44 protein-coding genes (1 of these 44 only partly in view) are annotated in these 57671 nt (G+C 71.5%); 31 read left to right on the forward strand and 13 right to left on the reverse strand.

Annotation, left to right across the window (positions count from 1 at the left end; genetic code table 11):
• Together ACFY0T_RS04225 and ACFY0T_RS04230 are read right to left on the reverse strand one after the other, a co-directional pair.
• Positions 1-946, reverse strand: partial view of a PucR family transcriptional regulator gene (locus tag ACFY0T_RS04225; protein ID WP_388864460.1) — the 5' portion only. 305 nt of this gene lie to the left of the window's left edge; only the first 946 of its 1251 coding nucleotides appear in the window; the start codon lies at positions 944-946; its stop codon lies beyond the left edge, outside the window.
• Between the two features lie 162 nt (positions 947-1108).
• The gene (locus ACFY0T_RS04230) at positions 1109-1261 is read right to left on the reverse strand and encodes a hypothetical protein (protein ID WP_362024606.1); all 153 of its coding nucleotides are present in this window, start codon (positions 1259-1261) and stop codon (positions 1109-1111) included.
• Between the two features lie 436 nt (positions 1262-1697).
• Between ACFY0T_RS04230 and ACFY0T_RS04235 the strand changes: the two genes are divergently transcribed.
• From ACFY0T_RS04235 to ACFY0T_RS04280, 10 genes are all read left to right on the forward strand, one after another.
• On the forward strand, positions 1698-2675 hold the full coding sequence (locus ACFY0T_RS04235; protein WP_388864461.1) for a DUF3068 domain-containing protein: 978 nt from the start codon (positions 1698-1700) through the stop codon (positions 2673-2675).
• A 315-nt stretch (positions 2676-2990) separates the two neighbouring features.
• Positions 2991-4142 carry a glycosyltransferase family 4 protein gene (locus ACFY0T_RS04240; protein ID WP_388864462.1) on the forward strand — a complete coding sequence of 384 codons (1152 nt, stop codon included), beginning with the start codon at positions 2991-2993 and terminating at the stop codon, positions 4140-4142.
• Positions 4139-4891 carry a class I SAM-dependent methyltransferase gene (locus tag ACFY0T_RS04245; protein WP_388864463.1) on the forward strand — a complete coding sequence of 251 codons (753 nt, stop codon included), beginning with the start codon at positions 4139-4141 and terminating at the stop codon, positions 4889-4891. The genes ACFY0T_RS04240 and ACFY0T_RS04245 overlap by 4 nt, the downstream gene beginning before the upstream one ends.
• Positions 4888-9489, forward strand: coding sequence for an alpha-(1->3)-arabinofuranosyltransferase family protein (locus ACFY0T_RS04250; RefSeq protein WP_388864745.1), 4602 nt, complete (start codon positions 4888-4890; stop codon positions 9487-9489). The genes ACFY0T_RS04245 and ACFY0T_RS04250 overlap by 4 nt, the downstream gene beginning before the upstream one ends.
• Entirely contained in the window at positions 9486-10952 is a 1467-nt protein-coding gene (locus tag ACFY0T_RS04255) for a condensation protein (RefSeq protein ID WP_388864464.1), read from the forward strand. The genes ACFY0T_RS04250 and ACFY0T_RS04255 overlap by 4 nt, the downstream gene beginning before the upstream one ends.
• On the forward strand, positions 10949-11683 hold the full coding sequence (locus ACFY0T_RS04260; RefSeq protein ID WP_388864465.1) for a class I SAM-dependent methyltransferase: 735 nt from the start codon (positions 10949-10951) through the stop codon (positions 11681-11683). Before ACFY0T_RS04255 ends, ACFY0T_RS04260 begins: the two co-directional genes overlap by 4 nt.
• 15 nt (positions 11684-11698) lie before the next feature.
• Positions 11699-12604: a hypothetical protein gene (locus tag ACFY0T_RS04265; RefSeq protein WP_388864747.1), complete on the forward strand. Its 906-nt coding sequence runs from the start codon at positions 11699-11701 to the stop codon at positions 12602-12604.
• A complete protein-coding gene (locus ACFY0T_RS04270) occupies positions 12601-12828 on the forward strand; it encodes a Trm112 family protein (protein ID WP_388864466.1) in 228 nt (75 codons plus the stop codon). The genes ACFY0T_RS04265 and ACFY0T_RS04270 overlap by 4 nt, the downstream gene beginning before the upstream one ends.
• The gene (locus tag ACFY0T_RS04275; protein ID WP_388864467.1) at positions 12825-13655 is read left to right on the forward strand and encodes an FkbM family methyltransferase; all 831 of its coding nucleotides are present in this window, start codon (positions 12825-12827) and stop codon (positions 13653-13655) included. The genes ACFY0T_RS04270 and ACFY0T_RS04275 overlap by 4 nt, the downstream gene beginning before the upstream one ends.
• Positions 13624-14229 carry a hypothetical protein gene (locus tag ACFY0T_RS04280; RefSeq protein ID WP_388864468.1) on the forward strand — a complete coding sequence of 202 codons (606 nt, stop codon included), beginning with the start codon at positions 13624-13626 and terminating at the stop codon, positions 14227-14229. The genes ACFY0T_RS04275 and ACFY0T_RS04280 overlap by 32 nt, the downstream gene beginning before the upstream one ends.
• On the opposite strand, the gene ACFY0T_RS04285 is transcribed toward ACFY0T_RS04280, so the two are convergent.
• A complete protein-coding gene (locus ACFY0T_RS04285; RefSeq protein WP_388864469.1) occupies positions 14210-15115 on the reverse strand; it encodes a RimK family alpha-L-glutamate ligase in 906 nt (301 codons plus the stop codon). The genes ACFY0T_RS04280 and ACFY0T_RS04285 overlap by 20 nt on opposite strands.
• Before the next feature lie 134 nt (positions 15116-15249).
• Between ACFY0T_RS04285 and ACFY0T_RS04290 the strand changes: the two genes are divergently transcribed.
• Positions 15250-16317: a MerR family transcriptional regulator gene (locus ACFY0T_RS04290; protein ID WP_388864470.1), complete on the forward strand. Its 1068-nt coding sequence runs from the start codon at positions 15250-15252 to the stop codon at positions 16315-16317.
• A 12-nt stretch (positions 16318-16329) separates the two neighbouring features.
• Here the strand turns inward: ACFY0T_RS04290 and ACFY0T_RS04295 are convergent, their stop codons facing one another.
• Genes ACFY0T_RS04295 through ACFY0T_RS04305 form a run of 3 tightly spaced genes read right to left on the reverse strand, consistent with a single transcriptional unit; the run spans position 16330 to position 18787 of the window.
• Positions 16330-17559, reverse strand: coding sequence for an MAB_1171c family putative transporter (locus tag ACFY0T_RS04295; RefSeq protein ID WP_388864471.1), 1230 nt, complete (start codon positions 17557-17559; stop codon positions 16330-16332).
• Positions 17560-17573: 14 nt separating this feature from the next.
• Positions 17574-18182: a toxin-antitoxin system, toxin component family protein gene (locus tag ACFY0T_RS04300; protein ID WP_388864472.1), complete on the reverse strand. Its 609-nt coding sequence runs from the start codon at positions 18180-18182 to the stop codon at positions 17574-17576.
• Complete coding sequence (locus ACFY0T_RS04305) at positions 18179-18787, reverse strand: transcriptional regulator (RefSeq protein WP_388864473.1); 609 nt, start codon at positions 18785-18787, stop codon at positions 18179-18181. The genes ACFY0T_RS04300 and ACFY0T_RS04305 overlap by 4 nt, the downstream gene beginning before the upstream one ends.
• A 153-nt stretch (positions 18788-18940) precedes the next feature.
• Between ACFY0T_RS04305 and ACFY0T_RS04310 the strand changes: the two genes are divergently transcribed.
• Positions 18941-19162 (forward strand): ATP-binding protein, encoded by a 222-nt coding sequence (locus tag ACFY0T_RS04310; protein ID WP_388864474.1) that lies wholly within the window; start codon positions 18941-18943, stop codon positions 19160-19162.
• Here the strand turns inward: ACFY0T_RS04310 and ACFY0T_RS04315 are convergent.
• Positions 19155-20558, reverse strand: coding sequence for a PLP-dependent aminotransferase family protein (locus tag ACFY0T_RS04315; protein ID WP_388864475.1), 1404 nt, complete (start codon positions 20556-20558; stop codon positions 19155-19157). The two genes, ACFY0T_RS04310 and ACFY0T_RS04315, sit on opposite strands and share 8 nt — an antisense overlap.
• A 78-nt stretch (positions 20559-20636) precedes the next feature.
• Here ACFY0T_RS04315 and ACFY0T_RS04320 point away from each other — a divergent pair, with 78 nt between their 5' ends.
• The 3 genes from ACFY0T_RS04320 to ACFY0T_RS04330 all read left to right on the forward strand — a co-directional run bounded on the left by ACFY0T_RS04320 (position 20637) and on the right by ACFY0T_RS04330 (position 24329).
• Complete coding sequence (locus ACFY0T_RS04320; RefSeq protein ID WP_388864476.1) at positions 20637-21386, forward strand: metallophosphoesterase; 750 nt, start codon at positions 20637-20639, stop codon at positions 21384-21386.
• A 125-nt stretch (positions 21387-21511) separates the two neighbouring features.
• Positions 21512-22996, forward strand: a complete 1485-nt coding sequence (locus tag ACFY0T_RS04325) for an acyl-CoA synthetase (protein WP_388864477.1) — start codon at positions 21512-21514, stop codon at positions 22994-22996.
• Entirely contained in the window at positions 22989-24329 is a 1341-nt protein-coding gene (locus tag ACFY0T_RS04330; protein ID WP_388864478.1) for a carboxyl transferase domain-containing protein, read from the forward strand. The genes ACFY0T_RS04325 and ACFY0T_RS04330 overlap by 8 nt, the downstream gene beginning before the upstream one ends.
• A gap of 143 nt (positions 24330-24472) precedes the next feature.
• Here the strand turns inward: ACFY0T_RS04330 and ACFY0T_RS04335 are convergent, their stop codons facing one another.
• Positions 24473-28090: a S8 family serine peptidase gene (locus ACFY0T_RS04335; protein WP_388864479.1), complete on the reverse strand. Its 3618-nt coding sequence runs from the start codon at positions 28088-28090 to the stop codon at positions 24473-24475.
• A gap of 214 nt (positions 28091-28304) precedes the next feature.
• On the opposite strand from ACFY0T_RS04335, the gene ACFY0T_RS04340 reads away from it, so the two are divergent.
• The 9 genes from ACFY0T_RS04340 (at position 28305) to fxsT (ending at position 46650) form a co-directional block, all read left to right on the forward strand.
• Positions 28305-28682 carry a CU044_2847 family protein gene (locus ACFY0T_RS04340; RefSeq protein WP_388864480.1) on the forward strand — a complete coding sequence of 126 codons (378 nt, stop codon included), beginning with the start codon at positions 28305-28307 and terminating at the stop codon, positions 28680-28682.
• Positions 28679-30331 carry a trypsin-like peptidase domain-containing protein gene (locus ACFY0T_RS04345; protein ID WP_388864481.1) on the forward strand — a complete coding sequence of 551 codons (1653 nt, stop codon included), beginning with the start codon at positions 28679-28681 and terminating at the stop codon, positions 30329-30331. Before ACFY0T_RS04340 ends, ACFY0T_RS04345 begins: the two co-directional genes overlap by 4 nt.
• Before the next feature lie 47 nt (positions 30332-30378).
• The gene (locus ACFY0T_RS04350) at positions 30379-31491 is read left to right on the forward strand and encodes an AAA family ATPase (RefSeq protein ID WP_388864482.1); all 1113 of its coding nucleotides are present in this window, start codon (positions 30379-30381) and stop codon (positions 31489-31491) included.
• Positions 31481-36511, forward strand: a complete 5031-nt coding sequence (locus ACFY0T_RS04355) for an SAV_2336 N-terminal domain-related protein (protein ID WP_388864483.1) — start codon at positions 31481-31483, stop codon at positions 36509-36511. The genes ACFY0T_RS04350 and ACFY0T_RS04355 overlap by 11 nt, the downstream gene beginning before the upstream one ends.
• Before the next feature lie 132 nt (positions 36512-36643).
• Positions 36644-37681 (forward strand): rod shape-determining protein, encoded by a 1038-nt coding sequence (locus tag ACFY0T_RS04360; RefSeq protein WP_388864484.1) that lies wholly within the window; start codon positions 36644-36646, stop codon positions 37679-37681.
• 704 nt (positions 37682-38385) lie between these two features.
• Positions 38386-40545 carry a radical SAM/SPASM protein FxsBH, inactivated beta-hydroxylase extension form gene (gene fxsBH, locus ACFY0T_RS04365; RefSeq protein WP_388864485.1) on the forward strand — a complete coding sequence of 720 codons (2160 nt, stop codon included), beginning with the start codon at positions 38386-38388 and terminating at the stop codon, positions 40543-40545.
• Positions 40538-41311, forward strand: a complete 774-nt coding sequence (locus ACFY0T_RS04370) for an aminoglycoside N(3)-acetyltransferase (protein ID WP_388864486.1) — start codon at positions 40538-40540, stop codon at positions 41309-41311. Before fxsBH ends, ACFY0T_RS04370 begins: the two co-directional genes overlap by 8 nt.
• 93 nt (positions 41312-41404) lie before the next feature.
• On the forward strand, positions 41405-42718 hold the full coding sequence (locus tag ACFY0T_RS04375; protein WP_388864487.1) for a TIR-like protein FxsC: 1314 nt from the start codon (positions 41405-41407) through the stop codon (positions 42716-42718).
• Complete coding sequence (gene fxsT / locus ACFY0T_RS04380) at positions 42715-46650, forward strand: FxSxx-COOH system tetratricopeptide repeat protein (RefSeq protein ID WP_388864488.1); 3936 nt, start codon at positions 42715-42717, stop codon at positions 46648-46650. Before ACFY0T_RS04375 ends, fxsT begins: the two co-directional genes overlap by 4 nt.
• Before the next feature lie 75 nt (positions 46651-46725).
• Here the strand turns inward: fxsT and ACFY0T_RS04385 are convergent, their stop codons facing one another.
• Positions 46726-47700 carry an alpha/beta fold hydrolase gene (locus ACFY0T_RS04385; RefSeq protein ID WP_388864489.1) on the reverse strand — a complete coding sequence of 325 codons (975 nt, stop codon included), beginning with the start codon at positions 47698-47700 and terminating at the stop codon, positions 46726-46728.
• A gap of 228 nt (positions 47701-47928) precedes the next feature.
• Here ACFY0T_RS04385 and ACFY0T_RS04390 point away from each other — a divergent pair, with 228 nt between their 5' ends.
• A complete protein-coding gene (locus tag ACFY0T_RS04390; protein WP_388864490.1) occupies positions 47929-48678 on the forward strand; it encodes an SDR family NAD(P)-dependent oxidoreductase in 750 nt (249 codons plus the stop codon).
• A 135-nt stretch (positions 48679-48813) separates the two neighbouring features.
• Here ACFY0T_RS04390 and ACFY0T_RS04395 read toward each other — a convergent pair whose 3' ends face one another.
• Both ACFY0T_RS04395 and ACFY0T_RS04400 read right to left on the reverse strand, forming a co-directional pair.
• Entirely contained in the window at positions 48814-49254 is a 441-nt protein-coding gene (locus ACFY0T_RS04395) for an SRPBCC domain-containing protein (protein WP_388864491.1), read from the reverse strand.
• A 12-nt stretch (positions 49255-49266) separates the two neighbouring features.
• The gene (locus ACFY0T_RS04400) at positions 49267-49608 is read right to left on the reverse strand and encodes an ArsR/SmtB family transcription factor (RefSeq protein WP_388864492.1); all 342 of its coding nucleotides are present in this window, start codon (positions 49606-49608) and stop codon (positions 49267-49269) included.
• 142 nt (positions 49609-49750) lie between these two features.
• Between ACFY0T_RS04400 and ACFY0T_RS04405 the strand changes: the two genes are divergently transcribed.
• Complete coding sequence (locus ACFY0T_RS04405; protein ID WP_388864493.1) at positions 49751-50197, forward strand: SRPBCC family protein; 447 nt, start codon at positions 49751-49753, stop codon at positions 50195-50197.
• A 130-nt stretch (positions 50198-50327) separates the two neighbouring features.
• Here the strand turns inward: ACFY0T_RS04405 and ACFY0T_RS04410 are convergent, their stop codons facing one another.
• Positions 50328-52007, reverse strand: a complete 1680-nt coding sequence (locus ACFY0T_RS04410; RefSeq protein WP_388864494.1) for an SWIM zinc finger domain-containing protein — start codon at positions 52005-52007, stop codon at positions 50328-50330.
• A gap of 804 nt (positions 52008-52811) precedes the next feature.
• Between ACFY0T_RS04410 and ACFY0T_RS04415 the strand changes: the two genes are divergently transcribed.
• From ACFY0T_RS04415 to ACFY0T_RS04430, 4 genes are all read left to right on the forward strand, one after another.
• Positions 52812-53069: a type II toxin-antitoxin system VapB family antitoxin gene (locus ACFY0T_RS04415; RefSeq protein WP_388864495.1), complete on the forward strand. Its 258-nt coding sequence runs from the start codon at positions 52812-52814 to the stop codon at positions 53067-53069.
• Entirely contained in the window at positions 53066-53479 is a 414-nt protein-coding gene (locus ACFY0T_RS04420) for a PIN domain nuclease (protein ID WP_388864496.1), read from the forward strand. The genes ACFY0T_RS04415 and ACFY0T_RS04420 overlap by 4 nt, the downstream gene beginning before the upstream one ends.
• A 349-nt stretch (positions 53480-53828) precedes the next feature.
• On the forward strand, positions 53829-54710 hold the full coding sequence (locus ACFY0T_RS04425) for a helix-turn-helix transcriptional regulator (protein ID WP_388864497.1): 882 nt from the start codon (positions 53829-53831) through the stop codon (positions 54708-54710).
• Positions 54711-54915: 205 nt separating this feature from the next.
• On the forward strand, positions 54916-55803 hold the full coding sequence (locus ACFY0T_RS04430) for a helix-turn-helix transcriptional regulator (protein WP_388864498.1): 888 nt from the start codon (positions 54916-54918) through the stop codon (positions 55801-55803).
• 259 nt (positions 55804-56062) lie between these two features.
• Here ACFY0T_RS04430 and ACFY0T_RS04435 read toward each other — a convergent pair whose 3' ends face one another.
• On the reverse strand, positions 56063-56341 hold the full coding sequence (locus tag ACFY0T_RS04435) for an Atu4866 domain-containing protein (RefSeq protein ID WP_388864499.1): 279 nt from the start codon (positions 56339-56341) through the stop codon (positions 56063-56065).
• 467 nt (positions 56342-56808) lie between these two features.
• On the opposite strand from ACFY0T_RS04435, the gene ACFY0T_RS04440 reads away from it, so the two are divergent.
• Entirely contained in the window at positions 56809-57558 is a 750-nt protein-coding gene (locus ACFY0T_RS04440; protein WP_388864500.1) for an Atu4866 domain-containing protein, read from the forward strand.
• Positions 57559-57671 lie beyond the last annotated feature (113 nt).

Below are 57671 nucleotides of genomic sequence, written 5' to 3' on the forward strand. Positions count from 1 at the left end.
GCAGGACCAGGGCCTCCGTGTGCTCCGTACAGTGGAGAACCTCCCCGGCGGGGAGTAACCCCCGCTCCATCAGCCGTACCGCGGCCTCCGCCCAGCGCAGCGACTTCGCCGCGTCGGCCAGCGGCACCGGCGGCCCGATCGCCCCGGCCCACCCGGTCAGCGCCCGGTGCAGCAGCTCGGGCCGCCCCGCCGCGTCCGGCTCGGGCACGACCATGCGGGGCTGCTCGTACTCCATGTCGAGCAGCACGCTCTGGCCGACGGCGGGCGCGACAGCCTCCCGGGCCGGCCGCAGCAGCACCCCGACGGCGACCCGGTCGGGCAGCGGCCAGCCGATGCGGGCGGCGCGTTCGACCAGCGCCTCGGCGGGGTCGCCCCGGTGGTGGTGTTCGGAGAGCAGCAGCTCCATCAGGCGCCGCTGGAGACGCAGCCGCTCCCCCGCCTGCCGGGCCGCGGCCTCGGCGTAACCCCGGACGGACTGATCGACCAGGCCGTCCAGATACTCGTATCCGGCGTCGACGAGCTCGTACATCGCCGGTGGCGGGATGTCGACCCGCTGCCCGATCTCGGCGAACCGCCGCCAGGCGAGCCTGACGCCGAGCCGGTAGATCGCCTGGAGCGAGTCGAGGCTGCGGCCGTGCAGCCCCTCGCCCCGGCCGAACTCCTGGAACACCTCGGGGTGGACACGCGGGCGGCCCTCCGCGGTCTCCAGATGCTGCACGAAGACCTCGATCGCGCGCCGGATACCGACGAGCGCCATCGGCTCCCCGGAGTCGTCGAGGACGACCGGCAGATGCGGGTACTCGCGGCGGATCTCACGCAGGATCTCCTCGGCGAGCACCGGCGCCTCGGCCATCGCCAGCGCCGCGAACTGCCGCACCTGGAGGCGGGGAACGTCGTGCCAGGCCGAACGTGTCGTGACGGTTCCCGGGCGGGCGGACTGTGTCATTTGCTTCGCCTCCGGGGCGCTCCAGCCGGTGTCGAGAGGACGACCGTGCTCAGCCCCTCCTACGTCGGGGCCTCCGCGCTCCCCCGAGCTCTCAGCTTCGTTCGAGCAGGGGGGACTCCCATGTCCTCTCGACACGGGCGCACCCCTGCGGCTTCGCACGGGTCAGCGCTCCTGCCCGGCGTTTTCGTACGTGATGAGCGGCGTGTTCGGCTGGTCCGGGGTCGCGTCGAGCAGCGCAACGACACCGAGCGCGGCGCCCACGGCGAGCGCGGCGGCGGCCGCGACGGTCAGTGCGGCGGCGAGCAGTCTGGACATCGCAGGGTCAGCCTCTCTGTCGGAGGTCGTCCCCACCCCAGCACTCCGCGCGGCCGTGGTCATGCGGCCCCGCGGCCCCTGCCCATTCCCGTTCCACCGGTCCCGTCCGGTGTTCGTGACGTTCACCGGCCCCAAACCGATGACAGTCCACCGGCCCCAAACCGGTGGCAGTTCACCAGTCCCAAACCGGTGGCAGTTCACCGGTCCCAACCGGCGTCAATCCACCGGTCCCGTCCGGCGAGGCCCCAGCGCCGGCCTGGCGTCAGGGCCTCGGCACAGTCTCGACAATGCATTGACACCCCGTCAAGGGTGCGCCTACGGTTCCCGGCCCATACCGCACGTGCACTTTCCCTCCTGGTGTCGACGCACTCGTATTACCTTGTACCACCACATATCACCCGTGCGTCGAGCCTCCTCACGCCCCTGGAGTGCCCGGATGCGCCGGAAAGCCACACCCATTTCCCTGATCCTTCTCGGCCTCGGCACCTTCCTGCTCGTGCTGGCCCCGCTGCTCGCGTGGTACGTGGAACCACGAGCCGCCGTGAACCCGATCGACATCGACACGACCGCCGTCTACACCGGCACGGGCAGCGTCTTCGACGTCGACAAGGTCGAGACCGTGCCCGACCAGAAGATCACCGTCACCCAGCAGGTACGCGGCGACGTCGCCGACAGCGAGCGCAGCGGAAAGGCCGTCTGGGACGTGACGACCACCGTCGACACGGACAAGTCGCTGCCCGCCGCCGACCCGCACGACGCCCTGGAGTTCGTGCCGGGCCGCTGGGTCACCAATCGGAAGACCAACGCGCCGGTTCACTGCTGCCAGGAGAAGCCGTACTTCGAGGGCGAGGCCTACCTCAAGTTCCCCTTCGACGTGCAGAAACGCGCGTACCGCTGGTGGGACAACTCCCTGGGCGCGACGGTCACGCTGCACTACCGGGGCACCAAGAAGATCCGCGGGTACGAGGGATACCGGTTCACCGGATCCGTCCCCGCCACCAGGACCGGGACCCGGTTGGTGCCGGGCGCGCTCGTCGATGAGCCCGAGCGCAGCCAGGTGCTCGCCGAGGAGTGGTACGCCAACCATCTGATCGAGCTCGTCGTCGACCAGCGCACCGGACGGGTGATCTACGCGCAGGTCGGCCCGCGCAGGACGCTGCGTGCCCCGGGCGGCAAGAAGGACGCGGCGGTCCTCCTGGACAGCCAGAAACTGGCCTTCACCGCCGCGACGCAGAAGGACCAGGTGGACCAGGCGAAGACCGAGAGCGGTCAACTGCGCATGGTGGGGCAGACGTTGCCGATTGGTGCCGGTGTGCTCGGTTTCGTCCTGGCCGTGGTGGGGGTCGTTTTGGTGGTACGCGGGCGGCCGGATCCCGATACGTCCGAGTCGTCCCAGGCCCCGCTCACGATGTGATGTGCCGTCAGCTCCACAAAGCCCGGAAATTGTCACTTCGGTGAGTAGCCGCATCGAACCGCTGGGCGAAAACTGTCCAACCCCACCCGAGCACAGCCCACCCACATCCCCGTTACGGCGAACGCCCAAAAACCCCACAGTTGGGCAGATTCTCCGCCCCACCCCATCGAAAGGCCAGAGCAGCCCCCACCGAAAGACGCCGGCCCATCGAAAGACGCCGGCCCCTCGACAGACCAGAGCCGAAAGATCCAAAGATCCGCACCGCGCCCTACCCCCCACGCTGAGTTCCGCACCCTGAGACGAGTTGGAGCACCCATGCCCCAGCACGTGCCTTCCCCGCTGCGCGCCGCCTTCCCGCGCCCCGCGCAGCACCTCCCGGCGCTCCCCCCACAGCCGCGCCGTATCGTTTTTCTCGCCCGCCGCGATCTCGGCAACCCGGCGGCGGGCGGCTCCGAGCTCCTGGTCGACCGGCTGGCCGAAGGGCTGACCGAGCTCGGCCACCAGGTCACCCTGCTGTGCGGCGGTCCCGCGGCCTACCGCGACTACCGGGTCGTCTCGGCGGGCGGCGACCTGGGCCACTTTTTGCGCGCCCGCCCCGCGTTCCACCGTCAGGTCGGTGACTGCGACCTGCTCGTCGAGGTGTGCAACGGGCTGCCGTATCTGGCACCGCTGTGGCACCACGGCCCCACCCTCTGCCTGGTCAATCACGTCCACACGGACCTGTGGAAGATGCGGTTCGGCGGACCGCTGGCGCCCGCCGCCCGGCTCGGCCGAAGACTCGAGCACTGGGCGCTGGCCGGCGCGCAGCGCCGCAATCTGCTGGTCGCCGTCTCTCCGTCGACGGCCCACGCCCTGCGCGCGATCGGGGTCGAGCGGGACCGCATCCGGGTCGTGCACAACGGGGTCGAGGAGCCGGGGCCACGGGCCTCGCGCTCGCCGGAGCCGCTGTTCGTGGCGATGGGGCGGCTCGTGGAGTACAAGCGGATCGATCTGCTGCTGCGGCTGTGGGAGCGGGTCCGCCCGGTCACCGGCGGCCGCCTGGTGATCGTGGGAGACGGCCCCGAGCGGGAGCGACTCGAACAACTCGCCGGTCCCGGCGTGGAGTTCACGGGCCATGTCTCCGAGGCCGAGAAACACCGGCTGCTCTGCGCCGCCTGGCTGCTGCTGCACCCCTCCGCCGTCGAGGGCTGGGGCCTGGTCGTCACCGAGGCGGCCGCGCGCGAGACCCCGGCGATCGCCTTCGACGTACCCGGACTGCGCGACTCCGTGGTGGACGGCGAGACGGGGCTGCTGGCCCGCGGCGAGTCCTCCTTCGCGGCGGCCTGGTGCACCCTCGCCCTGTCGGCCCACCGTCGCGAAGCGATGGGCAAGGCGGCCCGCGACCGCGCGGCCCGGTACCGCTGGAACCACACGGTCCGCCAGTTCGGAGCGGTGGCCGCGGAGGCGGTGAGGGGCTGGACGCCGTGACCGCCCCGAGCAACGCCGGCCCACGGCTCAAGGACCCCTCCATACGCCGTTCCCTCGCCCTCTTCCGTGCCTTCCTGCACGAACAGGACGACCCCGAGTCCTGCTATGCGCTGCTCGCCCGGGACGCCGCCGACCAGGTCGAGGCGTACGGCGCCGTCGAGGGCCGTACCGTCGTGGACATCGGCGGCGGCAGCGGCTACTTCACCGAGGAGTTCCGGCGGCGCGGAGCCCACGCCTACCTCTTCGAGCCGGACGTACGGGAGTTGGGGTCGAAGCCGCCCGACTCGTCGGTCGTCGCGGACGGTTATCTGCTGCCGCTGGCGGACGGGGTCGCCGACGTCTGCTTCTCCTCCAACGTCCTTGAGCACGTGGCCGATCCGCAGACGTTCCTGAGTGAGATGGTGCGGGTGACCCGGCCCGACGGGCTGATCTACGTGTCGTTCACCAACTGGCTGTCCCCGTGGGGCGGTCATGAGTGGGCGCCCTGGCACTACTTCGGCGCCGAGCGGGCGCGGGCCCGCTACCGCCGCCGTACCGGCAAGGCCGCCAAGCACACCCTCGGCGAGAACCTCTTCGCCGTGCACATCGGCACCACCCTGCGGCAGGTGCGCGCCCGCGACGACGTCACGGTCGTCTCGGCGCGCTCCCGCTACTGGCCGTTCCTCGCCTCCGCCGTCACCAAGACGCCGGTGCTGCGCGAGTTCGCCACCTGGAACCTCCTCCTCATCCTCCGGCGGTGTCCACCATGACGAGCACGGTCCAGGCTCCTCCCCCGGCAGCCGTCCGCCCCGCCGCGACCACGTCCGGCCCTCCGGAGGGGCCCCGGTCGCGGCGCTGGCTGCTGGGTTTCTGGGCCGTGGTGTTCGTGCTGTTCCTGGCCGTGCACCCCGGGCGGATGACCTTCGACACCAAGCTCGGTGTCGCGCTCGATCCCTGGCAGTTCCTGTCCGACCTGGGCCAGTTGTGGCACGACCGGGGCGGTTTCGGCGGCATCCAGGACCAGTACGTCGGGTACGTCTGGCCGATGCTGCCGTTCTACGGCCTGTGCAAGCTGATCCATCTGCCGGTGTGGCTGGCGGAGCGGCTGTGGCTGTCGCTGGTGGTGTCCGTCGCCTTCTGGGGCGCGCTGCGGCTGGCCGAGCGGCTGCGGATCGGGAGCGGTTCCGCACGGCTGCTCGCCGCCGTCGCGTACGCGCTGTGGCCTGTCTTCACGATCGTCGTCGGCTCGACCTCCGCTGCCGCGCTCCCGGGCGCCTTCCTCCCCTGGGTCCTGCTGCCGCTCACGAACGAGCGCTACAGCGCCCGGATCGCGGCCCTCCGCTCCGCGCTGATCGTCCCCTTCATGGGCGGCGTGAACGCGGCCGCGACCCTGGCGTCCCTGCTCCCGGTCGGGCTGTATCTGCTCTCCCGCCCGCGCGGGCCCCGGCAGCGCAAGCTGATCGCCTGGTGGGTGCCGGGCGTGATCCTGGCGACCGCCTGGTGGTGGATCGCGCTGCTGATGCTCGGCATCTACGGCGAGAACTTCCTTCCCTACGTGGAGACTTCGGGCACCACGACCGCCACCATGTCGGCCACCGAGTCACTGCGCGGGGCCGGCAACTGGGTCGCGTATCTGCACTTCGGCGAGGCCTGGCTGCCGGCCGGCTGGACCGTCGCGTCCTCGGTGATCGTGATCGTCTGCTCGACGCTCGCGGCCGGTCTCGGCCTCGCGGGCCTGGCGAGACGTGACATGCCCGAGCGCCGCTGGCTCGTCCTGACCGTGCTGTCGGTCGCGCTCATCACCCTGGCCGGGTACGGCGGTTCGTTCGGCGCGCCCTTCCACGGCGTGGTCCAGGACTGGCTGAACGGCGGGCTGGTCCCCTTCCGCAACATCTACAAGTTCCAGACGGGCCTCGCGCTCGCCCTCGTCCTCGGCCTCGCACATCTGGTGGGCATCGCCTCCGAGACGCGCGGCGCCCGTCCCCTACCCGGCCGCCGCTTCGCCCCGCTGATCGCGGCGGTCCTGGTCCTCCCCGGGCTCGCCTGGCCATACCTCAACGGGTCGATCCTGCAGCCGGGTTCGTTCCAGGAGCTCCCCAAGTACTGGCAGACCACGGCCGACTGGCTGGAGAAGTACTCGCCCGACTCCCGCGCCCTCGTCGTCCCCGCCACCGCGCACGGCATCTACACCTGGGGCTCCACCATCGACGAGCCCCTCGACGTGCTCGCCGACTCGCGCTGGGCCGAGCGGGACTACGTCCCATTCGGCACCCCCGGCAACCGGCGCGCCATGGACGCGGTCGAGCAGGCACTGATGGCGGGCGGCGAAGTCCCGGGACTGGCCGACTACTTGAGCCGCGCCGGGCTCTACTACGTCGTCGTACGCAATGATCTGGACCCGGATCAACTCGGTTACGTCCCGACCGCGACCGTGAAGCGGACCCTGGAGCAGTCCGGGTACCAGCGGGTCAGCGGGTTCGGGCCGGTCATGACCGGCGGCCGGATCGCGAACGACACCCCGATGCAGGTCGAGGGCCTGTATCCGCGCCAGCGCGCCGTGGAGATCTACGAGCCGACCGACAAGGACGTGCCGAGGCCCGGACAGGCCGGGCTCAAGCCGATCGCCGACACCGCCGTCGTCTCGGGCGGCCCCGAGTCGCTCCTCCCGCTGGCCGCCGACCCGTCGATGCGGGGCCGCGCCACCGTGCTGACCGGCGACAACCATCCCGGCCTCGGCACCTCGGAGGTGCAGGTGGTGGGCGATGGGCTGCGGCGTGCCGACACCCGCTTCGGCCTGGTCAACTCCAACACCTCGTACACGTACACGCGCGACCAGCGCAACGACAGCGACAGCGTCCAGGACGCCGGAAAGAAGCCGCACCAGATCCTGCCGACGAAGGGCATCCGGCACCAGACGGTGGCCCAGCTGCGCGGCGCCCGCTCGGTGACGGCGTCCTCGACCGGCAACTGGCTCTTCTACCTCCCGCAGTACGACCCCGTGAACGCCTTCGACGGCAACCCCGGCACGGCATGGGCCGAGGGCGCGGCGGGCTCGGCGAACGGGCAGTGGCTGCGGATCCGCTTCGACGGGTCCGTGGACGTGCCGTCGTCGTTCAAGGTGACTCCGCTGCCGCAGGACGGGGTGCGGTCGGCGGCGACGCGGGTGCGGGTGGAGACGGAGAAGGGCTCCGTCACCAGCTACCTCCAGCCCAACGGTATGGCCCAGTCGATCAAGGCCCGCCCCGGGTCGACGGGTTGGCTGAAGATCACGATCGTCGACTCGACCGAGCAGCACGCAGGTCTCACCGGTGCGGGCTTCTCCGAGATCGACCTCCCGGACGTCCAGGTGACCCGCCTGCTGCGGCTCCCGACCGACGCCTCCGGCTCCGACGCGTCCTCCGAGATCGTCTCCCTGCACCGCACCACCGACCCCACCGGACTCTCCCCGACGGGCACCGAGGCGGGCCTGCACCGCAGCTTCTCGACCTCGACGGCGGGCACGTACGCGATGAAGGCGAGCGCGGTCCCGGTCCCGGGCGAGGACCTCGACAAGCTGCTGTACGAGGTGGCGCCCGAGCAGAAGAGCCGGATCACCGCGACGGCGGACTCCACGGCCAAGCTCGGCGCGGGCCTGTCGGCGCGCAACCTCACCGACGGCGACCTGACGACGGCGTGGATCGCCGGCGGCAACCCGACGATCCATCTGAGCTGGCCCGACAAGCAACCGATCTCCTCCATCGTGCTGGCCCCGGCGGGCGGTCTGTCGACCCGCCCGACGAAGATCGACATCAGCTCCCCGGACGGGGCGGCGATCGTCGGCGTCGACGAGAACGGCTGGGCCCGCTTCGACCCCATCACCACCGACCACCTCGACATCACCATCACCGAGACCGCGCCGCTGACCGTCCACAACCCGGTCGCGGACGACGACCTGCAACTGCCGGTCGGCCTGACGGAGGCCTACATCCCGGCACTCGATCAGTACCGCACCCCCCAGCCGTCCGGCACCCGGCCGTTCTCCCTGCCGTGCGGGAAGGGTCCGGTCGTCGCGGTCGACGGGAAGCTGTACGAGACGAGCGTGAAGGGGACGGTACGGGACCTGGTGGAGCGCCGGGCCGTTGATGTGACGCTCTGCCAGGAGGGTCGTACGGGCACGGCTTTGGAGCTCACCGACGGCTCGCACCGGGTCGAGGCGGGCGACGCCGGGCCGCTGGCCCTCACGGACGTGACACTGACGCGCGGAACGGTCGCGGAGGCGGCCACCGCCGGGCGGGACCTGAAGATACGGGACTGGCTGGGCGACCGCCGCGAGGTGACCGTCGGCTCGGGCGCGGCCTCGTACCTGACGACGTACGAGAACTTCAACGACGGCTGGAAGGCCACGCTGGGCGGCAAGGAACTCACGCCCGTACGGCTCGACGGCTGGCAGCAGGGCTGGCAGATCCCGGCCGGCGCGGGCGGGATCGTCAAGCTGTCGTACGAGCCCTCGACGACGTACGAGGCCGGGCTGATCGGCGGCGGTGTCGCCGTGGCCGCGCTCGCGGGCGCCGTCCTGTGGCGCCGCCGCTCCCCCAACCCCGACGAACCGCAGCCGGTGCCGCCGCTGCCCGGTCTGTGGCCGGGCCTGGTCGCGCTCACCCTGGTCGGCATCGTGATCGCGGGGTTCTTCGCCCTGCTGGTCCCGGCGCTGGCCCTGCTCGCCCGACGGCGGCACACCCTGCTCGTACCGATCGCGTTCCTCGCGCTCGCCGGGGCGGGGATCGCCGCCGCGACGGGGGCGGGGTCGCCGGTCTCGGCGGACGAGGGGGCGTTCGGGCCCGCGGCTCAACTGCTGGCGCTGATCGGGTTGTTCGCGGGCTTGGTGAGCGTCCGGGAGCCGGACACCTCCGGGGCGGGGGTCTCCCGGTGGGAGGCACCACCGGGTGCGCCATCGGGTTCGTCGGAGGCACCTACGGCACCGCTGCCGCAGCGGGTGCGGGGGGAGAGTGGGGGACCGGGGGTCCTGCCCGGCGCTTTGCCCGGGGGCTTCGAGGAGAAGCGGGGCGCGGGGGCCAAGTCGGCCGGGGAGAAGCCCGGCGCGTCGGAACCCGGGGCCGAGTCCGGAACCGCAGGACCCGGGACCGAGCCCGGAACCACAGGACCCGGAGCCGAGCCCGGAACCACAGGACCCGGGGCCGAGCCCGGAACGGCGGGACCCGGAGCCGGGGTCGCCGCCGGCCCGACCATCTCGGCGCGCGGTCCGGGATCGGCCCAGCCCGAGCCCGACCCCCCGACCGCGCGCATCGCGTTCCGCAAGCCGAGGTTCAGGGCGACACCGCCCGAGGACCCCGGCGCCCAGGAGGACACGGGGAGGGGCGACACCACATGACCGCAGTGGAGCACCCGGCACGGGACGGCACGGACGGTCCGATGCGGCCCCCCGTACGCGTCCCGTTCCCGGTGGTGGACGAGGTCGCCCGCCACTGCCTCCAGGAGGAGGAACCGGAGACGGTCCACATCGAGGTCCACCTGCCGGGCCGCCTCGACCCGGACCGGCTGAGGACCGCGTTCACCGAGGCCCTCCAACGCCACCCCCGCATCCTGATGCGTGAGGCCCCGGGCCCCTGGTACCGACGCCGCTACGAATGGGAACTGACCCCCGGCCCGGACGTGGAGGTGGTCTCCTTCCCACCCCCGAGCCGAGACGCCCTCAGAGCCGCAAGGACCAGGGCCCTCCAGGAGGCCCCACCCCTGTCGGTGTCCCCACCGATACGCCTGGAGGTGGTGGAAAACGCGGGCCCACCGGTGGGCAGCGAGGCCACCGACGCGGTGGACGTAGCTGTGGGCATGCGTGCCGCCAGAGGCGGCACCCGTCCCACAGAGCGCGGCACCCCGCAGGCGCCGGGCTCGCCGACCTCTCACCCCCGCCCCACCCCCGGACACCCGGACCCCAGGGGCTCAGTCCTCTTCCTCACCATCAACCACACAGCCCTGGACGGCCCCGCCTGCCTCCGCATCCTGGCCACCGCGGCGGAGCTGTACGGCGGCCAGGACAACTCCCCCGCCGCACCCCCGGTGCGCACCCCCGACCAGACGGACACCCCCCAGGTGGACACCCCCTCCCCCTGGACCCCACCCGCCAGAGTCGCCCCCGGCACCCCCGAACCCTCGCCCGGCAACGGCATGCTCGTCACCGAGCTGTCCGTCCCGCGCCGCGCCAAGGGCTCCCCCTACACGGTGAACGACCAGCTCATGGCCGCCACGGCCCTCATGCTCGCCCACTGGAACAGGGAACACGGCGCCCGCCCCCGCCCCCTCCGCATCACCATGCCGGTCGACGACCGCCCCCGCGACGCGGACATGCCGATCGGCAACGGAACACGGCTCGTCGAGGTCACCTTCGCCCCGGAGGAGTTGGACGCACACCGCATGGGCGAGCTCCTCCGCCGCACGGCGAACCGCACGCGCGCGCTGAAGTCCCTCGACCGCCCGCAACTCGGCCACGGAGCGGCCCTGTTGACCGCCCCCGTGGTCCCCGTCCCGTGGCGTGCGGCGGTCACCAGAGGCCTGCGCAGGGCAGCGGGCCCCTGGACGTCCACCACCCTGCTGAGCAACATCGGCCGCATCCCGTACCCCCTGGACTTCGGCGAGGCGGCGGGCCGCGCCCACGCGGTCTGGTTCTCGGCCCCCGCTCGTATGCCCCGCGGCCTGACCGTCACGACGGCATCCACCGCGGGCCGCCTGCACCTCGCCCTGCGCTGGTCCCGCACCCTGCTCAGCCACGGCGACGGCGCCCACCTCCGCGACCTCTTCGAGCACTACCTTCACGCCACGGAGGGGGACATCCCATGACCACAACAGCCCCTGCACGCCGGGGACTTCGCGAGTTCTACGAGGACCCCGCCGTCCCCGTCGCCTCCGGCACGCCGCGCAGTCTGCGCCAGGCCCGCATGCTGGCCGCCGCGCTCGGCCCGGCCACGGCGGGCGCGAAGACGGTCCTGGACATCGGCTGCGGCGACGGCACCGCGGCGGCGACCGCCGCCCCCCTCCTCGCCGGGCACCGTCTGGTCGGCGTCGACTGGTCGCAGGACGCCCTCAGACGCGCCCACGCCCACATGCCGTACGCGATCCGGGGCGAACTCACCGACGGCGGGCTGCCGTTCGCGACGGCCTCCGCCGACGCGGTGCTCTTCAGCGAGGTCGTCGAACACCTCACGGACCCGGACAGCGCGCTGGACGAGATCCGCCGAGTCCTGCGCCCCGGCGGCCACTTGATGCTCTCCACCCCGAACCTCGCCGCCTGGTACAACCGCGCCCTGCTGCTCGTCGGCGTCCAGCCGGTCTTCTCGGAGGTGAGCCTGCGCGCGATCCACGGCCGCCCGGGCAAGGAGGTCGTGGGCCATCTGCGGCTCTACACGGCCCGTGCGCTGCGGGAGTTCGTGACCGCGTCGGGCTTCGAGGTCGTACGCCTGGCGGGGGCGCCCTTCCACGGCGTACCGCGTCCGCTGCGTCCCCTGGACCGGCTGGCCTGCGCCGCGCCATCCCTGTCCTCCATCCTGCTCCTGCACGCGCGAAGGACCTAGACCATGTGGTGGGGAGTGGCCGCGGCCCTGCTGGCGAACGTCCTGTACAGCACCGGATTCGTCCTGGAGAAACGCGCGTTGGCGGCCCTGCCCGAGGTGGACATCCGCCGCCCGGCGCGGCTGCTGCGGCTGGTCCTCGGCAGCCCCCTGTGGATCGGCGGCTCGCTGGCCCTCGCCGCAGGCTTCGGCGCGCAGCTCGCCGTCTACCGCACCCTTCCGATCGCCGCGGCGCAGGGCATCTTCGTCTCCGGACTCGTCCTGCTGGTGCTGCTCTCCTCCCGGCTGCTCGGCGAGGAGACGACGGGCCGCGAACGCTACGCGCTCGGCGCGATCCTCGCCGCCCTGCTGATGGTCGTCCTGTCCCTGCGCGAGGGCTCCGACACGGTCAGCCGCGGCGCCCCCGCGCCCCTGATCCTCACGGTCTGTCTGCCGTCGCTCTCGCTCGGCGTGTGGCTGTACGGAGCCGCCGAGCGCCGCGCCAAGCACCGGCACCGCCTGCCGAGCACGGGCGTCGAGTACGGCGTGGCGGTGGGCCTGCTGTACGGGGTGAGCTCGCTCGCCATCAAGGGCGTGTCGAGCTATGTGACGACACGTGATCTGGGTGGGGCGGTGGTCGCACTGCTCCGCTCCCCGTACCCGTACCTCCTCCTCTTCACCGGCGCGTTCGGCCTGGTCATGTCGCAGGCGGCGCTGCAGCGCTGCCGGGCCTCGCTGATCGTGCCCGTCTGTACGACGGTGACCTGCCTGTTCACCGCCGTGCTCGGCACGCTCGCGTTCGGCGAGGCGCTGCCGCACGACCCGCTGCGCCTCGCGCTGCGGCTGGCGGGCACCGCCCTCGCGGTGTCCGTCCTGCTCGCCATGCCCAAGCACGACCAAGCACCCCAACCCCCCATCGGTGCCAAGGAGTTGACACCCCCATGAACCCCGACGACCCGCTGCTGAGGATCCTGGCCTGCCCGCTCGACAAGGGCCCGCTCCACCTGCTCGTACCGGACGAGTCGGTGGCGTCCGAGGAGGCCCTCTACAACCCGCGTCTGCACCGCCGTTACCCGATCGTCGACGGCATCCCGCAGCTGCTGCCGTCCTCCGGTGAGCAGGTCTCGGAGGACGAACACGAGGAGTTGCTGAAGCGGATGGCCCCATGACGGGACCAGCGACGAAAACCCTGGCCGCCCGCCTCGCCCCCTTCCTCCCCACCCGTCTGGTCGCCGCCGCCGCCCGGCTCGTCTACCCGCGCTTCGAACCCGAGCTGGCCCGGCTCGCCGACCTCTGTCCGCACGGCTGCGGCACGGCGGTGGATGTCGGCGGCTGGTACGGCCCCTGGACGCGCCGGCTGTCGGCCCGGGCCCGCCGCGTGGTGACCGTCGAACCGGTCCCCCACCTGGCCAGGCTGCTCTCCTCCGTCACTCCCGCGAACGTCCGCGTGATCCGTGCCGCCGTCTCCGACCACCAGGGCACGGCCCGGCTGTGGCTGCCCCCGGGCGACAAGGGTGACCGGGGCGTGTCCTCCCTGGTCCGCAGGGACATCCACGCCCGCGCGATGAAGGTCCCCTGCCTGACCCTCGACAGCCTGGACCTCCACGACGTCGGCTTCATCAAGATCGACGTGGACGGGAACGAGCTGGCGGTGCTGCGTGGCGCGCGGACCCTGCTGACCCGCGACCGCCCGGCCCTCTTCATCGAACTGGAGTCCCGTATCCAGCCGATCGCCCCGGTCGTCGCCCACCTCGCCCATCAGGGGTACGAGGGCTGGGTGCTGCCCGGCGCCACCTGGCTGCCCCTGTCCGTCTTCCCCTTGGAGGCCCACCAGGCCCAGACCTCGCACGTCGTCTCGCAAGGCCTGCTGCGCCGGGTGCTGCCGCCCCGCGGCCCTCGTTACGTCAACTCGGTTCTGTTCCTGCCGGACGGCCGCCGCCCGGGCGAGCGCCGCGTACGCGACGATGGACGCCATGCCCGCCAAGCGACCCGCTAGCCCGTTCACCCCCCTCGACTTCCAGCTGGTCCTGCTGCGCCGCATGGCCGACCACAACCCCGGCCTCGTCGAGGACGCCCGCCGCGAGCTGGGCGTCTCCATCGCCGACATGCGCGAGGCGAACCGCCGCTGGCAGGCGATGCTGCACGCCCCGCGTTCCCGCGCGGCCGTCTCCCGCTACCGCTCGATCCTCGGCGCCCCGGAGTCGGTCACCCCCCGCCAGATCGGCGACCTGGCCTGCGAGGCCCTGCTCTGGCCCGTCCCCCTCTGGCCCGACCTCCGCTTCGAGGTCCTGCTCGCGCCGAACGGCGTGGCCTGGAACGAGTGGCTGGTACGCGCCCCGGGCGCCCCGGGCCCTTCCCTGCGCACCCTCGACGACCTCACCCCCTGGTCCTGCACGGTCGACGAGGCCGCCCGCGCCTTCGCCCCCGCCCGCCCCCTGGAGGGCACGGCCCCGACGCGCTGGGGTCTGGCCTTCACGGCCCCGGACGCGTCGGGCGTACGACGGGAGTGCGCGGCGGAGTTCACCTGGGGGCTGCTGCAACGGGTGGCCGTCAAAGGGCAGCCGTCTTGAGGATCGCCTCCGCGACGACGGGCACCGACTCCGGGTGCAGCCAGAGGAAGAGATTCGGCTCGACCAGCTCCAGTTCCATCACCCGGGGCTCGCCGTCGTCGCCGTCGACGAGATCGACGCGGGCGTAGAGCACGGCGTCGGCGCCTCCCGGCACGGCGGCCAACGCGCGCTCGGCGACGGCCAGTTCGGCGGAGGTCGGCTGCCAGACCTCGAGCCGCGGATGCGGGACCTTGTCCCCGTCGAACGGCGTCCCGGGCTCCAGCACGGCCCCCTTCCGGCTGGCGTGCAGCAGCCGCCCACCGAAGAACTGGAGGGCCCGCTCACCACGGGCGTCGATGTTCTTCACATACGGCTGCACCATCGCGGTCAGCCCCTCCGCGTGCATCCGCGCGAGCTGCCGTACGGCCGTCTCCCGCTCCTCGGGCGCGTACCGGGCGGCGTAACGCGCCCCCGCCCCGGCAGTGGGCTTCACGACGAACTCATGGTCGTCGGGCAGCTCGACGGGATCCCCCGGCGCCAGATACCGGGTCGGCACGACCGGAACCCCTGCCGACGCCAGATCCCCGATGTACCGCTTGTCGGTGTTCCACCGCACCACCTGCGCCGGATTCGCGAGCCGCGTGAGCCCCGCACACCGCTCGGCCCACGCCACGAACTCCGCCACCCGCCAGCTGTAGTCCCAGGTCGACCGGATCAGGGCGAGGTCGAAGGCCCCCCAGTCGACCTCCGGGTCGTCCCAGTGGACGACGACAGCCTCGGCCCCGACCTCCCCCAGGGCCTCCACCAGCACCGGCAGATCGCGATCCGCGCTGGGCTCCTCCCCCGGGTCGTAGGTGACGAGCGCGACACGGACACGGGCGGCTGTGCGGGCCACGACGGACTCCATCCTCGTACGACTGTCTGCGGGGAGGCTAACCACCACCCGCGCAACCGCGGCAACCCATTTGACCTTCACCTTTGGTGAAGCCCCAGCATCGGTGGCGGCACGAGGAACGACGACCGGACCCAGGGGGTGGGCGCATGGACATGCTGACGATCGGGGCCTTCGCGAAGGCGTGCCGGCTGTCGCCGAAGGCGCTGCGGCTCTACGACGAGCTGGAGCTGCTGCGGCCCGCCCGGGTCGACCCGGAGACCGGATACCGGTACTACGCGGTCGGGCAGCTGGAGCAGGCACGGCTGGTGGCGTGGCTGCGGCGGCTCGGGATGCCCCTCGCCCGCATCCGCCGGGTGTGCGCCATGGCGCCGGGGCCGGCCGCGCGGGAGATCCGCGCCTACTGGGCCCAGGTCGAGGCCGAGACGGCCGCGCGCCGGGATCTGGCGGCGTTCCTCGTGGACCATCTCTCGCCGTCCCCCAGGAAGGACACCAGCATGCTGGAGCTTCGTTACTCCGCCCTCTCCGACACCGGCCTGGTCCGCAGCGCCAATCAGGACACGGCGTACGCGGGCGCCCGCGTCCTCGCCGTGGCCGACGGCTTCGGGCCGGGCGGGGCGCCCGCCAGTACGGCGGCGGTGGAGGCCCTCAAGTTCCTGGACGACGAGCCGCTCCCGGCGGGGAGTGTGCTCAATCTCCTTGAGGACGCCATCCAAGGCGCCACCCAGGCCGTTCGGGACATCGCCCCCGACCGGGAGGACTTCGGCACCACCCTCACCGCGATGGTGTGGACCGGCTCCCAGCTCGCGCTGGTCCACATCGGGGATTCGCGCGCGTATCTGCTGCGCGACGGCGAACTGTTCCGGATCACCCACGACCACACCGTGGTCCAGTCGATGATCGACGAGGGCCGGCTCACACCGGAGGAGGCCACCGCGCACCCCCAACGCGCCCTGCTCCTCAAGGCGTTGGGGATCGGAGCGAACGCCCCCGTACCCGACCTGCGACTGCACGACGCACGCCCGGGCGACCGTTACCTGCTCTGCTCGGACGGCCTCTCCCGCGTCGTACCGGACGAGGAGATCGCGCGGATCCTGGCCTCGAGTCCCGTACCGGAGGAGGCCGTTCGGGCCCTCGTCGGCGCGGCGAACGACTCCGGCGGGCCGGACAACGTGAGTTGTGTGGTGGCGGACGTGGTGGAGACCGCCACGGGCTGACTGTCCGGTTGGTTACGGGGCGGGCACGCTCTCCGCGGCCCCTGCCCCTGCCGCGGCCGCGCGCTCGCGGACCGTCCTGATGTCGTCGGTGTGGCGGAGGGCCTGGGAGACGGCCTCGATGCCGGCCAGCAGGTTCTCGATGTCCGGGCTGCCCAGGGGGGCGGTGGTGTCGTCCCCCCGGGAGCGGCGCTTGGTCTCGATGGCGTCCTGGATCGTCACGGCGTGGGCGAGCGGCCTCGCCCGGCCGGCGTCGCGGCTCAGGGCGACGGCCGCGTCGTACGCGCGTCGGTCCAGGTCCTCGTCGATGTACCGGGCGAGGTGGAGCAGCGCGTCCCGGATGAAGGTTTCGCGGCGTGTCAGGCGCAGTTCGGGGCTGGCCCTCAGTTTGAAGGGGACGCGGCCGCCGGTGACGGTGCGCGTCAGCCGGTACAGGCGCCCCAGGCGCCAGTGGCTGAGCCGGGTGCGCGCACGGCGCTGCAGGTACTGGCCGGCGTTCGGCAGGATGAACCCCGCCGCGATCAGGATGGCGGAGACACAGGCGACGGGCGGCGACAGGTCGGTGCTCAGCCAGTCCAGGTCGTGGCCGGTCCAGCGGGAGAAGACGGCCGTGATCTTGGAGCCGTCGTAGAGCAGGTTCATCGCGTAGCCGACGCCCAGGAGCTTCAGACCGGTGCGCAGCCATACGTCGAGTCCGTCGGTGCGGATCCAGTTCCGGATCAGCCGGTAGGTGATCAGGCAGGCCACGGTGTGCGCGAGCAGGTAGAGCACGATCTCTTCGCGCATGAAGGCGGTGGTGGCGTAGTACGTGTCGAGGTCCCGCACCCGCTCGACAGGGGCGTCGGCGAGCGCGAACAGCACCCACAGCGCGACGATCACGCCCGAGTAGACGCTCACCACCCATCGCGTGGCGTGGCGGGTCGTCTCCGAGCGGTCGGAGATGCCGTTGCGCCAGGCGGTGATCAGCAGGAGACAGGATCCGCCGAACGCGGTGATGAGGCTGTAGACCAGCGGTGCCGAGATGTTCGGAACGCCGGTGACGCGGTTGGTCCAGCCGATGGTCGGCGGTGCCGCGAAGACGAAGACGCCGCAGGCGAGGACGAGCAGGCCGCCGACCGCCCTGAGCAGCGGATCCTTCCAGAGCTTGATGATGCTGGGCAGTTTGATCGCGAGAGCGGCGGTCAGCACCGCCGCCGGTATCCAGAAGGAGATGTACAGGCCGTCGAAGAAGCGGGAGGGATCCATCGCCCGTCAGTCCTTCAGTCCTGGGGTCCGCGGTAGCCGAGGGACGCCTGGATGGCGCGGCCCACCGGGTCCACGGGTCCCCGGTTACCGGGGCCGGTCACCCAGGAGCGGAAGACGCTGGCGAGGTGCAGCCCGAAGTCCTCGGCCTCCGCCTCGTCGGCTTCATGGGATCCGTTGCGGGCGGCGACGGTGAGGGCGATCTCCTGCCAGTCGGGGCTGTCGGACAGGGCGGTGGCGGCTGCGGCCGCGCGATTTCTTTCGAGGTGATGGTCGCGGTGCCCCTGGGTCATGTGCCACAACTCATGACCCAGGATGACGAGTTTCTGCACCGTCTCCGCGCGCTCCTCGATGATGACGAGGTCGAAGTCGTGGAACTCCATCCACAGACCGGTGACCTCGATCTCTTCGGGGAAGCGCTCGAAGCGGAGCTGGACGGGGCGCCCGTCGCGGCGCCTGCTCATCTCCGCGCACAGCGCGTCCGCCAACTCCCGTACGTCGACCGGGGTGTCGACCCGCTTCCGCAGGACGCGGCTGAGCTCGACGGCGAGGGCGCGCATCTCGGACTCGGCCCGGTGCGGGCGCAAGCCCGCGGCGAGCTTCCGGACGGTGGCGACCAGCTTCATCGTTCCGCCTCCTCGCCGCTCAGCAGCGATTCGAGCATGAGCGCGAGCACCTCCTGCTTGCGGGGGGTCAGCCGCTTGCCCCGCAGGGCCAGCGTGACCACTCCGTGCTTGATCGTGAACTTGAGCAGCGGCCCGTCTTCCCCACTGCCTTCAAGCTCCTGAAGGGTGTGTTGAAGCGCCCCGTTCAGGGCGACGGCGGCCGGATCGGTGAAGAACTTCGTGCCCTGGTGAATCTGAAAGAACTCGGCGAGCCGGGTGAGGTCCGGCACGTTCGGCATCTTGTCGCCGTTGAGCAGGGAGCGGGCCCACTTGTCGCTGATCCCGAGCCGGGCGGCGACCTCCCGGCACACATCGGCTGGCCGCTTCCCGCTCTCCGCGAGATACGCCTCGTACAGCGCGCGCACGCGCCCCCGGATCCGGTCGTCCACCTTGTCGTCGCGCGGCGCCTCGCCGGCGAGCAGGGCCCGGATCTCCCCCTCGGGCACGGCCGTCCGCCCCGACAGGGCACGCGCGTCGAGAACTTCGTCCCGATCCAGGCTCTTCGCGGCGATCAGCGCGTCGAGACGCGCGAGCGTCTCGACAAGAGGCAGCGGGGACTCACTCACGGGGACTCACTCACCAAGGGGCTCCTGGCAGTTGACTCATCAAGTTGTCGCACTGATGGCCGAGACTACGTGGCCGACCCGCCCCGCGCCACGCTTTCCGAACGATCGTTCCCGCTCCGGGAACGATCGTTGCCGGCGGACGCGCGCCACCGCATGTCCCTGGACACCGATCTGCTCAAGATCGAGGTACTGGACAGCGGCGACGGCACCCCGAGAGTCCGCGAGCCCGACCTCGAGGGGTGCTTCGGCCGAGGGCTCTACCTGGTCCGGGAGTTGGCCGATGAGTTCGGCGTCATCGAGCACAGCCCGGGCAAGACCGTTTGGGCCGTCTGCAAAGTTGCGGTAGGCCGGGACACCGAGCACCCGGTCACCTGAAGGAGCCCGCCAACACCGCGCACAGCGCGTCGAGGGCCGCGGGGTACGCGCGTTCGGAAGGAGCCGCGAAGCCGATCAGCAGACCCCCGGGGCTGTCGGCGGGGTCGTGGTGGAGTTCGGTGAGCCCGCGCAAGGCCAGGCCTCGGTCGGCGCACGCGGTCAGGAGGTCGGCCTCGGTAGGGCCTGCGTGCGGCAGACTGACCAAGGTGTGCAGGCCCGCCGGGACACCGTGGGGTGTGAGGGCAGGGTGCGCGGACAGGTGGGCGATCAGGAGCTCGCGGCGTCTGCGGTAGCGCAGGCGGGCGGCGCGGATGTGGCGGTCGTACGCGTGCGTGGCGATGAAGTCGGCCATGACCAGCTGCCCCAGCGTCTCGGTGTACAGGTCGTCCTCCTCCTTGGCCCGGACGACCGGGGCCACCAGGTCCGGCGGCAGCACGGTCCAGGCCAGGCGGAGGGCGGGGCCGAGCGTCTTGGACGTCGTACCGCAGTACGCGACGTGCTCGGGCGCGAGGCTCTGGAGGGCGCCGACCGGGCGGCGGTCGTAGCGGAACTCGCCGTCGTAGTCGTCCTCGACGATCAGCCCGCCGGCGGCGCGGGCCCAGGCGCAGACGGCCTGGCGGCGGCTCGGATGCAGGGGCACGCCGGTCGGGTAGTGGTGCGAGGGAGTGAGGAAGACCGCGTCGGTACCGACGGCCAAGGCCCCGGTGTCCGCGCCTTGCGCGTCTACGGGCAGCGCGTACGGGGTGAGGCCCGCGCGGCGGACCGTGTCCCGGTAGAAGTCGTGGCCGGGGTCTTCGAGGGCGGCGACGTCGCGGCCTTCGGCCAGGAGCACCCGGCAGAGCAGCTGGACCGTCTGGTAGTAGCCGGAGGTGATCACGATCCGGTCGGGGGTGGTCAGGACACCTCGGGTGCGGCCCAGGTAGTCGGCGAGTGCGGCGCGCAGTTCGATACGGCCCTGGGGGTCGCCGGGGCCGTACGCCTCGGGCCGGGCCCGGTCCAGGACGCGGCGCGTGGCGGCGAGCCAGCCGCGCGCGGGGAAGGCGCTGAGGTCCGGGCGGCCGGGGCGCAGGTCGTGGCGTATTCGACCGCCTGGCCGGATGCTCTGCGGGGGTTCGGGCCGTGGCGCGCGCGCCACGTCGGCGACCCGGGTCGCGGCCCCCGGCCGGGTGATCACGTACCCCTGCTCGGCGAGTTGGTCGTACGCGGCGCTGACGGTTCCGCGTGATAGGCCCAGCTCCTGCGCGAGCCCCCGTGTCGAGGGCAACGGCGTGCCCGCCGTCAGCCGTCCGGCGCGTATCGCCTCGCGCAGCGCCGCCTCGAGACGGGCACGGCGACCGCCCTCCGCCGCGAGGTCGAGGTGCAGGTCGAGTCGCGAACTGGACCAGTTTTCGGGCATGAGACTGGATCTTATTCGTGGTCCGGATCGCCTCTACGTTTATGGCATGACCTACCGAATCCCGAAAGGACTCCCGCGGTGATCGTGATCGCCCACGTCAGCGACCTCCACATCGACAGCGGGCAGCGCAGCATCGAGCGTGCCGAGGCTGTCATGGCGTACCTCGAAGACCTCCCGCACGATCTGGACGCCGTCCTCGTCACGGGCGACATCGCGGACCACGGCCTGCCGTCCGAGTACGAAGAGGCCCGCCGACTCCTCACGTCCCGGCACCCCGTCCTGGTCTGCCCCGGCAACCACGACGAACGCGCCGCGTTCCGCGAGCACTTGCTCGGCGGCCCGGCCACGCCCGGACCGCTGAATCAGGTCCACCACGCGCCCGGCTTCACCCTCGCCCTGTGCGACTCGTCGGTACCGGGCAAGGACCACGGCCAGCTGGACGACGAGACACTGGCCTGGCTGGACGAGGTCCTGACGCAGGCCACGACCCCGGTCCTGGTCGCCTTCCACCATCCCCCGGCGACCCTCAACACCCCGTACGTCGACGGCATCCGGATGTTCGACGAGCATCGGCTCGCCGGGCTGGCCGGCCGTCACCCCCGCCTCGTCGCGTTCCTGGCGGGACATGCCCACACGCCCGCGGCCACCACCTTCGCGGGGCTCCCGCTTCTGGTGGCCCCCGGCGTCGTCTCCACCCTCCGCCTCCCGTGGGAACACCGGGCGCACGCGGAGGACCACGTCCACCTCGATCTCCCGCCCGCGCTCGCGTTCCATGTGCTGGACGCGGACGGGAGACTGACGACCCACTACCGGAGCGTCATCGGGTAGATCGTGCCGTCGGCCCCGACCCACCTCCGTACCGTGGGCGAACCGGCGCCCGCACCCGGGCACGGCCTCACGGATACGGTGGAGACGGTGCCCCATGGAGAGCTCCCTACTGGCAAGGAGTACGCGTGTCCTCCCTCTTTCCGGCCCTGGTGGGCGGTTCGGTCGCGGAGCGGTCCGCGCTGCGGTTCGGTGATCGGTCCCTGACGTACGCGGAGCTCGCCGCCTCGGCGGGTGGGCTGGCCGGGCGGCTCGGCGGTGCCGGGAGGGTCGCCGTGTGGGCGACGCCGACCCTGGAGACGGCCGTCAGTGTGGTGGCCGCGCTGCTCGCCGGGGTGCCGGCCGTGCCGCTCAACCCGAAGTCGGGGGAGGGCGAGCTGGGGCACATCCTGTCCGACAGCGCGCCGAGCGTGGTGCTCTGCGGCCCCGGGGACGACCTTCCGGACGCCCTGAAGGGGCTGGAGCGGATCGACGTCCAGGCGTACAGCCCTGGATCGGCCGTGCCGCCCGCCGAGGCCGACCCCGCGGCCCCCGCCCTGATCGTCTACACCTCCGGCACCACCGGCCCGCCCAAGGGCGCCGTCATCCCGCGTCGCTCGATCGCCTCGACCCTGGACGCGCTGGCCGAGGCCTGGCAGTGGACGGGCGACGACGTGCTCGTGCACGGGCTGCCGCTGTTCCATGTGCACGGCCTGATCCTGGGCATCCTGGGACCGCTGCGGCGCGGCGGGTCCGTACGGCATCTGGGGCGGTTCAGCGCCGAGGGCGTGGCGCGGGAGCTGAACGACGGGGCGACGATGCTGTTCGGGGTGCCGACGATGTACCACCGGCTCGCGGAGGCGCTCGGCGAGGACGCGGAGCTGGCCAAGGCGCTCGGCCGGGCGCGGCTCCTCGTGTCGGGTTCCGCCGCGCTGCCCGTGCACGACCACGAGCGGATCACGGCCGCGACCGGGCGCAGGGTCATCGAGCGATACGGCATGACGGAGACGCTGATGAACACGAGTGTCCGGGCGGACGGTGCGTCGCGGCCCGGCACCGTCGGGGTGCCGCTGCCCGGCGTCGATCTGCGGCTCGTCGAGGAGGACGGGACGACGATCGCCGGGTACGACACCGACGGCGCCCCCACCGGCGCGTACGACGGGGAGAGCGTCGGCGAGATCCAGGTCCGCGGACCGAACCTCTTCTCCGAGTATCTGAACCGGCCCGACGCCACCGCCGCCGCGTTCACCGAGGACGGCTGGTTCCGCACCGGCGACATGGCGGTCATCGACCCCGACGGCTCCGTCCGCATCGTCGGCCGCAAGGCCACCGACCTGATCAAGAGCGGCGGCTACAAGATCGGCGCCGGGGAGATCGAGAACGCGCTGCTCGAGCATCCGGCGGTGCGCGAGGCCGCCGTCACCGGTGAGCCCGACGACGACCTCGGCGAGCGGATCGTGGCCTGGGTGGTGCCGCAGGGCGACCTCGACACCGCCGCCCTCGGCCCGGAACTCTCCGACCACGTGGCCCGCCGCCTCTCCCCGCACAAACGACCGCGCGTCGTGCACTTCCTGCGGTCCCTGCCGCGCAACGACATGGGCAAGATCCTGAAGCGGGCGCTGACACGTGACTGAGCGCATCTCGGCCCGCGCCGCCCTCGCACTGATCACGGACGGCTTCACCGAACTCCCCTCCCCCAAGGGCGAGTTCAAGCCGAACGGTCCACTGGACTGGCAGGGTTACGACGCCTCGCGCGCCCGTGCCGCCGCCCGCACCGGCGAGGAGGAGTCCGTCGTCTGCGCCACCGCGACCGTCGGCGACACCCCCGCCGTACTGATCGCCTTCGAGTTCGGCTTCCTCGGCGGCTCGCTCGGCGAGGGCACCGGCGACCGCCTCGAGGCGGCGTACACCCACGCCCGCGAGCACCGCCTCCCCGTCGTCTCGCTCGTCGCCACGGGCGGCAGCCGGATGCAGGAGGGCATGCTCGCGCTCACCCAACTCCAGCGTGTGGCCCGGCAGTCGGCGCTCACGCGCGAGGCCGGGCTCGCACAGATCGCCGTGATACGGGACCCGACGACGGGCGGCGGCTGGGCCACGCTGGGCGCGGGCGCCGACGTGACGCTGGCGCTGCCCGGCGCCCAGGTGGGCTTCGCGGGATCCCGGGTCCGCCCGCCCGACGCGGACCCGGCCGCGTACACGGCCGAGGCCCAGCTGGCGGCGGGCGCGGTGGACGCCGTCGTACGGCCGGAGGAGCTGCGGGACGCGCTGGCGCTGTGGCTGGACCTGCTCACCAGGCCTTCGGGCGAGGCCGCGCCTGTCCCGGCCGCCCTGGGCTCACCCGATCTCCCGGCCACCGGCTGGGACGCCGTCCAGCGCGCCCGATCCCCCGAACGCCCCCGCGCCCAGGCCTACTTGGACGCGTACTTCACCCGCCGGGCGGCCATCAGCGGTGACCGCTGCTGCGGCACCGACGACGGCATGCTGTGCGGCTTCGGCCGCGCGCACGACGGGCGGACCATCGCCTACGCCGCCCAGTGCGGGACCGCGACCCGTCCCGCCGGATACCGCACCGCCGCCCGGCTGATCCGTCTCGCGGGCCGACTCGGCATCCCCGTACTGACGTTGGTGGACACCCCGGGTGCCGCGAACGACGCGGACGCGGAGCGGCAGGGCGCGGGTGCCGCGATCGCGGACCTGTTCGCCGCGGTGGCCACCGCCCGCACGCCGGTCACCACGCTGGTGATCGGCGAGGGCGGCTCGGGCGGCGCACTCGCGCTGGCCGCACCCGGCAACACCTGGGCCACGCCGGACAGTTACTTCTCGGTCATCGCGCCGGAGCTCGCGGCCGCGATCCTGAAGCGGACCCCGGGGGATGTCGAAGCGACGGCCGACCAACTCCGCATCCGTCCCCAGGACTTGCTGCGCCTGGGGGTGATCCGGGGCATCGCGGAAAACCCCGGCAGGTGAACGAAGCGGACAGCCCCAGCAGGTGAACGAAGCGGACAGCCCCAGCAAGTGAACGGAGCTGACAGCCCCCGCCAAGTGAACAGAACGGCGGCGCCGGCTCCCCCTCCCAAGGAAAGCCGGCGCCGCCCGCACACAGGGGCCGGTTACCGCACGCCCACCGCGCGGATGATCTCCTGGCTCACCGACCCGCCCTGGTCGTCCTTGGCCGAGGCCCGCAGCGAGATGAACTCGGCGCCGCGCGGCACGCTCAGCATCCCCTGCCAGGACGCCGCTCCGCCCGAGAGCGGGACCGGCTTCCAGCTCTTCCCGTCGTCGTACGACACCTCCAGCTTGCCGTCGCCGATGGTCCCGGTGTCCGGCGCGCCCTTCACGTACTCGGCGTGGATCCCCACCGGCATCCGGCTGCCGCCGCGCACATCGCCCGCGAGGTCGGTGTCGACGTCGTAGCCGAGGTTGAGGAGCGGCAGGAAGGTGAAGTGGTCCTCGGGGGTGGCCGCCGATCTGACGGTCCACTCGGAGTGGCCCTTCGTGGACAGCTTCCAGCGGTCCGCGTCCAAGGTCGTGTCCGTGACCACCTTGTACGTGTGCTCGTCGGCGGGCGCGTCCCAGACGTACGCACCCGAGCTCATCCGCCGGTCGACCAGCGCACCGTCCTGGTACACCTCCGTGAACTGGGTCATCCCGGTGTCGTCGCTCCACACATCGCCGAAGCCGGTGTGGTCGGGCCCGGAGTCGCCCCAGCCGGGCGTGTTGAACTGGATCTGGTTGCCGGCGCGCTGCTGACCCCAGCCGAGTCCGGTGCCGAGCCACGGGTGCCAGACGGGCTTGAACCAGTCGAGGGTCGCGTGCTTGCCGCCCCGGTAGGTGATCAGTCCGCTGCGTTCCTCCAGCGTGCCCGGCCCGACGGCGACGGACTCGTGCCACAACTGCCCGGCGCCCGTGGAGACGTAGTCGGTCCGCTCGGCCGGGTAGTCGATCCGCTCCTGGAAGCCGATGCCGATGGGGAAGGCGTCGGTGATCGAGTAGCGGAACTCGCCGCCCGACACGGGCTTCACCGCGTGGAACTTGGTGTCCAGCACGGCGAGTTCGCCCTTGCCGGGCTCGTACGTGAGGTCACCGCGCGGAATGGCTCCCGCGTGGCCCTCCGAAAGGTCGTACACATACGGGGTGTTGCGCGTCCCGGTCATGTCGACGCTTCTGATCGCCCGCAGCCGTGCCGCGTCCGCCGCGTTCACCGTGGCGATCTGCAGCGGCCGGTCCGCGTTGTCGTCCGTGCCGAACCAGGCGTTGAGCCGCCCGGCCGTGTCGTCGGTGACGAACAGGGCCTTGGCGCCCGCGTCCTGGGCGGCCTGGGCGAGCGCTGCGGGTTCGACGCCGTCGGCCAGCCGGGCCAGAACGGCCTTGCCGCGCACGTCCTCACCGGCGAAGACACCGTCCCGGACAACGACCAGCGGCAGCTTGCTGCGCCCCTCGATCAGCGTGCCGCCCGGCTGGACGACCGCCTCGCCGATGCCCTCGACCTCCAGCAGCGGCTTCCCGAGCCGCCACACCGTCCGGTACTCGAAACTGCCCTTCGTGACCTTCGCGGTCGGGGCGGCGAAGACACTGTCGTACTCGACGGGCACCTGCACGGCGCCGAACAGGTCGGAGCCGCCCGCGTTCCGGTCGTACTCCATCAGCAGCTGCCGGGTCTCGGTGCGCCGGTCGACCTTCGCCCTGACCTCCTTCAACTGCCGCCCGTCCAGGGTGACTTCACGATCGTGGTCAAGCGTGATCTCGGGCGCCGCGAGGAAGCCGAGCCCGAGCGAGTCCGCGCCATGGCTGCCGTGCACGTCGAGGAAGGAGGTGAGGCTGTACGTCCCCGGCTTCAGGCGGAGCTTCAGGGTGCCGGAGTCGCCGACCGGCGCGGGGTACGGGTCGACGCCCTCGGCGAGCTCCTGGACGACGAGGTTGGCGGCGGTGGCGGCGCCCTCCCGGTCCTTGACGTGGACGGTGAGCGTGTACCGCTCCTCCTCCTTGACCAGCCCGAACGCGGTGTGCGCGACGGGCGTACCGGCCACCGATGCGACGATCTGCCCGGACGTGTTGCCCACGGGCGCCTTCGAGCCGTCGCCCGTCACCGTCGTGGAGGCGGTGCCGTGCGCGGGCACGGTGAGCGTGGAGTCGGCGAGGGTCGCGACACCGTCGGCGGCGCCCTGCACAACGAGGCTCACCTCGACGGCGGAATCAGTGGAGTTGGAGTAGGTCAGGGTCTTCGTGACGGGCTTGTTGTCCTCGTACGGCCAGCTGTAGAAGCCGAGGTCGGCGCTGCCCGTAGCGGTCACCGCGGAGTCGATGGCATCCGGCACGCTCACCCGTCCGGAGCCCAGCACATAGGCGGACGCGTCGAGTTGCTTCGACGTCGACATCAGCGCGTCCTTGAGCCGGGCGCCGGTCCAGTCGGGGTGCTTCTCGGCGAGCAGCGCGGCCACGCCCGCGACGTGCGGTGTCGCCATCGACGTACCGCTCATGGAGGTGTAGTAGCCGCTGCCGCCGACGAGCCCGGATCGGGCGGCGAGGATGTCGACCCCCGGGGCCGCGAGGTCGGGCTTGAGGGCGTTGTCGCCGTAGCGGGGCCCGGCGCTGGTGAAGTAGGCGGCCTGGTCCTCCGCGTCCACCGCGCCGACGGTCAGCGCGGAGTCGGCGGCGCCGGGCGAGCCGATGGAGGAGGGGGCACCGGTGTTTCCGGCGGCTATGACGAAGAGGGCGCCGGTCTCCTTGGACAGGGTGTTGACCGCCTCGGCCATGGGATCGGTGCCGTCGCCGGCCTCGGTCGAGCCGAGACTCATGGAGATCACCTTGGCGTGCACCTCGCGCGCGGCCCACTCCATCCCGGCGATGATCTGCGACTCGCTGCCCGAGCCCTGGTCGCTGAGCACCTTGCCGACGGCGAGCGTGGCGCCGGGCGCCACACCCCGCTCCTTGCCGTCGGAGGCGGCGCCGCTGCCGACGACGGTCGACGTGACGTGGGTGCCGTGCCCGTTGCGGTCGGCGACCTCCTGTCCGTCGATGAAGCTCTTGGTCTGCGCGACCCGGTCGGTCAGATCGGGGTGGCCGGTGTCGACGCCGGTGTCGAGGACGGCGACCGTGACGCCCTTCCCGGTGAGCCCGGCCTCCCAGGCCTTCGGCGTGCCGATCTGCGCGTTGGACTCGGCCATGTCGGCCTTGACGCGCCCGTCGAGCCAGACCTTGCCGATGCCCTCCTGCCGGGTCATGGCCCGCCAGAACGTCCGCCCCTTGTCCGCGTCGACGGCGGCACCGCGAATGCTCGGCAGCGCGCGTGTCTTCTCGGCTCCGCGCGGAGTGGCCGTGCGCGCCTTCGGGTCGTACGTCACGATCAGCGGCAGCTCGTCCGTCTTCTGGTCGGTGAGCCCCTGCCGTATCAGCTCACTCACGTCGAACAGCCGCCGGTCCAGGGTGCCCGCCCGCAGATACGGCAGCGCCTCGTCCGGTACGACGGTGACGGCGCCGTTCGCGACCTGTGTGCGCACGGCGCCGGTGGCCCCCTCGGGCCGCTCGACGCCGACCGTCTTCTTGCCTCCGCCGAGGTCGGTGACGGTCACCTTGTCGCCGGTGACGAGGGTGACGGTGCGGGCGGCGGAGGCGGCCCGGGTCGACGCCGAACCGGCCCCTTGCGCGCCCGCCTGCCCCGTTGGCAGCAGGGCGAGCACGAGCCCGGCCGACAACAGCGCGGCCGCGTGTCTCGCTGGTCCTCTGGTCATTCGTGCCCTCTCTTCGTCGGCGCCGGCTCTGGTGCTGCGAAGAGTGTCGGGGGGCTTGTGCTGCGCGGGAGTTGACGGGACCTGGCGGGAACGCGCCCTGGCGGCTTCCCGCCAGGACAGGCGGGTACGAGCCGCAGAAACCGGGACAGCCCCAAGTACCGTCCGTAACAATGAAGATGAATGGACGTCACACACAACGGGGGTTCGCGGCCTGATGGACGGCCTGGTGGAGTTCAAGACCGACGACGGCGCCGTGATCGTCGTCGAGGGCATCGAGGACGAGTCCGGCTCCCGCCTCGTCGCACGTGGCGACGACGGCGCGGTCCGGGCGACCCGCACCTTCGAGGGCTCCCTGGAGGGCGTACGGGCCGCCGCGGAGTCCGCGCTGCGGGTGTTCCGCGACGGAAACCTGCGCCCCGACTCCGTGGAGATCGAGTTCGGGGTCAAACTCACCGCGGAGGCAGGCGCGTTGATCGCCAAGAGCGCGGTCGAGGGCCATCTGGTGGTCAAGCTCTCCTGGGCGCCCGAGCCGCGGTCCGGGCCGTCCGACGGCTCCCCCCAGACCGGCCCTGCGACCGCCCCGCGGTCATGAGCAGCACGTCCTGGCATGCTCGGATCGTCTGCGGCGGCGAGGTCGGCGCAGGGTTCCTCGTCTCCGACCGCCGGGTCCTGACCTGCGCGCACGTGGTCCGCCGAAGCGGCGCGGCGGCGGTGACGGTCTCCTTCCCGCAGGACCGCGGGCTCGGCGAGCTGACCGCCACCGTCATCGCCGGTGGCGACTGGGCCGGAGGCGCCACCGACCCCGGCGACCTCGCCGTCCTCGAACTGGACCGCGAGGTGCCGCTCGCCCCGGCCGTCTTCGCCCCGCCCGGCGACGCGTACGCGGACCCGCACCCCAAGCTCATCGCGTACGGCTTCCCGAGGGGCTACGACGAGGGCACGCTCGCCGAATACCGAGCCGCCTCGGATCAGTTGATCGCGGACGAGTGGATTCAGCTGGAGGCGTGGAGCGCCCACGGCCAACCGCTGGCGGCCGGGTTCAGCGGCGCGGCGGTGACCCTCGCGGACGGCAGGGTGGTCGGCATGGTCTCTGCGGCCTCGGGCGCCCGGGACGTGCGCAACGGCCGCATGCTGCCCAACCATGTCATGGCCCGCTACTGGCCCGGACTGGGCGAACTGATCCCCACACCGGACCACCGTCCGGCCGCGAAGGAACGCCTGCGCCTGCTGGTGCAACGGGTGGAGGGCACCCGGCTCGTCTGCGACCCGAACCGGCTGTACGTCGATGCCGTGGGTCCTTTCGGCCCGCAACTGCCGGACAAGGGCTTCGACTCGCTGTGGGCGGCCGCCTGGTACGTGCTGTGCGACGTGCCGGACCCGGGAGCCGTGACCCGGTTCGCCGACCGGCTGGCGGAGCTCCTCGACGCGTCCCCCGGCCGCCCCCGTACCCCCTCCTGGTCCCCGATCCTCGTCGAGATCGACCACAGCGGCGCGGGCGGCGACCAGATCAACGTCGAGGTGTCCGCGTACCGCGACGGACTGCGCCGCCTGGTGGGCGCGCGCCGGCTGCCACAGTCGGGCGTGCGGGCGTACGTCCAGGAGCACATCGACGAGGCGTTCACCCAGCTCGCGCCGGGCGACGACGAGTTGATTGCCTTCGTGCTGCCCCGCGAGTGGCTGAACTGGCCGGTGGCGTACTGGGCGCGCGGCGCGGAGGACGATACGCCGCTGGGCTGTGCGTACCCGCTCGTCGTGACGGACCGGGCCCGCCGCCGGGGTGGCGTACGACACCAACTCACCCGCAAATGGGAGGAATTGGAACGGAAGCTCAGCGTCTCCCTGCACCGGATCGAGTGCGGCACCGACGAGAAGCCAACCAAGCTCCGCTACCGGCTGCGGCACGAAGACGCGCATCTGGCCGCCTTCTCCCTGCCGCCCGCGCGCACCGGCTCGCTCTTCGACGTGACCCTCAACGCCCCGGTCCCGGTGCTGCTGTGGACGCGCACGGGCTGCGCGGGCGGCCCCGAGCACGACGGGAGCTGCGTCTTCCTGGACGAACTCGCCGCGTATGTCGCCGACCTGGCGCCCGTCGAACTCCCGCGTCACATCATGGCGTTGCGCGAGACAGTGGAGGCGTCCGACGCCCCGGACCGGCACTGGGCCAAAGACGTCCAGCTCCTGTGGGACGACCCCCGCCGCTTCCCCGAACCCGTCGCCCCCCTGCGCTCGCCCGTCGCCTGAAGCCACCCGAAGCTGTGCACGCCATCGACCCCACGGAGAACCGTTACATGCCCCTGTGGCCCGTCTACACCGGCACGAACGAGCCGCACGACCGCATCACCCAGCTGCCCCCGCCCCCGCCCTGGCGGGCCTTCGACGGCGCACCGGCCCTGGTCACCCCGGCCGACGGCGACGACAGCTCGGCCGCCTCCCCCGACCGCAGACACCGCGCCCGCACCTACCAGGCCACCGAGCGCAGCGTCCAACTCGTCAACGCCGCACTGTACTTGCGCCGCCCGCTGCTGGTGACGGGGCCGCCCGGCACCGGGAAGTCGTCCCTCGCGTACGCGGTTGCCCGCGAACTGCGGCTGGGTCCGGTGCTGCGCTGGAACATCACCAGCCGCAGCACTCTGCACGACGGTCTGTACCAGTACGACCCGTTGTCGCGGCTCTACGCAGCGCGACAACGGGCCGAGGGGCCGACTCCGATACAGGATCGGACACCGGCACCGGCACCGGCACCGGGACCGGGACCGGGACCGGGACCGGGACCGGGACCGGGACCGAAACAGACACCGGAGTCGGCACCCGAGTCGGGCATCGAGGACCACCTGCGGCTCGGCCCGCTCGGCACCGCCCTCCTGCCCTACGCCCGCCCCCGCGCCCTCCTCATCGACGAGATCGACAAGAGCGACCTCGATCTGCCCAACGACCTGCTGAACATCCTGGAGGAGGGCCAGTACGAGATCCCCGAACTGGTGCGCGCGGCACGCCACACACCCGACGCGCGGGTGATGGTCGACGGCACCGACGAACGCGTCCCGGTGCTCCGGGGCCGCGTGCGCTGCCGGGCCTTCCCCTTCGTCGTCCTCACCAGCAACGGCGAACGCGAGTTCCCGCCCGCTTTTCTGCGCCGCTGCGTCACCCTGCGGCTGCGCCAGCCCGACGACGACCACCTCGCCGGGATCGTCCGCGCCCACCTGGGCGAACCCGACGACTACGCGCAGACCCTCATCACCCGCTTCCTGTCCCGCGCATCCGGCGGCGACCTCGCCACGGACCAGCTCCTCAACGCGATCTACCTGGCCGGCGCGTCGGGCCTGGCGCCGGAGTCACTCGACGAACTGGCGGAGGAGCTGATGCCGTACCTGAGCGAGGCGCCGGAGACCGATGCGTTCTGAGCCGACCGGCGCGCGCTTGCTGGGGCGCCTGGCCGAAATCCTGGCCAAGGCGGGCGACGGCATGCCCCCGCCCCCGGTCGAACTGGCCGAACTGCTGTGGCTGGCCCGGCACATGGACGGCTCGGACCCGGTTACGGGCCCCTCGACTACACCTGCTCCCTCCCCTTCGGACGGACGGGAACCACAGCAACCGCCCAGGCCGCCGACCGGGAAACCGCCCCTGCCCAAGGAGGGACCCGAGGTCCCCGCCCCGACGCGCGACGACGGTCGCGTTCCGCTCCATCTACCGGCCTCCTCCGGCCAGTCGAAGCCCCACGCGTCGCTGCTCGCCCCCGCTCCCCCGATGCTGCGCCGCCCGCTCGCGCTGCAACGGGCCCTGCGCCCGCTCAAGCGCCGCACCGACGCGCGCTTCGGCCGCGAACTCGACGAGCGGGCGACCGCCCACCGCATCGCCCGTCTGGCCGGTCACCCCGAGTCGTGGCTGCCGGTCATGCGCCCCGTGCGGGAACGCTGGCTGCGCCTGAACCTGGTGTACGACACCGGTCCCACGATGCCCGTCTGGCGTCCTTTGATCCGTGAACTGCACACCACGCTGGCCCAGTCGGGCATCTTCCGCACAGTGACCGTGCACCGCGCCCGCCCCGACGGCACGATCACGGGAGCGGGCGCGCACGTCCCCGCCGACGGACGCACGGTCACCCTGCTGGTAAGCGACTGCATGGGCCCGCAGTGGTGGGCGGGCCCGGCGGGCAACCGCTGGCACGCCACACTGCACCGCTTGGCCCACCGGATGCCGCTGGCCGTCCTCCAGCCCCTTCCGGAACACCTGTGGCGCGACACCGCGCTGCCCACCGCACCCGGTCTCCTCTCCGCACCCTTCCCCGCCGCCCCGCTCTCGTCGCTCACCTTCACGCCGTACGACACCTCGGACGGACAGCTGCCCCCCGGAGCCGTTCCCCTCCCGGTGCTGGAGCCGGATGCGCCCTGGCTCGCGCACTGGTCGACGCTCGTGGCGAGCCAGGGCGGCAATCGGCTACCCGGCTCAGTAGCGCCCCTGACGCCCCGGCCCCGCAACGCCGACGAGTCCGGAAATCGCAGCGACATCACGCGGCTGCCCGCCGAGGAACTCGTTCTGCGTTTCCGCGCGACCGCGTCCCCCGAGGCCTTCCGCCTGGCGGGCCACCTCGCCGTGGGGCGCCCCGATCTGCCCGTCATGCGCTTGGTCCATGCCGCCGTCGAGCCGCGTCCCCGCCCCCAGCACCTGGCCGAGGTCATTCTCAGCGGCATGCTCACCAGCGTGCCGGGGCCACCGGGTTCATACGCCTTCCGGCCCGGTGTACAAGATCTTCTGCTGCGGAGCCTGCCGCGCACCGCCCGCGGTCGGACGACTCAGCTGCTGGCCCGGATGGGGGCGTTGATCGACGAGCGGGCGGGGGTGATGGCCGGGGAGTTCCGGGCGAGTACGCCGGTGGCGTCCGGTTCGGGCAGCGTGGCGGAGGGCGAGCCGATCGCGACGGTGAGTCCAAAGAGCGTGCGGCGGCTGTTGGGGACGACAGCGCCCGAGCGTCCGCCGACGTTGGTCGACCGGTACCGAACCATCGAGCGGCTCGGGCCGAGCGGCACACTGTGGCGGGCCGAGGACACCGAGCTGGGGCGGTCGGTGGTGGTGCGGCTGTATCCGCCACAGGCCGACGTTCAGGCCTTCATGCGGGATGCGCGGGCCCTCGCGGGTGTCGATCACCCGAACGTGGTTGCGGTCCACGACTACGGCGTCGAGGGCGAAGTGCCGTACGTCGTCATGGAGTACCTGGACGGAATACCACTGAACTCCCTGGCGTCGGCCGGCGGTTACCGCCTTCCGGCGCCGCTGCTGGTGTCGCTGGGGCAGCAGCTCGCCGCTGCTCTCACCGCCCTCCACGCAGCCGGTGTCGCACATGGCCGACTCGACATGACCAGAGTCCTGATCCTGCCCGACGGGACGGCGAAGCTCACGCTCTTCGATCTCGGCAGGACGGAGGAGCGGGACCGGTACGGGGCGGACCTGGTGGCGCTGGGGCGACTTGTCGTCCAACTGTCGTCCGGTGGTCCGGCGCACGACGGTGCGTCCATCGCGCCGGAACGGCTGGTGTGCCTGCCGACGCAGCTGCGCCCCCCGTACTCATCGGCCCTCCGCCTGTTGCTGCTGTCCGAGGGCCCCAACTCCCCACGGCAGCGGAAACAGGGCATGGCCCAGCTCCTAGGCCGCGACCTCCCCCGTCTGGCCGAATCGGCGTACTCCCCACTCCGCTACTCCCTGCTCGGCCCGCCTGAAGTCCACCGCGGCACCGCACACCCTCTTGCCGTCGGCTCCCCCCAGGAGCAGGCGATGCTCTGCATGCTCCTCCTCCAACACGGCCGCAAGGTGACCCACGCCAAACTCACCGAGGGCATCTGGGGTCGGAAGCCTCCCCAGCGTGCCCAGGCCCTTCTCGGCACCTACGCGTCCCGGCTGCGCAACGCCCTGGGCCCCGGTGTGCTGGCCACGCTGTCCGACGGGTACGCACTGCACACCAGCGCGGACTTCGTGGACGTAATCGACTGCCAGCGCTCGGTGGCGCTCGCGGAGTGGGAGCGCACTGCCGGGAACACCGAATTCGCTCTGGCCCATGTGAACAACGCCCTGCATCTCTGGCGCGGCACCGCCCTGGACGGTGTCCCGGGCCCGGCCGCCGACACCGCCCGCACCCGCCTCCTCCAGCTCCGCCTCTCCCTCTGTGCCACGCGTGCGGAACTCAGGCTGGACCTGGGCGAGTTCGAGGGCGCCGCCGTCGACCTCGCCGCCCTGGTCCGCGCACACCCGTCCCGCGAGGACTTCCGCCGATTGCACATCGTGGCGCTCCAGCGCCAGGGCCGTACCGAGGAGGCCCTGGAGGCGTACGAGGAGTATGAGGACTTCGGCGGCCAAAGTCCCGAGTTGCTGATCCTGGGACGTGAATTGCGCGAGGAACTCGGCGAACCGCCCGACGAGGAAGCGGAGTCGGCGTACGAGCCAACGCCGCCCGACGCCACGCCGTACGACGGCCTCGTCGCCGCGCCGGACGAGCTGCCCGAAGGTCCCTTCCCCACGGAAGACCAGTTCTCGACGCCCCTCCTCTCCCCTCAGGAGGAATCGGCCGAGGACACCAACCTCCCCGTCGACGATGCGGCGGAGAGCCCCTTCGCCGTCGAGGACGAACTGGCCGAGGCCCCCGCCGACGCCTACGACGAACCTCCGGAGCCTCCTTACGACTCCTACGAGGAGCCTCCGCATGATCTCGACGACGCATACGACGACGACCCGGATCTCCAGGACGATCCCGCCCTCGCGTACCGCACCTCTGTCTTCTTCGACTTGGCGGAAGGTGGTAGGGACCTGAACGAACTCGCGGCACTGGGCCGAGTGGTCGCCCGGCTGCTCACGGCGAGCGGGCTCGCGGAGCACGAGTACCGGCTCTTCAGCCGCGAGGGCGGCTACACGGCCCTCCTCGATCCCTATGTGTCCGCTCTGCCCCTGCTGCTGGTCACGCTGCACCAACTCCCCGACAGACTCGACGAATTGGACGGGGTACGACTCACGGTGGCCTTCCGGCGTCTCACCCCGGACGAGGGCGCCGAGGGGCCCGACCCCCAGTCCGTCGAAGACGCCCTCACCTCGTCCGATGCTCGCGCCGTCGTCGCCGTCTCGCCGTCGGTCCACGCCGAAGTCGACGAGCGGCCGAGTTTCGTCGACCCCGACCTGCTGGCCCCGCTCGCCACGGATGACGGCTGGTACCGCCTCATCCACACGCCGCCTCCCTCTCGCAGGCGCTCCACCATCTCTCCTGCGGGCAAGCCGGTGCAGGGCCCCTTCCCCCTCCCGGCCGGCGGCTGGGTGCCCCTCCCCGAGGGGGAGAAGGCTGTCGTCTATCTCCTCCGCGACAACGGGCTCGCCCTTCCGGACTCCCCCACGGTCCGCTTGGCCCCGCCAACGACCCGCGCGACCTGGCGGTACTACGAAGTCGACCTCGCCGAGCGTCTCCTCGCCGTCCCCTCCGCTCCCGAGGTCGAGGTGGCGTGGCGTGTCTCGGATCCGGTGGAAGCGTCCCGCAGCCCCGACCTGGACATGCCACGCGTACTGACGGACGTGGTCGGCGCCGCCCTCCGCGACGGACTCGACACACTGGCCGGAAATCTGAGCCGGTGGCACGTGCCCGGATATTCGCTCCGGTGGCGAGTACGCGACTCCACAGCGCAGCCGCCCCCGTGGCGAACTCCCGGCTCCACGGCACAGCCGAGCCGCACCAAACCCTCAGCCACCGATCTGCTCACCACGGCCGACTGCGTGATCCTCGGCTTCGACGGCACGCTGGCCAGGCTGTACCGGCCCGGCGACGGGGCTGAGGTGATGCGAGACCTCGCGCGCCTCATCGTCGAACGACGGGACCCCGATGACGCCCTGTCAGGACAGCCTCTGATGTCCCAGGGCGGCCCTGTCACACCGCTGGAGGGGTACGCCAATTCGCTCGACTTGTTGCGCGCGTTCGCGGGAAACGCTCTGGCGGACGAGTTGCGCAGGCGGCTCGACCATCACGAGGTCCTGGCCGCTCGAACCGCGCAACCCACGGCTCTGGCCGACCAGCTGGTCCGTACCCTGCACGTCCGAGGTGTGCCCGTCGCCGTGGTCACGGACCATGCCACCCCTGCGGCCGAGACCTATCTGCAACGGCGTGAGCTGACCGGATTCTTCTCGGGGGGCATCCACGGGCGCGGCACCGATCTCGCTCGAATGATGCCCCACCCGTACACCGTGCACCGGGCCCTCGAGAGACTCGGCGCCTCCGCCTCCAGCTGCCTGATGATCGGCTCCACTGCCGCCGAGCAGGAGGCGGCCCGCGCGGTCGGCCTGCCCTTCATCGGCTTCGCGCGCGACGAACAGGTGCGGCGGCGACTGCGCACACAGGATGGCGGGCAACTCCTGGTATCGGGCCTCCGCCCCCTCCTCACGGCGGCCCGGTCCCGCTGATCCAGACCACCCATCCAGCGGCGCCCCACCCGGCCCCCCACAAAAGGCGCCCCCTCCCCCGCCCCCGCACGATGCGAGAGAGGACCGCCGCCCGGCGGAGCCCCACGGTCTGCGCTCTCGGGAGGACCTGCCATGACCGCCAGTCTGGAGCAGCTGCGCCGCTGTCACTTCGCCGTCGACCTGGGCGCGGCGAGGACCCGTGTGTACGTGAAGGGCGCGGGCCTGGTCGTCGACCAGCCGAGCGTCGCCGCGATCAACACGAAGACGGGCGCGCTGATCGCGGTCGGCGAGTTCGCGGAGAAGATGACGGGCCGTACACCCGACTACATCCGTGTCATGCGTCCCGTCAGCGGTGGCACGGTCGTCGACATCGAGATGGCCCAGCGCATGCTGCGCCATCTGCTCGGCGACAAGGTACGCCGCACGCTGCGCCGCAAGCCGCGGCTGCGGGCCGCCGCCTGCACCCCGCACGACGCCGATCCGCTGGCGCAGCGCGCCGCCGTCGAGACGCTCGTCGGGCTCGGTGCGCGAAGGGTCGAGCTCGTCGACACGCTCATCGCCGCCGCCGTCGGCTGCGGCCTGCCCGTGGAGCGGCCCGAAGCCACCATGGTCATGGTGTGCGGGGCCGCCGCGACCCAACTCGCCGTGCTGTCACTGGGCTCGATCGTCACCGCCGAACGCATCCCGGTGGGCGGCGAGGCCGTCGACCACGCGATCGTGCAGCACCTGCGCCATCAGCACGAGCTGATGCTGCCGAGTCAGGCGGTACGCCCCCTGCAGCTCGCCCTCTCCGGGAACGGGCTCACCCCGCACGGCCCCGCGTCGACGGAGATCCACGGGCGGGACGTGGCGACCGGCCTGGCCCGTTCCGTGCAGGTCGACACCGCCGCCGTACGCGATGCCATCCAGACCCCGCTCACCGCCGTGCTCGACGGCATCGGCAAGGTGCTGCGCTCGTGCCCTCCCGACCTGGTGGCCGACCTCGCGGACCGGGGCATCATGATGGTCGGCGGGAGCGCTCTGCTCCCCGGGCTCGACCAGATGCTGCGGCAGGCCACGGGGATGCCGGTGAACATCGCCGAGCGGCCCGACGTGTGCGCCGTCCAGGGGCTCGGCTACATGCTGGAGGGCAAGATCGAACCGCTGGTCCTGGACCCGCTGGCGGCCTGACGCCCCAGCGTCCCAGGGGCCCGTATGACCGACCCCGTCCCCCGCCCGGCAAGGTGCTGGAGCGCCGCCGCACCGTGCCCCGCATCGAGGTCACGGTCGACGCGACGGCGCCACGGGTACGACGGTCACCTGGCAGTCACCGCTGTGAGGCCCGGGCACCCGCCGAACTGACATCCCGGATTCACCTGGACAGCGCAACGGTCCCTGTCGAGTCGTCTCTCGCATTGCCCTAGGCCGGGCCCAGCGGTATTCAGGTGGAGTCGCACGAAGTCTCAGTCCTTTGGCGTTGATCTCCTGTAGGGTCCGCCGATCTCCTGTAGGGTCCGCATAAGACAACCGATATCCGCACCCCAGACTGGACAATCCCCAAATGAACGTTTCGGTGACGCCGACGTCGCGCCGCTCCGCCGCTCCCCGGTCCGTGCGCAAGCCACACACGCCCCTGTCGGCCATCGACCCGCTCGGGGCTGCCGCCGTGAGGTCTGCCGGGCGAGTGACCGACATCCCCGGACGACGTCCGGCCAAGCCGATCACGTTCGACTCGGCACTGTAGGCGCCGTAGATCGCACACATTTCGACACGGGCGCATCCGGCGGGGCAACCGCCCGATGCGCCCGTGCGTGTGCGCCGGAGCCGCCAACCCCCTTGAGCGATCTAGGGGTTGGTGGTACAAGCGGCATCCCGTCGGCACTACCCTTCACCGAGTGAAGCTGCAGCAGCTCGTCCTCAAGATTCACAGTCGATGCGACCTCGCCTGTGATCACTGTTATGTGTACGAGCACGCCGATCAGAGCTGGAAAGGCCGCCCGACCTTCATTTCCGAAGAAACACTCGGAAAAGTCGCCCGGCGATTCGCGGACTATGCGGAAGAACAGAAACTCCCGTCCGTTTCCGTGATCCTTCACGGTGGCGAACCTCTCCTTGTGGGTCCCGTCCGTATGAGAAACATTTGTGCGGAACTCACTCGCACCCTCGCCCCCGTCACCACGCTCGATCTCCGTATTCACACGAATGGCGTCCAGCTCAACACACGCCATCTCGCTGTATTCAAGGAATTCGGCGTCAAGGTCAGCATCTCGCTCGACGGGGACCGTGCCGCCAACGACCGGCACCGGCGCGATCGGCGGCGGCGGAGCAGCTACGACCGGGTGCTGCGCGCGATCAATCTGCTGCGCACCCCCGAGTACCGGCATCTCTACAGCGGTCTGCTGTGCACCGTGGACGTGGCCAATGATCCCGTCGCCGTGCACGACGCGCTCGCGTCCCTGCATCCGCCCCGCATCGACTACCTGCTGCCGCACTCCACGTGGGACACTCCCCCGCACAGACCGGCCAACTCGCCCACCGAGTACGCCGATTGGCTGCTCAAGATCTTCGACCGGTGGGACCGGCAGGGGCGCACCGTCTCGGTGCGGACCTTCGAGTCGGTCCTCAGCACCCTGCGGGGCGGGCCGAGCCTGACGGAGGCGATGGGGCTCGCGCCGAGCGATCTCGCGGTGGTGGAGACCGACGGCAGCTTCGAGCAGGCGGATTCGCTCAAGACGGCGTACGACGGGGCCCCGGGGACCGGTTACGACGTCTTCCAGCACAGTTTCGCGGAGTTCGCGCGCCACCCGGGCGTGCGCGCACGCCAACTGGGCCTCGCGGGGGTCAGCGCGACCTGCCGCCGCTGCCCGGTGATCGAGTCGTGCGGCGGCGGGCTCTACGCGCACCGGTACAGCAGCGGCCGCGGCTTCGACAATCCGTCCGTCTTCTGTTCCGACCTGCGCGCCTTCGTCGACGGCGTCGCCGAACGGACCACCGAGCACGCGCTCAGCCCGGCCGTTCACGGCCATGACGAGCTCTGGTACGCCCAGGGCGAGTCGAACCGGCACTCGCTCACCCACGCCGTGGCCCTGCACTCCGGGGAGCCGGACTGGGACGAAATGTGGCGGGCCTTCCTGTACCTGGACGGCACGCCGGACGTGACGCCCGACGTGGACGAGATCCTCGCCCACCCCTACCTCTCCACCGCGCTGAAGCACTGCCTGCACGACCGGGTCACCACCCCGGCGCCGCTGGCCTCGGCGATCATCGCGGTCGCCGTCCGCGCCCGCACCGACCTCAAGCTCACCTGGGACCAGACCGCTCCCGAGCTGCACCTCCCCACCCTGGGGACGCTCGCGCTCCCGGAGCCCGGCCGCATCGAAGTCTCCGTGACCGCCGGCCGCCTCCGGGTACGGACCACCGCGGGCGACGAGTACGCCCCCGAGGACACCCCCGACGCATGGCGCCCCCTGCCCAGCATTCCCCTCGCGGACGGCACCGCGTTGCTCCTCGACGACGCCGACCCCCTGCGCGACTGCTACCCCGTGCCCGTCACCCCTCCCCTCGACCCCGACGACACCGCGCTGTTCAGCCAACGGCTGTGCACCGCCTACGCGTTGATGGACGAGCGTGAGCCCGGCTGGCGTGACGGCGTCAACGCGCTGCTCGCCACCACCGTCACCCCGCTCGTGGCGGGCTCGGGAGTGCGGCTCGGCGCGCACGGGCTCGGCGCGCTCGGGGTGGCCGTCGACTGCGAGCCGGAGGAGTTCGTGCGGGAGCTGCCGCGCGTCGGGCGTCTGGCGCGGCTCACCGCGCTGCGGGAGACGGCGGATCTGAACGTGCCGGGCAACAGAGCCGGGCGGCTGCTCGACGAGGCGAGCCGGGAGCTCGGCGACGCGACGTACTTCACCAGCGACGCCGCTTCACGGGCCGCCGCGCTGGAGCGGGCCGGCCGCGCCCTGGAGCAGCTGGCCGCCCGACCGGACGGTGAACTCACCGAGACCGGTGCGGTGTTGGCCGAGGAGCTGCGGGCCGAGTGGGCGGGCCACCGTGACTGACCGCACCCGACTGGGGTACTTGTTCGCCGAGTTGGGCGTGCGGCCCGGCGGCGTCCTCATGGTGCACGCCTCCCTCGGAGGTGCGGGGCTGCGCGACACCGACGTACGGGACGCGCTGCTCGACGCGCTCGGTCCCGACGGCACGCTCGTCGTGCCGACCTTCACGCCGGAGAACTCGTTCACCTCCCGGGCGTACAAGGCGCTGACCGCGGGCATGTCCGAGCGCGAGGAGGCGGCGTTCCGGGCGTCGGTGCCTCCCTTCGACCCCGGCAGGACGCCCTGTCCGACGATGGGCGTGCTCGCCGAGTGCGTGCGGACCACTCCGGGCGCCGTGCGCAGCGCGCATCCGCACACCTCGCTGGCCGGGCTCGGCGCGCGGGCCGGGGAACTGCTGGGCGAGCACGATCCGCACTGCCATCTCGGCGAGCGCTCCCCGCTGGCCAAGCTGTACGCCGTCGACGCCCAAGTCCTGCTGTTCCGCGTGGGGTTCGAGGTGTGCAGCGCCTTCCATCTCGCCGAGTACCGGCTGCGACCCGGGCCCCCGCGACGGGCGTACCACTGCGTGGTGGGCAAGAAGGGCAACTGGACCACGTACGAGGACATCGTGCTGTACGACGGCGATTTTGCGGCGATCGGGGCCCTGCTGCCGCGTGATCTCGCGGCGGAACGGGAAATGGCGGGGAAAACGGTGCTGCTCTTCGGGATGCGGGAAGCGGTCGACCAGGCCGGTGTCCGGATGTCTGGATATCGCCATGGATTGACGTGAAAGAGGCGACCCGTGCGGGCGCTTGGTCGGGAAGATTGTGGGTTCCGGCCAGGTGAACATCCCGTAGGGGCTCATCCACAGGCAGGGGGGCGCGTGGACATACCTGAACGGGCATCGGACAACCGGCCGTATTTCTTCCTGAGTTACGCCCACACACCGGCCTGGGGGCCTGGCGGCGGCGATCCGGATCACTGGGTGCACGTCCTCTTCACGGATCTGTGCGACCACATCATGGCGCTCACGGATCTGCCCGCGGGCGCGCCCGCGGGTTTCATGGACCGGGAGATGCGCTCGGGGGACGGATGGCCGGAAAAGCTCAGTGAGAATCTCGCGACGTGCCGGGTGTTCGTGCCGCTGTTCTCGCCGCGGTACTTCACCAGTGAGAGTTGCGGCCGCGAATGGTTCGCTTTCAACGAACGTATTCTGCGGGCGCGGGCCGCCGGTTCCGGTGCCGTGCCGGCCATCGTCCCCGCGCTGTGGACGCATATCGATTACGCTCAACTCCCCGACTCCGTACGGCATATCCATGTGGATCAGGGGGCGTTCGGCGACCGGTACGCGGCCAACGGGATCTACGGTCTGATCAAGCTCAACCGACTGCACGACGAGTACGAGGAGACCGTCCTCGGGCTCGCCCAGCGGATCGTGCGGGTCGCCCACGAGTCGCCGCTGCCGTCCAGCAGGCCCCGCCCGTACGAGAGCACGCCGAGCGCGTTCAAGCCACGCGGCGAGGGGCCCCGGCGTATCCATCTGACGGTGGCGGCGCCCACCCGGCACAGCATCCCTGAGCACCGCGACGCCCGCCCGTACGGCGAGGACGCCCAGGACTGGAATCCGTACCACTCGGAGTCCACCCGTCCGCTGCCCTCGCTCGCCGAGGAGCTGATCCGGTCCCTGGACTACCGGATCACGGTGTCGTCCTTCGACGACGAGGACACCGGCGAGCCTTTGGTGACGGACGACTCCGACAAGGCGGCGCCGAGCCATCCCGGGATTCTGCTCATCGACCGATGGGCGCTGACCGACGAGGAACGGCGGCGCAGACTCGCGGCGTTCGACGCGAACGCCCGCCCCTGGGTGAGCGCGATCGTCCCCTGGAACCGGGCCGACATCCAGTGCCACGGCGAGGAGGGCCGCAAGCTCGCCGAGGACCTGGAGCGGACACTGCCGACGATCCTGGACCGGGGCCGGCGCACCGACTGCCGGGTCGCCGTCAACGGCGTACCCACCCTGAAGGCCTTCACCGACGTACTGCCGACCGTCGTCGCGCACGCGACCCGGCAGTACCTCAAGCACGCCGAGGCGCATCCGCCCGCGGGCCCGCCGATCCGCAGGCCCCGTCTGATGGGCCCCACCCACCCGCCGCTGCCCGAAGGCGGATCCGACCACGGAGGAGAAGAAGCATGACGGCCGCGCAGGACGGACGCATCATCACCTTCTACTCGTACAAAGGGGGCACCGGCCGCACGATGGCCCTGGCCAACACGGCGTGGATACTCGCCGCCAACGGCAAGCGCGTCCTGGCCGTCGACTGGGACCTGGAGGCCCCGGGTCTGCACCGCTTCTTCCACCCCTTCCTCGACCCCAACGCGCTCGCGGCCACCACCGGTGTCATCGACATCATCAACGAGTACGCCTGGGCCGCCACCACCGGAACCCAGCGCTCCGGCGCCTGGCACCTGGACTACGCGCGAGTGGAACAGCACGCCATCTCGCTGACCCCCGAGCGGCTCGGGCTCCGCTTCCTGGACGGCGGTTCGCTCGATTTCCTCTCCGCCGGACGCCAGGACCGCTCGTACTCCGCGACCGTGTCGTCCTTCGAGTGGGACAACTTCTACGAGCGGCTCGGCGGCGGGCTGTTCCTCGACGCGCTGCGCGACGACATGAAGGCCTCGTACGACTACGTCCTGATCGATTCGCGCACCGGGCTGTCCGACAACGCCGACATCTGCACCATGCAGATGCCCGACGTGCTGGTGGACTGCTTCACGCTCAGCGACCAGTCCCTCGACGGCGCGGCGGCCGTGGCCCGCAGCGTCGAGGACGGCTACCGCAAGCGCAAGATCCGGGTGCTGCCCGTGCCGATGCGGATCGACGAGGGCGAGAAGGAGAAGGTCGACGCGGGACGGGCGCTGGCCCGGCTGAAGTTCGACGGACTGCCCAAGGGGCTCGGCGGGGAGGAGCTCGGCTCCGAGGAACTGACCGCGTACTGGGGCAACGTCGAGATCCCCTACCGCCCGTACTACGCGTACGAGGAGACGCTCGCCACCGTCGGCGACGAGAGCGGCATCGCCAACTCGCTGCTGTCCGCCTTCGAGCGGCTCACCACGGTCATCTCGGACGGCGAGGTCAGCACACTGCCGCCGGTGCCGGAGCCGGTGCGGCTGCGCTGCCGCGACGCGTTCCTGCGACGGCGGCCGATGACGACCGCGACCGACGTCGTCATCGCGTACGCGGCGGAGAACCGGATGTGGGCCGACTGGGCCGAGGCGCTCCTCAAGCGCGCCGGCTGCAACGTCATCCCGCACGACATCTCCAGCGGCCCCGTCGAGCACCAGGACCCGGCGACGCGCACCCTCGTCCTGCTGTCGAACGCGTTCCGCAAGTCCCGGTACGCCGACGTCGTCTGGCGCTCCCTCATCGAGTCCGACACCGACTCCCCGGGCGCCACGCTGCTTCCGCTGCGGGTCGACGAGGTCCGGCTGCCCGAGTCGTATCTCGACCACAACCCGGTCGATCTGCACCGGCTCGACGAGGCCCAGTGCATCACCGCGCTGCTCGGCGTCCTGGAGCTGCCGGGCCGGCCCCTCGACGGCGGCCCCTCGGGTCCCCGCTTCCCCGGCAGCACCCCGGCGATCTGGAACGCGCCCCAGCGCAACAACACCTTCACCGGCCGCAACGTCATCCTGGACCGGGTGCGCGATCAGCTCGGCGGCGGCATCTCGGTCGTCCTGCCGCAGCCGCAGGCCCTGTTCGGACTCGGCGGCGTCGGCAAGACGCAGGTGGCGCTGGAGTACGTGCACCGGTTCATGGCGGACTACGACCTCGTGTGGTGGATCTCCGCCGAGGACCCCGGCAACGTCGTCTCCTCACTCGCCGAACTCGCCGCCCGCATCGGCGCGCCCGGCGGTGAGGACATCAACCTGGCCAGCCAGGAAGCCGTGCAGATGCTGGCCCGCGGCGCGCCGACCAAACGCTGGATCCTGGTCTTCGACAACGCCGACGACCCGGCCCAGCTCACCCGCTTCTTCCCGGCCGGAGGCGGCGGGCACATCCTCGTCACCTCCCGCAACCAGGCCTGGGCACAGCAGGGCGCCTCCCTGCCCATCGACGTGTTCCTGCGCGAGGAGAGCGTGGAGCACCTCACCCGGCGCGCCTCGGGGCTCACCGCCGAGGAGGCCGACCAGGTGGCGACCGCGGTGGGCGACCTGCCGCTCGCGGTGGAACAGGCGGCGGCCTGGCTCGCCGAGACGGCCACCCCGATCGAGGACTACCTGCGGCAGCTGGCCGACCAGACGACCGAGGTGCTGGACCTCAACCAGCCCGCCGACTATCCCAAGACGGTGGCCGCGACCTGGAACATCTCCATAGCGCGGCTGCGGGAACGCTCCCCGGCCTCCGTACGACTGCTGCAGCTCTGCGCGTTCCTGGCCGCCGAGCCGATCTCCTCCCACCTGCTCTACAGCAAGGAGATGATCGACGCGCTCAAGCCGTACGACCCCGCCCTCCAGGAGAGTCTGCTGCTCGGCCGGGTCATCCGGGAGATCGGCCGGTTCGCGCTCGCCAAGGTCGACCAGGTCAGCAACAGCATCCAGGTGCACCGGCTGGTGCAGGCGGTGATCCGCTCGCAGCTGACCGAGGAGGAGCAGCGGCACGCCCGGCACGTCGTGCACACGGTGCTCGCGGGCTGCCGCCCCGACGGCGACGAGCCGATCGACGACCCCGAGACCTGGCCGCGGTTCGCGGTCATCTGGCCGCACCTGAGCGCCTCCGACGCCCGCAACTGCACCGAGGCGGAGACCCGCAGGCTGCTCATCGACCGCGTCCGCTATCTGTGGAAGCGCGGCGAGTTCCCCGGCGCCCAGGCACTCGCCGAGGACCTCCTCGTCGACTGGAAGCCGATCCTCGGCGAGGACGACGTGCAGTACCTGTACCTGCGCTGCCAGCTCGGCAACATCCTGCGCTCCCAGGGCCGTTACGTCGAGGCCCGGGAGATCAACACCGAGCTCCTGGAACGTCAGCGCAGGGTGCTCGGGCCCTCGCACCCGCACACCTACGTCACCATGTCGGGCCTCGCCAGCGACCTGGCGGCGCTCGGCGTGTACGGGTCGGCCGTGGACTTCGCGCGCGAGGCACACCAGGGCTTCAGCCAGATCTTCCACGAGTCGCACCGGCGCACCCTCAGCGCCGCCAACAACCTCGCGCTGGCGCTGCGCATGGTCGGCCGTTACGGCGAGGCACGCGCCATCGACCAGGACACCTACGACCGGCGCATCGAGGTGCTCGGTCCCGACCACCCGTACACGCTGGCCTCGGCCGCGCGCGTCGGCCGTGATCTGCGCGAGGTCGGCCGGTACCAGGAGTCCGTGTCCGTGCTCTCGCGCGCCTACGACGCCCACAAGCGGATCCTCGGCAAGGAGTTCCCCGGCACGCTGAGCTGCGCCAAGTCGCTCGCCGTGTCGCTGCGCAGGGCGGGCCAGTTCGAGGACGCCCGCCGGCTGACGACGGCGACGCGCGCGCAGTACCGGGCCCAGTACGCGAAATCGACGCCCGACTCGCTCGCCTGCGATCTGAACATGGCGGCCGATCTGTTCGCCGCCGACGAGCGGGAGGCCGCGCGCGAGGTGGCGCGGGAGGTACTGGCCGAGTACATGAAGGTGCCGGGCGAGGCCCATCCGTACACCCAGGCAGCCCTGAACAACCTCGGGATCTTCCACTGGGGCTGCGGAGACATCGAGGAGGCGGAGAAGGTGTTCCGCCAAGTCCTGCGCCGCATGGGCGAGGTCCTCGGCGAGCAGCACCCCCACACCCTCTTCACCGGCATCAACTACGCCAATGTCCTCGCCGACCAGGGCCGCCTCGCCGAGGCCCGCAAACTGGAGGAGAACGCCGTCGTCACCCTCCGCACGGTCCTCGGACCCCACCACCCGGAAACCCTGGCCATCGTCGCCAACACCGGCCTCACCCTCGCCGCACTGGGCCGCAAGGACGAGGCCGCCCGCCTGCGCGACGAGGCACTCTCGGAGCTGCGCGCCCTACTCGGCGACGAGAACGGCATGATCCGCGTGGCGGCGGACGAGCGGCGCATCTACCGGGACTTGGAGCCGCTGGCGGTGTGACGCGGGCTGGGGGTGGGGCCGGAGGGGCTGAATTCGCCGGCCGGGGCTGAATCCTTCAGCCCCGGCCGGCGATCCTCAGCCCGTCCGGCGTTTGAGGACGAGCGCGTTAGCGCGATACGGGGGGTCTGAGGGGCGGAGCCCCCCAGGTACGGGACGGGTAGGGGCGGAGGGGGCGAGAATCCGCGTGTCCGCCAGCAGCCAGGTCAGTACCTTCGGCAGGGCCCGCAACGCGGCAAAGTGCGCGGCGGTCGGTTCAAGGACAGCCGTGGCCCGCGGAATCCGGGCAGCAAGCCAGGACGAGTGCGACGCAGGCGAGAAGACGTCCTTCACCCCGTGCCACAACAACACCGGCACCTGAATCTCCGCCGGATCGAACCCCCACTGCCCCGTAAGCGCCAGCGCGTCGTCAATCCACCCGTACGGCGAAGTCCGCAACGCCTCCCGGTAGTTGCGAAGAAGCATCGACCGAATCGTGTTGTCCGACACGATCTGCCGATCGTCATCGGTGAGATCCTGCCGCAGCTCCTCCAGCAACCGCACAGGATCCCGCCGAATCGCGGCGGACCGCGGAATCAGCCGCGCCACAAACCGCTCGGGATCGGTGAACGCGGTCCGGAACTCGTTCACATTCGACGGCGCCATCCCCGCGAACCAGTCGAGCCCCTCCGCGTTCCGCGGCGCGAGCCCCACCAGCGCCGCGGCCCGAGTCACCCGCTCCGGCATCAGCGCGGCGCACGCGAGCGCGTGCGGCGCCCCTCCGGACCGCCCGGCGACCGCGAACCGATCGATCCCCAGGGCGTCGGCGACAACGGCCACGTCCTGCACGACATCGACGACGCGTCGCCCCGGCATACGGTCGGAACCCCCGTACCCCGGACGGTCGTAGCTGATGAGCCGGGTGCCCCGCTGGTACAGGAACATGGACCGCGGCCGGGGTCCCACCCGGCTGCCGGGCATCCCGTGCAGCAGGAACACCGCTCGCCCCCGCGGATCCCCCGAGACCTCGACGCGCAGCAGCCGCCCGTCCGCCGTCCGTACATGGTCACGCACAGCGCTCCCCCTCCCCCGGTCTCCCCCGGCCCGGTGGACCGGGACAAACGCTGCCCGATCCCTGCCCACCCGCCCGCACGACGAAACGAATCCGCAGGTCAACCAGGCTTCATATCAAGCCACTTGACGCCACCACCCGGCCTCCGTAGCGTCGCACCTCGTACGCACACGTGACCACGATTCACATCCAAGGACAACGAGCGCGACGACGAGAACGGCGGGGTGGCCATGAGCGGGCGACGTGTGGTGGTCTCCGGCGGCGGAACCGGAATCGGCCTGGCGACGGCGGAAGCGTTCGCCGCGGACGGGGACCGTGTGGTGCTCCTCGGCCGCCGCGAGGACGTCCTGCGCAAGGCGGCCGACGGACTGAACGAGCGGTACGGGGACGGAACCGCCTCCTGGTACGCGGCGGACCTGGCCGACCCCGAACAGGTCGGTGCCGCAGGTGAGTTCATCACCAGGGACGACACCCCCGTCGACGTCCTGGTCGCCAACGCGGGCGGAAACGTGGCCCCTTCGCACGACGGCACGCTCGCCTCCGTCGCCGACAGCTACCGCCGCAACTTCGACGCCAACGTCCTGACCGCGGTCCTGCTCACCGAGGCCCTGCTCCCGCACGTCCGGCGCCCCGGCGGCCGTATCGTGCAGCTCTCCTCGATCGCCTCGCTGCGCGGCCCCGGCTCGTACGGTGGCTCCAAGGGCTGGATCAACACCTACACGTACGACCTCGCCCAGCGCGTCGGCTCCGAGGGCATCACCGTGAACGCGGTCGCCCCCGGCTTCGTCGGCGACACGGAGTTCTTCGGCGACCGCGCGACCCCGGAGTTCGTCGCGTCCCGGGTGGCCCAGTCCCTCACGGGCCAGCCGGGCCATCCCTCGGAGATCGCCGCCGCGATCCACTACGTGGCCTCACCCGAGGCGGCGTACATGACGGGCCAGCTCCTCCACATCAACGGCGGCGCGGCGCTGGGGCGTTAGCCTCCGCCGACGGGCGGGGCATCACGGTCACCTCCGGAATGGTGCCGCCGCAGCGCGGCACGGCGTCGACGACGCGGAGGAACTCCTCCGGCTCCAGCAGGGTCACCGCGCACCGGTGACGGAGTCGGCGGCCGCTCACATCCAGACGTCGGGCCCCGGGTCGCCGCCGGTCGCCACGGTCGCGAGCCGCTCCACGTAGTGCGTCCAGCCCTCCTCGTGCGCGGCGCACGCCTCCGGGGAGGGCAGGCCGCGGTGGACCAGGCGGAGCAGGGTGCCGTCGGCGACCGGTTCGAGGGTGATCTCGACCGTGGTCGAGCCGGGCGGCACCGGCATCGCGCCCTCGGCCCAGCCCCAGGTGAACACCAGCCGCTTGGGCGGGTCGACCTCGACGAAGCGGCCCTCGGCGACGTTCTCGCCGTTGACGTTCGTGCGATACGTGCCGCCGGGCTCAAAGCTGAACTCGCCGTCCTGGCCCATCCAGGACAGCCACTTGTCCCGGTCGGTGAAGAAGGAGAACACCGTCTCGGGCCGGGCGGCGATGCGCCGCTCCACGGTGACCACACTTGTCGCGTTCAAGGGCTCGCCCCTTCAGTCCCCACGCCGTTCGGTCTCTTCGGCGCGCTCGGCCGCTTCGGCCGCTTCGGCCAGTTCGGCAAGCGTGTCGAGCTTCGTGGCCCACATGGACTGCAGATAGTCGGCCAGAGGTCCCATGGCTTCGCGGTCGGCCCGGTAGAAGCGTTTCTTGCCTTCCTGGCGCAGCGTAACCAGGCCGGAGTCCCTGAGCACCTTGAGGTGCTGGGACACCGCCCCGAAGGTGACGTCGAACCGCTCCGCGATCTCGCCCGCGGACAGCTCCGCGTCCCAGACCAGGCGGAGGATCTCGCGCCGCCTGGGCTCGGCGACCACCCGTACCGCATCCATGGACGTCATTTTAGCCTCCACTTGATTTCCGGCCGATTCGGGACGAATCCTGAGTGGAGCGACTGATCGCCCGGGGGGAAGGTGTCCAGCGGGACAGGACAGGAGAGGTCGGGACAGGAGAAGTCGGGACAGGAGAGGTCGGGAAACGAACATGACGATCGACGAGACGGCGGAGCGCGTGATCCGGCTTTCCCCGGAGCGCGTGGCCGCGTACGCCATGGACTGGCGCAATGATCCCGAGTGGACGCAGGGCATCCGTACGGCGGAGCTGACGAAGGAGGCGGACGGAGGCGGCTTCGGCGTCGGCGCCGAGGTCACCCGCACCGCGCAGTTCCTCGGCAAGCGCATCGACTACGTGCTGCGCGTCGCCGCGTACGACCCCCCGGAGCTGCTGGACATGGTGTCCGTGGCGGGCCCGATGCCCATGCACGTCACATACACCTTCGCCCCGCACCCCCGGGGCACCCTCGCCCGCATCCGCGTCCGGGGCGACGCCGACCGCTTCTACCGGCTGGCCGCGCCCCTCATGGCGCGCAAGGTCCGCTCCTCCATCGGCAAGGACCTGAACGACCTGGAGGACAGGCTGCTGGAGCCCTGAAGGCGGCCTCACCGCGTCGGGCATCATCTGTCACTGTGGGCGCGAAAGTCCCGAGGAATCGGGGCCCGGCCCCGCCCCCTGGAGGCAGGTTCACAGCCCGTGCCGGTCGTTCACAGCCCGTGCCGGTCGTTCACAGCCCGTGCCGGTCAAGGATGGTCATCAGCTTGCGCCTGCGCTTCAGCTCCGCCCGCAGGGCGGCCAGATACGCGGTGAACTCGTCCTCGCTACCCAGTGCCCGGTGGCAGGCGCGGGCATCGAGCAGCAGCCGCGCCATCCGCTCGTAGACCCGCTCCCCGGTCGGCTCCTTCAGGGGCTCGACCAGCCTCAGGTACACCGCGAGCGCGTCGGCGGGGCGCGCCTCACGTGAGAGGTCGGCGAGCTGCTGCCACTGCCGGTCGTCGGCGCGTTCGGCCGCCTCGCTCCAGGCGGCGTCCAGGTCGCCGTCGTCGAGCAGCGCGTCGATCAGCACGGGCCCGCGGTACCAGCCGCCGCGCTCCCGGCGGGCATCCTCGCGCAGGGCGGCCAGTGCCGCCCCCCGCTCAGCCTCCCAGCAGTCCGCGGCCCGGGCGGCGGCGCGCAGCTGCTGGTAGGCCGCGAGGGAGCGCTCGACCTGGAACCGGTCCCGGTGGACCGCGACCGCCTCGGCCATCCGGCCCGCCCGCCCATACCGGTCGCACACGTAGTCGACCAGGCGGCCGTCGACGTGCGCCTCGGAGGCTGTGTCCCGGAGTCCGCGTTCCGCCCACGCGAGCGCCTCGTCCACACGGCCCGCAGCATCCAGTTCCTCGGCGATGCACAGATGCGTGGCACCGGACGGGGCCAGGTCCCCCGCGTACAGGGCGACCAGTGCGTCCACGTCACCCTCCGCCTTGACCAGGCGCTCCATCAGGTACCGCTCCGCCCAGCCGCGCGGGCTGCGCCGCCGCGCCTCGGTCGCCAGGTGCCGCAGGCGGGCCAGTCCGCTCGGCCCCAGGGCGTCGGCGTAGTCGAGCGGATCGAGGTCCGTTGCGTCATTCCCGTCGCCGAGCAGGTGGCCGGCCAGCCATTCGGCCAGCCGCTCCGGATCGGGATGCGCGACACCGCACGCCTCCAGATGAGCCTCGGCCACCGCGGCGACGGCCTGCCCGACCACGCCGTCCGAGTCGTCGATCTCCCCGTACGCCTCGCCGAGCGCCCGAATCGCCTCCTCGGCCAGGCCTACCGCCCGCGCCGCCTGCCCGCCGGAGGTCAGGGCGCGCAGCGCGTCCGCCGCCTCCCCGACCTGCCGCGCGTACCCGGGGGCGTCGGCATACTCGACGTACCCGTAGCGGGCGAACGGCCGCGGATCGACCAGCGCCAGGACCCGCTCCCGGACCGTGCCCAGGTCCGAGTGCGCAGCCGCCGCCCGCAGCTCCAGCCGCCGGCGCAGCTCCCGGTCCCCGGCGATCTGTTCCCGTACCAGCGCGACGAGCTCCTCGCGGGACAGCCCCTCCAGCCACTCCGCCAGGCCCACGGCCCTGGCCCTGGCCGCAGCCCGCTGGCGCGGGATCGCCTCCGCCTGCCGCAGCACGGTCAGCCCCACCGCCACGCAGTGCTTGCAGAAGTTGCCCTCCTGCCCGTACGGGCAGTCGCACCACCCGGAGATCCCGGTGCTCCCACCAAGGGTGAGCTCCACCTCGTAGACGTCGGTGCCGTGCACGACGGCGGTGATTGAACCGTCCCCCACCTCCAGACCGGTCACCGCGTCCAGATACCCCAGCCCCCGCTCGAAGGAACGAGCCCCGGCCAACGCCCTCAGATCGTCCTCACCGAATCCCAGAGTCCGTGCCACACCGGTATTCAACCGCTCCCGCAGAGTGGCGTGCACGGCCCGTCAATCTCCGCCTGCGTCTCCGGCGATGGCAGCGCCCACGCCCGGCACCGACGCGGCCACACAGGTGCCTCGACCTCGCCAGAAACACGGGCGTGCCACTGGGTAGCAACCAGCCAGACACGACCTGACGCACCAGCAGGCACGGCCAGGACTCACTGCGGACTCACAAGCTCCAAGGCAGGCTCTTCCGCAGCTCAGACGGCGCGATCAAGCGACAGAGAGCCCGCCTGACATACCGTCACACAGCGGCGGACTCGTTCCAGCCCATACGCCCCTCACGCCCGCACGCTCTCCACACCCAGCCGACACCTTTTAGCTGAACGATCAGACAAAGCGCAGGTCAGCGTCCACACAGCCCCTGCGAACCTGACGCATCATCGGCTCCAGGAGGGAACGTTTCCGCAGGTCGGAACGGTTCTTATACCTGCCCTCGGTGGGGCGGGTGGGACTCGAACCCACGGCCGACGGATTATGAGTCCTTTGAGGATCTTGGCGGCCCTTGCCGATCAGCGTCCATTGATGACGTTTTTACTGGTCAGGCGGGGTGCACTGTGCCTATACCCCTCTACCTTTGTCAGTCTGTTCCCATCCTTGCGTCCCAACTGCGTCCCGACACCGTTCCGGAGAGCCAGGGACACCGGGATGTCTGGCGATTACGCCAGCTCGGAGCGTTCCTTCCGCGGCAGCGCGGCCGCGCTCGCCCAGCTTGGTGAATATATAGAGGATCAAGTACCTTGATATACACACTCGGAGGAGGGCACCATGAGTCGCACTGTCATCGATCTCGACGACGAGGCGTTGGAAGAAGCAGCCAAGGAACTCGGCACCACCACCAAGCGCGACACCATCAACACCGCCCTACGGGAAGTCACGGCCCGCTACCGGCGGCTGCGCGCGCTCGACGAAGCCCGCGACCTGGCGGCCTCCGGCGCCCTGGACATGGACCTGCTCCTGGACAAACGCAAATACCGCCCCACGAACGCGGCGGACGACGAGCGCGCCACCGGAGCGGACGAGTGACCGTCGCCGACTACCTCATCGACACCTCCGCCCTCGCCCGCGTCCTGCTCCGCCAGAACACGGCCGAATGGGACGACAGAATCGGCGCCGGCCTCGTCGCGATCTGCGACCTCACCGAACTGGAAGTCCTGTACTCGGCTCGTTCGGCCGCGGACCACACCCGCTTGAAGGCGGCACTCGACGCCCACTACACCTGGTGCCCCATGCCGGACGGCGTCTACCGCCGCTCGCGCATCGTCCAGGAACAACTGACCGCCAAAGGGGAGCACCGCAGCGCGGGTCCCGTCGATCTCCTCGTGGCCGCCGCCGCAGAAGAGGCCGGTCTCACGCTGCTCCACTTCGACCACGACTTCGAAACCATCGCCCGCACGACAGGGCAGCCGGTCCGCATGATCGACCTCAGGCAGTAGCACTCCACAGAAGCACGGACGGAGACCGAGCCTCTCACCGGGATGACGGCGCTGCCCGCGTCATCACGCCGGTCTCTGCCGCACCGCGACCTCGTCGCGTCCGCCCCCGCCCTGACCAACGCGCTGGACCGTGTCCGGTACGGGCCGTTTCCCGGACGCTCAGGCTGAGCCGCCGCGGCAGCCGATGATCCAGACGTTGCGGAGCACTCCGGTGGCCCACCGCCACACCGGGCCACCTGCCGCCCCACCGAAGCTGCGTGTCGTGGTTGTCCAGGGTGCGCTGTTCCTGGGTGAAGCGCGCCCCCCTTCGCCCCCACGACAAGGCAGTGCGGAGCCCTAGCCTCGGCATATGGACACAGACAAGGACCCCGCCGCCGAGAACGCGCTGGGAGGTTTCCTCCGCGCACGGCGTGCCCGACTGCGCCCCGAAGACATGGGAATTCCTCCCTCCGGTCGTCGCAGGGTGCCCGGTCTGCGCCGTGAGGAGGTCGCCACGCTCGCCGGGGTGAGCACCGACTACTACATGCGCCTGGAACAGGGCCGCGAACGGCACCCGTCGCGGCAGATACTCGAGGCCGTCGCGCGAGCCCTGCAACTGGACGACGAAGCGGTGGCCCACCTGTATCGCGTCGCCGACCCGACCACCCGCCGTACGCGCCGCGCGCCGCGCGTCGAACGCGTCGCCCCGCACCTGCGGCGACTCCTCGACACGTGGAGCGACACGCCCGCCTTCGTCCTGGGCCCCGCATTGGACATCCTGGCCCGCAACCGGCTCGCAAGCGCCCTCTACGCCGGCTTCACCCACTCCGACAACCTGCTGCGCATGACGTTCCTGGACCCGGCCGCGCGGCACTTCCACCGCGACTGGGACCGGGCCGCCGAATCGACCGTGGCCACACTGCGGCGGGCGGCCGGTATCGACCCCGAGGACCCGCGGCTGAGCCAGCTCGTAGGCGAACTGTCCGTGAAAAGCGCCGACTTCCGCGTCCTGTGGGCGCGCCACGACGTGCGCGGCAAGACCCGCGAGGCCAAGCTCTTCCACCACGCCCAGGTCGGCGACCTGGAACTGCACTACGAGTCCTTCACCGTGAACAGTGCCCCCACCCAGCAGCTCGTCGTCTACCAAGCCGAACCGGGCAGCACCTCCGCCGACGCCCTCGCCCTGCTCGGCTCGCTCAGTGCCGGCCCCGTGCCCGCACAGGACACGGCGACGGGCGCCGTCTCCGACTGATGCACGCTCACGGCGGTGAGAGGCCCAGCCCGGCCCCGCGGTTCCTGGGTGTGCCAGGGCTGGGCCCACAATCACGCCGCGCACCTCGGACCGGCCCCTGCGGCCTGAATCCTGTAAAACAGCCGACCCCGCGGGTGCGGCATGACCGGACGCCTGGACGTCCCGCCCACACGACGGCCGGAATCCCCTCCACTAGGTTGGGGTCATGAGCGACAGCACTCCTTTGGGAGACTTCCTCAGAGCACGGCGCGAAGCCCTCAAGCCGCAGGACGTGGGCCTGCCGGAGCACGGCCGCAGGCGGGTGCCGGGGCTGCGCCGCGAGGAGGTCGCCATGCTCGCGGGCGTGAGCTCCGACTACTACATGCGCCTGGAACAGGGCCGGGAGACCAGCCCGTCGCCCCAGGTGATCGACGCGATCGCTGCCGCCCTCCACCTCGACGACGAGGCACACGACCACCTGCGCAGACTCATCCGGGCGCCCCAGGAGCGCCGCAGCGTTCCCGCCGGTCACGACAGGATCAGCCCCCAGCTTCTGCAGCTGATCGACAGCCGGCCCGACACCCCCGCCTTCATCCTGGGACCGGCCCTGGACATCCTGGCGCACAACGCGCTCGCCGCGGCCCTGCACAGCGGATTCCAGCAGTTCGACAACCTGGCCCGCATGATCTTCCTGGACCCGGCCGGGCGTACCTTCTACCAGGACTGGGACAAGGCCGCGAACTCGTGCGTGGCCGAACTGCGCGCCGCCTACGGATACGACCCCGATTCCCCGCGGATCACCGAAGTCGTCGACACGCTCTGCGCGAAGAGCCCCGAATTCGCCGAACTGTGGGCACGGCACGAGGTGAGGGGCAAGACGCAGCAGGCGAAGAACCTCGCACACCCCGAGGTCGGCGCTCTGGAGATCCAGTTCTCGGCCTTCACCGTCAACGGTGCCCCGCACCAGCAACTGGTCGTCTACCAGGCCGAGCCGGCCAGTGCCACCGCGGCTGCCTTCGCCGAACTCCGGTCCCGCTCCGACCGAGGGGAATCCGCACAGGTGGTGCAGGAAGAATCCGGCCGGGCTCTCAGCGACACCTGGCTTCCTATGTGACGCGCGTACGAAACGGGCCCACGGCCACCAAGGAGAATCGGCCCCGCTAGGCGCCCCTCTGGCGGTTCGATCTTGCACGAGAGGGTCCGCCAGCAAGCTGACGGACCCTTCTTGGCCGTTCTGAGCGGGAATCTCCGTTTTGTGGGCAGGCTGACGGCGGGGCACAGGGCACATCGCATCGAGCCATGGCCAGTACCTGGAACGAACAGCCCCGACAAGAACTCCGCGTGACCTGTCGTCAGCCGCGCGACAGGACGCCTCACTGCCGGGCGCGCTCGTCGCCCTCGTGGTAGAGCACCAGATGCTCGTGGAAGAGAATACCGTCGCGGATGTCGCCGGTGGCGGTAAAGCCGATGTCGTCGACGTAGTCGATGTGGTTACCGGTGACGGTGTAGCGGCCGGTATAGGCGCTCTGACGGTTTCCGCGGGCCTCGTCGTAGCGGCCGTTCGGCAGCAGTTCCTGGCGAATGAATCCGTCCGCGGTCACCCACATCCCGACGTACGGGTGAGGGTCGCGGGGCGTGACGTTGCTGGTCATGGCTCCATGGTTGGGCCGGCGGCCGATGGCAACCAGGCCGCCGTCTCCCCAGGTGCGGGCTTCCTGGGGGCAGTGCACCCACGATCGCGAACGGAACGGCGCGGCGACATCAAGGTGCCGGCACAGGCGAGTCTCCCGGATGCGGCCAACCCGGAACGTGTGATGGTCGTGACCACATCCCTCCCGCTGGTGGCTGAGACATCACCACCGCTGGATGCCGGCTCCAACTCGTCATTCTCCGCACTGGCAGCCCGTCCGAGGCCGTCCCCCGGGTCCCCGTTGAGAGCAGCGGGGCCGACCATGGGTGCCGCGCGCCTGGGGATACGGCGGCCTGGTTCCGATTCCGCAGCGCGACGAACCTGATGGTCACGCAGCTGCTGTAGCTGCCGAGCGGCTGCCGCCTACCTGCACCGACGCCCGCTTCGCACATCGGGCAGACCGATGAGCCGAACTTCCTGAGGAGCACCATGACCATCACCCACACCGTGAGCTGGAACCCGAAGGCCCTCGACGAGATTGTTTCGAACGACGGTGGCCGTCCCGTCCTGTTCACCAACGCCCGGATCGTGACGATGGATCCGCTGATCGGGACCATGACCGGTGCCGACCTCCTGTTCGTCGGCTCTCTGCTCGTGGGCGTGGGCCCGGGCATCATCACCGCGGCGGGCGACGACAACGCCATCGTCGTCGACTGCACGGGCACGACCATCGTCCCCGCCGTCGTCGACACCGTGGCACTGGCCGGCGGCCGTGGCCACCGCTCCGAGTACGTCGCGACGCTGACCCCGGGCAACATCACCGACTTCCTGGTGGTGCCCGACGAACTCGCCGCCGACGTGCCGAGCGCGATGGCCACCCTCATGACCCGGCCGGAGCAGGTCCGCGCACTGGTCGCGGCCGGCCGCCCCGTCCTGTGGGCCGGCACCGATGCCCCCGGCCGGGCCACCGCCCCCGAGACGGGCATCCCGGCCGCCGCGGACCTGACCGGCAGCCCCCGGGTCGGCGTCTGGATCGACAGGAACGACTTCCTGCACCAGGAGCTCACCGCCGACGGCCGCTACGACGAGACCCGGGGCGGGCGCCCGCACGCCTACGAGGGCCGGTACTGGATCGACGGCGACCGCATCGACTACCTGGACGACCTCGGCTTCTGGGCCTACGGGGAGTTCAAGGGCGACGAACTGCACCACGCGGGCTACGTCATGAAGCTGGGCTGACCCGCCGGTCGGCAGACGCCGTGTGGCAGACACAGCGACCCGCCCCCCGATGCAGCACACGGACGACCGGCGCCAGGACCGCGCCCGTACACGTCCTGATCCTGGGTGCGCGA

This window comes from Streptomyces sp. NPDC001530 (assembly GCF_042894545.1).
In the GTDB taxonomy this organism is placed as follows: Bacteria; Actinomycetota; Actinomycetes; order Streptomycetales; family Streptomycetaceae; genus Streptomyces.

Excerpts from the sequence above, each read along its gene's own strand:
- ACFY0T_RS04230 (WP_362024606.1), bottom strand. The coding sequence starts at position 1,261 with ATGTCCAGACTGCTCGCCGCCGCACTGACCGTCGCGGCCGCCGCCGCG.
- ACFY0T_RS04235 (WP_388864461.1), top strand. The coding sequence starts at position 1,698 with ATGCGCCGGAAAGCCACACCCATTTCCCTGATCCTTCTCGGCCTCGGC.
- ACFY0T_RS04240 (WP_388864462.1), top strand. The coding sequence starts at position 2,991 with ATGCCCCAGCACGTGCCTTCCCCGCTGCGCGCCGCCTTCCCGCGCCCC.
- ACFY0T_RS04250 (WP_388864745.1), top strand. The coding sequence starts at position 4,888 with ATGACGAGCACGGTCCAGGCTCCTCCCCCGGCAGCCGTCCGCCCCGCC.
- ACFY0T_RS04255 (WP_388864464.1), top strand. The coding sequence starts at position 9,486 with ATGACCGCAGTGGAGCACCCGGCACGGGACGGCACGGACGGTCCGATG.
- ACFY0T_RS04260 (WP_388864465.1), top strand. The coding sequence starts at position 10,949 with ATGACCACAACAGCCCCTGCACGCCGGGGACTTCGCGAGTTCTACGAG.
- ACFY0T_RS04270 (WP_388864466.1), top strand. The coding sequence starts at position 12,601 with ATGAACCCCGACGACCCGCTGCTGAGGATCCTGGCCTGCCCGCTCGAC.
- ACFY0T_RS04275 (WP_388864467.1), top strand. The coding sequence starts at position 12,825 with ATGACGGGACCAGCGACGAAAACCCTGGCCGCCCGCCTCGCCCCCTTC.
- ACFY0T_RS04280 (WP_388864468.1), top strand. The coding sequence starts at position 13,624 with ATGGACGCCATGCCCGCCAAGCGACCCGCTAGCCCGTTCACCCCCCTC.
- ACFY0T_RS04285 (WP_388864469.1), bottom strand. The coding sequence starts at position 15,115 with ATGGAGTCCGTCGTGGCCCGCACAGCCGCCCGTGTCCGTGTCGCGCTC.
- ACFY0T_RS04290 (WP_388864470.1), top strand. The coding sequence starts at position 15,250 with ATGGACATGCTGACGATCGGGGCCTTCGCGAAGGCGTGCCGGCTGTCG.
- ACFY0T_RS04295 (WP_388864471.1), bottom strand. The coding sequence starts at position 17,559 with ATGGATCCCTCCCGCTTCTTCGACGGCCTGTACATCTCCTTCTGGATA.
- ACFY0T_RS04300 (WP_388864472.1), bottom strand. The coding sequence starts at position 18,182 with ATGAAGCTGGTCGCCACCGTCCGGAAGCTCGCCGCGGGCTTGCGCCCG.
- ACFY0T_RS04310 (WP_388864474.1), top strand. The coding sequence starts at position 18,941 with ATGTCCCTGGACACCGATCTGCTCAAGATCGAGGTACTGGACAGCGGC.
- ACFY0T_RS04315 (WP_388864475.1), bottom strand. The coding sequence starts at position 20,558 with ATGCCCGAAAACTGGTCCAGTTCGCGACTCGACCTGCACCTCGACCTC.
- ACFY0T_RS04335 (WP_388864479.1), bottom strand. The coding sequence starts at position 28,090 with ATGACCAGAGGACCAGCGAGACACGCGGCCGCGCTGTTGTCGGCCGGG.
- ACFY0T_RS04340 (WP_388864480.1), top strand. The coding sequence starts at position 28,305 with ATGGACGGCCTGGTGGAGTTCAAGACCGACGACGGCGCCGTGATCGTC.
- ACFY0T_RS04345 (WP_388864481.1), top strand. The coding sequence starts at position 28,679 with ATGAGCAGCACGTCCTGGCATGCTCGGATCGTCTGCGGCGGCGAGGTC.
- ACFY0T_RS04350 (WP_388864482.1), top strand. The coding sequence starts at position 30,379 with ATGCCCCTGTGGCCCGTCTACACCGGCACGAACGAGCCGCACGACCGC.
- ACFY0T_RS04355 (WP_388864483.1), top strand. The coding sequence starts at position 31,481 with ATGCGTTCTGAGCCGACCGGCGCGCGCTTGCTGGGGCGCCTGGCCGAA.
- ACFY0T_RS04360 (WP_388864484.1), top strand. The coding sequence starts at position 36,644 with ATGACCGCCAGTCTGGAGCAGCTGCGCCGCTGTCACTTCGCCGTCGAC.
- fxsT (WP_388864488.1), top strand. The coding sequence starts at position 42,715 with ATGACGGCCGCGCAGGACGGACGCATCATCACCTTCTACTCGTACAAA.
- ACFY0T_RS04390 (WP_388864490.1), top strand. The coding sequence starts at position 47,929 with ATGAGCGGGCGACGTGTGGTGGTCTCCGGCGGCGGAACCGGAATCGGC.
- ACFY0T_RS04400 (WP_388864492.1), bottom strand. The coding sequence starts at position 49,608 with ATGACGTCCATGGATGCGGTACGGGTGGTCGCCGAGCCCAGGCGGCGC.
- ACFY0T_RS04405 (WP_388864493.1), top strand. The coding sequence starts at position 49,751 with ATGACGATCGACGAGACGGCGGAGCGCGTGATCCGGCTTTCCCCGGAG.
- ACFY0T_RS04415 (WP_388864495.1), top strand. The coding sequence starts at position 52,812 with ATGAGTCGCACTGTCATCGATCTCGACGACGAGGCGTTGGAAGAAGCA.
- ACFY0T_RS04425 (WP_388864497.1), top strand. The coding sequence starts at position 53,829 with ATGGACACAGACAAGGACCCCGCCGCCGAGAACGCGCTGGGAGGTTTC.
- ACFY0T_RS04430 (WP_388864498.1), top strand. The coding sequence starts at position 54,916 with ATGAGCGACAGCACTCCTTTGGGAGACTTCCTCAGAGCACGGCGCGAA.
- ACFY0T_RS04435 (WP_388864499.1), bottom strand. The coding sequence starts at position 56,341 with ATGACCAGCAACGTCACGCCCCGCGACCCTCACCCGTACGTCGGGATG.
- ACFY0T_RS04440 (WP_388864500.1), top strand. The coding sequence starts at position 56,809 with ATGACCATCACCCACACCGTGAGCTGGAACCCGAAGGCCCTCGACGAG.